General features: G+C 53.1%; 51 protein-coding genes (2 of these 51 only partly in view). 28 read left to right on the top strand and 23 right to left on the bottom strand.

Translation table 11 applies throughout. The features are described 5' to 3' along the window. The 4 genes from HGO41_RS03060 to HGO41_RS03045 form a co-directional block, all read left to right on the top strand. Positions 1-1,390: the 3' portion of a heavy metal sensor histidine kinase gene (locus tag HGO41_RS03060; protein WP_250980751.1), read on the top strand. Its footprint begins 47 nt before the window's first position; only the last 1,390 of its 1,437 coding nucleotides appear in the window; its start codon lies off the left edge, out of view; it ends in the stop codon at positions 1,388-1,390. A 232-nt stretch (positions 1,391-1,622) separates the two neighbouring features. Continuing rightward, positions 1,623-3,299, top strand: a complete 1,677-nt coding sequence (gene eptB / locus HGO41_RS03055) for a kdo(2)-lipid A phosphoethanolamine 7''-transferase (RefSeq protein WP_119261415.1) — start codon at positions 1,623-1,625, stop codon at positions 3,297-3,299. 142 nt (positions 3,300-3,441) lie between these two features. Then, on the top strand, positions 3,442-4,554 hold the full coding sequence (locus tag HGO41_RS03050) for an endonuclease/exonuclease/phosphatase family protein (protein WP_241917243.1): 1,113 nt from the start codon (positions 3,442-3,444) through the stop codon (positions 4,552-4,554). A 2-nt stretch (positions 4,555-4,556) separates the two neighbouring features. Then, positions 4,557-5,471, top strand: coding sequence for a LysR substrate-binding domain-containing protein (locus HGO41_RS03045; protein WP_013574710.1), 915 nt, complete (start codon positions 4,557-4,559; stop codon positions 5,469-5,471). A 6-nt stretch (positions 5,472-5,477) separates the two neighbouring features. Here the strand turns inward: HGO41_RS03045 and leuD are convergent, their stop codons facing one another. Together leuD and leuC are read right to left on the bottom strand one after the other, a co-directional pair. Further along, entirely contained in the window at positions 5,478-6,086 is a 609-nt protein-coding gene (gene leuD, locus HGO41_RS03040; protein ID WP_013574711.1) for a 3-isopropylmalate dehydratase small subunit, read from the bottom strand. A 9-nt stretch (positions 6,087-6,095) separates the two neighbouring features. After that, entirely contained in the window at positions 6,096-7,502 is a 1,407-nt protein-coding gene (gene leuC, locus HGO41_RS03035) for a 3-isopropylmalate dehydratase large subunit (protein WP_037036103.1), read from the bottom strand. 170 nt (positions 7,503-7,672) lie between these two features. Between leuC and HGO41_RS03030 the strand changes: the two genes are divergently transcribed. Next, positions 7,673-8,548, top strand: coding sequence for an alpha/beta fold hydrolase (locus tag HGO41_RS03030; protein WP_013574713.1), 876 nt, complete (start codon positions 7,673-7,675; stop codon positions 8,546-8,548). Positions 8,549-8,602: 54 nt separating this feature from the next. Here the strand turns inward: HGO41_RS03030 and HGO41_RS03025 are convergent, their stop codons facing one another. Further along, positions 8,603-10,657 (bottom strand): choline transporter, encoded by a 2,055-nt coding sequence (locus HGO41_RS03025; protein ID WP_013574714.1) that lies wholly within the window; start codon positions 10,655-10,657, stop codon positions 8,603-8,605. A 236-nt stretch (positions 10,658-10,893) separates the two neighbouring features. On the opposite strand from HGO41_RS03025, the gene betI reads away from it, so the two are divergent. From betI to HGO41_RS03005, 4 genes are all read left to right on the top strand, one after another. After that, entirely contained in the window at positions 10,894-11,493 is a 600-nt protein-coding gene (gene betI, locus HGO41_RS03020; protein ID WP_250980750.1) for a transcriptional regulator BetI, read from the top strand. Positions 11,494-11,537: 44 nt separating this feature from the next. Then, positions 11,538-13,007 carry a betaine-aldehyde dehydrogenase gene (gene betB, locus HGO41_RS03015; RefSeq protein WP_250980749.1) on the top strand — a complete coding sequence of 490 codons (1,470 nt, stop codon included), beginning with the start codon at positions 11,538-11,540 and terminating at the stop codon, positions 13,005-13,007. A gap of 23 nt (positions 13,008-13,030) precedes the next feature. After that, complete coding sequence (betA, locus tag HGO41_RS03010) at positions 13,031-14,716, top strand: choline dehydrogenase (protein ID WP_013574717.1); 1,686 nt, start codon at positions 13,031-13,033, stop codon at positions 14,714-14,716. Positions 14,717-14,806: 90 nt separating this feature from the next. Next, positions 14,807-15,265, top strand: coding sequence for a GNAT family N-acetyltransferase (locus tag HGO41_RS03005; protein WP_013574718.1), 459 nt, complete (start codon positions 14,807-14,809; stop codon positions 15,263-15,265). A gap of 187 nt (positions 15,266-15,452) precedes the next feature. On the opposite strand, the gene HGO41_RS03000 is transcribed toward HGO41_RS03005, so the two are convergent. After that, positions 15,453-16,385: a LysR family transcriptional regulator gene (locus HGO41_RS03000; protein ID WP_250980748.1), complete on the bottom strand. Its 933-nt coding sequence runs from the start codon at positions 16,383-16,385 to the stop codon at positions 15,453-15,455. 102 nt (positions 16,386-16,487) lie between these two features. Here HGO41_RS03000 and HGO41_RS02995 point away from each other — a divergent pair, with 102 nt between their 5' ends. Together HGO41_RS02995 and HGO41_RS02990 are read left to right on the top strand one after the other, a co-directional pair. Next, positions 16,488-16,922: a DMT family transporter gene (locus tag HGO41_RS02995; protein ID WP_013574720.1), complete on the top strand. Its 435-nt coding sequence runs from the start codon at positions 16,488-16,490 to the stop codon at positions 16,920-16,922. 3 nt (positions 16,923-16,925) lie between these two features. After that, positions 16,926-17,378 carry a DMT family transporter gene (locus tag HGO41_RS02990; RefSeq protein ID WP_013574721.1) on the top strand — a complete coding sequence of 151 codons (453 nt, stop codon included), beginning with the start codon at positions 16,926-16,928 and terminating at the stop codon, positions 17,376-17,378. A gap of 27 nt (positions 17,379-17,405) precedes the next feature. On the opposite strand, the gene HGO41_RS02985 is transcribed toward HGO41_RS02990, so the two are convergent. Together HGO41_RS02985 and HGO41_RS02980 are read right to left on the bottom strand one after the other, a co-directional pair. Next, entirely contained in the window at positions 17,406-17,864 is a 459-nt protein-coding gene (locus HGO41_RS02985; RefSeq protein WP_112198338.1) for an RES family NAD+ phosphorylase, read from the bottom strand. Further along, a complete protein-coding gene (locus HGO41_RS02980) occupies positions 17,861-18,322 on the bottom strand; it encodes an Xre family toxin-antitoxin system antitoxin (RefSeq protein ID WP_013574723.1) in 462 nt (153 codons plus the stop codon). The genes HGO41_RS02985 and HGO41_RS02980 overlap by 4 nt, the downstream gene beginning before the upstream one ends. Positions 18,323-18,672: 350 nt before the next feature. On the opposite strand from HGO41_RS02980, the gene HGO41_RS02975 reads away from it, so the two are divergent. After that, entirely contained in the window at positions 18,673-19,560 is an 888-nt protein-coding gene (locus HGO41_RS02975) for a nucleoside-specific channel-forming protein Tsx (RefSeq protein ID WP_013574724.1), read from the top strand. 186 nt (positions 19,561-19,746) lie between these two features. Beyond that, complete coding sequence (locus tag HGO41_RS02970; RefSeq protein ID WP_013574725.1) at positions 19,747-21,342, top strand: ABC-F family ATPase; 1,596 nt, start codon at positions 19,747-19,749, stop codon at positions 21,340-21,342. A gap of 193 nt (positions 21,343-21,535) precedes the next feature. Here the strand turns inward: HGO41_RS02970 and moeB are convergent, their stop codons facing one another. Together moeB and moeA are read right to left on the bottom strand one after the other, a co-directional pair. Continuing rightward, on the bottom strand, positions 21,536-22,297 hold the full coding sequence (gene moeB / locus HGO41_RS02965) for a molybdopterin-synthase adenylyltransferase MoeB (RefSeq protein WP_112151162.1): 762 nt from the start codon (positions 22,295-22,297) through the stop codon (positions 21,536-21,538). Between the two features lie 2 nt (positions 22,298-22,299). Continuing rightward, positions 22,300-23,541 carry a molybdopterin molybdotransferase MoeA gene (gene moeA, locus HGO41_RS02960; RefSeq protein ID WP_112151161.1) on the bottom strand — a complete coding sequence of 414 codons (1,242 nt, stop codon included), beginning with the start codon at positions 23,539-23,541 and terminating at the stop codon, positions 22,300-22,302. Positions 23,542-23,786: 245 nt separating this feature from the next. Between moeA and HGO41_RS02955 the strand changes: the two genes are divergently transcribed. Then, complete coding sequence (locus HGO41_RS02955) at positions 23,787-24,020, top strand: DeoR family transcriptional regulator (protein WP_013574728.1); 234 nt, start codon at positions 23,787-23,789, stop codon at positions 24,018-24,020. Between the two features lie 74 nt (positions 24,021-24,094). Here the strand turns inward: HGO41_RS02955 and HGO41_RS02950 are convergent, their stop codons facing one another. Further along, the gene (locus tag HGO41_RS02950) at positions 24,095-26,914 is read right to left on the bottom strand and encodes an autotransporter family protein (protein ID WP_250980747.1); all 2,820 of its coding nucleotides are present in this window, start codon (positions 26,912-26,914) and stop codon (positions 24,095-24,097) included. 402 nt (positions 26,915-27,316) lie between these two features. Next, positions 27,317-28,516, bottom strand: a complete 1,200-nt coding sequence (gene tsgA, locus HGO41_RS02945; RefSeq protein ID WP_013574731.1) for an MFS transporter TsgA — start codon at positions 28,514-28,516, stop codon at positions 27,317-27,319. Positions 28,517-28,793: 277 nt separating this feature from the next. On the opposite strand from tsgA, the gene HGO41_RS02940 reads away from it, so the two are divergent. From HGO41_RS02940 to gsiD, 5 genes are all read left to right on the top strand, one after another. Further along, complete coding sequence (locus HGO41_RS02940; RefSeq protein WP_166860052.1) at positions 28,794-29,798, top strand: isoaspartyl peptidase/L-asparaginase family protein; 1,005 nt, start codon at positions 28,794-28,796, stop codon at positions 29,796-29,798. Beyond that, positions 29,795-31,663: a dipeptide ABC transporter ATP-binding protein gene (locus tag HGO41_RS02935; RefSeq protein WP_250980746.1), complete on the top strand. Its 1,869-nt coding sequence runs from the start codon at positions 29,795-29,797 to the stop codon at positions 31,661-31,663. The genes HGO41_RS02940 and HGO41_RS02935 overlap by 4 nt, the downstream gene beginning before the upstream one ends. A 72-nt stretch (positions 31,664-31,735) precedes the next feature. Beyond that, positions 31,736-33,292: a glutathione ABC transporter substrate-binding protein GsiB gene (gene gsiB, locus HGO41_RS02930; RefSeq protein ID WP_112198003.1), complete on the top strand. Its 1,557-nt coding sequence runs from the start codon at positions 31,736-31,738 to the stop codon at positions 33,290-33,292. A gap of 108 nt (positions 33,293-33,400) precedes the next feature. Beyond that, positions 33,401-34,321 (top strand): glutathione ABC transporter permease GsiC, encoded by a 921-nt coding sequence (gsiC, locus tag HGO41_RS02925; RefSeq protein WP_015689564.1) that lies wholly within the window; start codon positions 33,401-33,403, stop codon positions 34,319-34,321. A gap of 8 nt (positions 34,322-34,329) precedes the next feature. Beyond that, complete coding sequence (gene gsiD / locus HGO41_RS02920) at positions 34,330-35,250, top strand: glutathione ABC transporter permease GsiD (protein WP_013574736.1); 921 nt, start codon at positions 34,330-34,332, stop codon at positions 35,248-35,250. A gap of 63 nt (positions 35,251-35,313) precedes the next feature. Here the strand turns inward: gsiD and fghA are convergent, their stop codons facing one another. From fghA to ptrR, 3 genes are read right to left on the bottom strand one after another with little or no spacing between them, the layout of a single operon-like run. Further along, complete coding sequence (gene fghA, locus HGO41_RS02915) at positions 35,314-36,171, bottom strand: S-formylglutathione hydrolase (protein WP_250980745.1); 858 nt, start codon at positions 36,169-36,171, stop codon at positions 35,314-35,316. Positions 36,172-36,182: 11 nt separating this feature from the next. Continuing rightward, positions 36,183-37,307 carry an S-(hydroxymethyl)glutathione dehydrogenase/class III alcohol dehydrogenase gene (locus HGO41_RS02910; RefSeq protein WP_013574738.1) on the bottom strand — a complete coding sequence of 375 codons (1,125 nt, stop codon included), beginning with the start codon at positions 37,305-37,307 and terminating at the stop codon, positions 36,183-36,185. A 43-nt stretch (positions 37,308-37,350) separates the two neighbouring features. Beyond that, entirely contained in the window at positions 37,351-38,280 is a 930-nt protein-coding gene (gene ptrR, locus HGO41_RS02905; protein WP_013574739.1) for a putrescine utilization regulator PtrR, read from the bottom strand. 198 nt (positions 38,281-38,478) lie between these two features. Here ptrR and HGO41_RS02900 point away from each other — a divergent pair, with 198 nt between their 5' ends. From HGO41_RS02900 to mglC, 7 genes are all read left to right on the top strand, one after another. Next, entirely contained in the window at positions 38,479-39,606 is a 1,128-nt protein-coding gene (locus HGO41_RS02900; protein ID WP_013574740.1) for a YbfB/YjiJ family MFS transporter, read from the top strand. A 125-nt stretch (positions 39,607-39,731) separates the two neighbouring features. Then, on the top strand, positions 39,732-40,397 hold the full coding sequence (folE, locus tag HGO41_RS02895; RefSeq protein WP_013574741.1) for a GTP cyclohydrolase I FolE: 666 nt from the start codon (positions 39,732-39,734) through the stop codon (positions 40,395-40,397). Between the two features lie 175 nt (positions 40,398-40,572). Then, a complete protein-coding gene (yeiB, locus tag HGO41_RS02890) occupies positions 40,573-41,727 on the top strand; it encodes a DUF418 domain-containing protein YeiB (RefSeq protein ID WP_013574742.1) in 1,155 nt (384 codons plus the stop codon). 270 nt (positions 41,728-41,997) lie between these two features. Continuing rightward, complete coding sequence (gene galS / locus HGO41_RS02885; protein ID WP_250980744.1) at positions 41,998-43,029, top strand: HTH-type transcriptional regulator GalS; 1,032 nt, start codon at positions 41,998-42,000, stop codon at positions 43,027-43,029. Positions 43,030-43,279: 250 nt separating this feature from the next. Beyond that, the gene (gene mglB / locus HGO41_RS02880) at positions 43,280-44,278 is read left to right on the top strand and encodes a galactose/glucose ABC transporter substrate-binding protein MglB (protein ID WP_013574745.1); all 999 of its coding nucleotides are present in this window, start codon (positions 43,280-43,282) and stop codon (positions 44,276-44,278) included. Between the two features lie 226 nt (positions 44,279-44,504). Then, positions 44,505-46,037, top strand: coding sequence for a galactose/methyl galactoside ABC transporter ATP-binding protein MglA (gene mglA / locus HGO41_RS02875; protein WP_112151158.1), 1,533 nt, complete (start codon positions 44,505-44,507; stop codon positions 46,035-46,037). Positions 46,038-46,055: 18 nt separating this feature from the next. Then, entirely contained in the window at positions 46,056-47,066 is a 1,011-nt protein-coding gene (mglC, locus tag HGO41_RS02870) for a galactose/methyl galactoside ABC transporter permease MglC (protein ID WP_013574747.1), read from the top strand. Between the two features lie 243 nt (positions 47,067-47,309). On the opposite strand, the gene sanA is transcribed toward mglC, so the two are convergent. The 9 genes from sanA to HGO41_RS02825 all read right to left on the bottom strand — a co-directional run bounded on the left by sanA (position 47,310) and on the right by HGO41_RS02825 (position 56,032). Next, the gene (gene sanA / locus HGO41_RS02865) at positions 47,310-48,233 is read right to left on the bottom strand and encodes an outer membrane permeability protein SanA (protein WP_250980743.1); all 924 of its coding nucleotides are present in this window, start codon (positions 48,231-48,233) and stop codon (positions 47,310-47,312) included. A 226-nt stretch (positions 48,234-48,459) separates the two neighbouring features. Next, on the bottom strand, positions 48,460-50,157 hold the full coding sequence (locus HGO41_RS02860; protein ID WP_013574749.1) for an NAD-dependent malic enzyme: 1,698 nt from the start codon (positions 50,155-50,157) through the stop codon (positions 48,460-48,462). Between the two features lie 158 nt (positions 50,158-50,315). Continuing rightward, complete coding sequence (cdd, locus tag HGO41_RS02855; protein ID WP_015689569.1) at positions 50,316-51,200, bottom strand: cytidine deaminase; 885 nt, start codon at positions 51,198-51,200, stop codon at positions 50,316-50,318. 173 nt (positions 51,201-51,373) lie between these two features. Beyond that, a complete protein-coding gene (locus tag HGO41_RS02850) occupies positions 51,374-52,108 on the bottom strand; it encodes an arginine ABC transporter substrate-binding protein (protein WP_013574751.1) in 735 nt (244 codons plus the stop codon). Positions 52,109-52,335: 227 nt separating this feature from the next. Further along, positions 52,336-53,004, bottom strand: a complete 669-nt coding sequence (gene artM, locus HGO41_RS02845) for an arginine ABC transporter permease ArtM (protein WP_112151156.1) — start codon at positions 53,002-53,004, stop codon at positions 52,336-52,338. Continuing rightward, positions 53,004-53,720 (bottom strand): arginine ABC transporter permease ArtQ, encoded by a 717-nt coding sequence (gene artQ / locus HGO41_RS02840; RefSeq protein WP_013574753.1) that lies wholly within the window; start codon positions 53,718-53,720, stop codon positions 53,004-53,006. Before artQ ends, artM begins: the two co-directional genes overlap by 1 nt. A gap of 12 nt (positions 53,721-53,732) precedes the next feature. Then, the gene (artJ, locus tag HGO41_RS02835) at positions 53,733-54,464 is read right to left on the bottom strand and encodes an arginine ABC transporter substrate-binding protein (RefSeq protein ID WP_013574754.1); all 732 of its coding nucleotides are present in this window, start codon (positions 54,462-54,464) and stop codon (positions 53,733-53,735) included. A gap of 47 nt (positions 54,465-54,511) precedes the next feature. Then, positions 54,512-55,240 (bottom strand): arginine ABC transporter ATP-binding protein ArtP, encoded by a 729-nt coding sequence (gene artP / locus HGO41_RS02830; RefSeq protein WP_015689572.1) that lies wholly within the window; start codon positions 55,238-55,240, stop codon positions 54,512-54,514. A 210-nt stretch (positions 55,241-55,450) separates the two neighbouring features. After that, positions 55,451-56,032, bottom strand: a complete 582-nt coding sequence (locus HGO41_RS02825) for a lipoprotein (RefSeq protein ID WP_013574756.1) — start codon at positions 56,030-56,032, stop codon at positions 55,451-55,453. Between the two features lie 187 nt (positions 56,033-56,219). On the opposite strand from HGO41_RS02825, the gene HGO41_RS02820 reads away from it, so the two are divergent. Next, complete coding sequence (locus tag HGO41_RS02820; RefSeq protein ID WP_013574757.1) at positions 56,220-56,546, top strand: heavy metal-binding domain-containing protein; 327 nt, start codon at positions 56,220-56,222, stop codon at positions 56,544-56,546. After that, the gene (locus HGO41_RS02815; protein ID WP_285427126.1) at positions 56,543-57,391 is read left to right on the top strand and encodes an N-acetylmuramoyl-L-alanine amidase; all 849 of its coding nucleotides are present in this window, start codon (positions 56,543-56,545) and stop codon (positions 57,389-57,391) included. The genes HGO41_RS02820 and HGO41_RS02815 overlap by 4 nt, the downstream gene beginning before the upstream one ends. Positions 57,392-57,413: 22 nt before the next feature. Here HGO41_RS02815 and HGO41_RS02810 read toward each other — a convergent pair whose 3' ends face one another. Then, on the bottom strand, positions 57,414-57,671 hold the 3' end of the coding sequence (locus HGO41_RS02810) for an NAD-dependent epimerase/dehydratase family protein (protein ID WP_013574759.1). The gene runs 777 nt beyond the window's last position; only the last 258 of its 1,035 coding nucleotides appear in the window; the start codon falls outside the window, past its right edge — the gene reads right to left on this strand; its stop codon occupies positions 57,414-57,416.

Here is a 57,671-nt window from a genome sequence, read left to right as displayed (position 1 = left end):
GACGCTTCGCGCCACCTTACTTTTCGCGCTGATCGCCTCGATGGTGGTCAGTGCCGTCGGTTTCTATCTCTATTACTCGATGGATAAAGAACTGGTACGCCGCGCGGATTACCAGGTCAGCGGGCGTGTGCAGTATTTCCGTCATCTGCTTGCCAACGAATTCCCGCTGTCGCAACTCAGCCGTAATCCCGGCCTGTTTGAAAATATGCTTGGCAATGAGCGCGATATCCTGACGTTTCGTCTGTCCGGTGAGAAGCTATTGATCAACGTCAATCCGTCGCGGCTGGCATTGCCCCCGGTAGCGGCGGTGCCTGACGGCCAGCCGCTGACGCTGAATACGGTGCATCATCTCACCGCCGCCGATGGTACGCCGGTACGCTTTGCCCGTGCGGCGGTACAGATTCAGGACGGGCGGACAGTTGAAATCACCGGCGCGCATTTCATGACCGAGGAGTCGCGTCTGTTGCAGACTTTCCGCTGGGAAATTATTGGCGCGGTGTTATTCGCTTATTTGCTGATTGCCGCACTGGGTTATCTGGTGATCCGCCGCGGATTGCGGCCGCTGCGCAATATGGCGCATGAAGCGGCGCAGATCCATCCGGCCAGTCTGTCTACGCGTTTGTCTTCGGAAAATGCGCCGCAGGAATTGCAGCAATTAATTTATTCTTTCAATGACATGCTGGACCGGCTCGCCGAGGGGTATCAGCGGCTGACGCAATTTTCCGCCGATCTGGCGCATGAAATCCGCACCCCGGTGGGGGCACTGATGGGGCATTGTCAGGTGGCGTTATATCAGCCCCGGACGGTGGAAGAATACGAAACGCTGCTGGCGAACAATATAGAAGAGCTGGAACGCATTTCACGTATGGTGGAAAACATTCTGTTCCTGGCGCGTGCTTCCGATGCGCGCTCGGTTCTGACCATCACCAGTATTGATGTTTCATCTGAAATTACCCGTATCCAGGAATATTTCGAAGGGCTGGCCGAAGAGCGTGAAATGACGCTTCACGGGCAAGGTGAGGGAACCTTGCATGCGGATGCGATCCTTTTCCAGCGCGCGCTGAGTAATCTGGTCGCTAATGCGGTGCGTTATGGCCGCGAGGGAAGTGCCATCGTGCTGCGCGCCGAACCCCATGCAAAAGGCATGAATATCCGGGTGATCAGTCAGGGTGAGCCTGTTCCGCCGGAAAAACTCGGAAAACTTTTCGACCGCTTCTATCGCGCGGATGCTTCACGTAGCGAAGGTGGCAGTTCCAGCGGCCTTGGATTGTCGATTGTTCAGGCCATTATGGCCCTGCATCAGGGAAGTGTCAGCGTAACCAGTTCCGCACAGGGAGAAACGTGTTTTACCCTTTATTTTCCCGCATCCGACCGCAAGCTTTCTCAATAGTTTCTCAATGAAAGGGAAAAATTGCGTAAAAAAAGCCGGAATATTTCTTTTTCATGTAATTGAAATAAAAAGGATTCGTTAATTTTGTTACATTATCACATTGGAAGTCACCATTCAGTTTGAACGAAAATGCTCAGCCCGGAGTCTATATGTCCTAAGGAGTGGGTTCCAACCTCCGGTATGAGCGGTTAGTACAACGCAGCCAGACTCACAAAAGAGCCAGTTATTGCCAATGCATAAAATTCGTACACTTTCGCAACAGAGCATTTCTTTGTTCGTTGCACTTTACCTGGGGCTTCTGCTAAACCTTCCGATTTTCATCCGTCGTTATCAGCAACTGCATTATGACAATGCCTTGTCGATTGCTGTCGAAATGGTTGCCTGTTTTGCCCTGGTCTATTTCCTTTGTATGTTGCTGTCGTATACCGGAAAAACCGTTTTCCGTGTCCTGATGACCGCTATCGTGATTTCCTCTGCCGCCGCCAGTTACTACATGATCCTGTTTAACGTTGATATCGGCTACGGAATTTTAGCGGCAGCGCTGGCGTCTGATTCCATTGATTTATCCAAAGAATCTATCGGAACACATTTCATCGCCTGGACCGTGCTGGTGAGTTTGTTGCCGGTACTGTTGCTGTGGCTGAGCAAAATGCCGGGTGCGGCTCTCAAACAAACGACTTTTAAAAGACTGGCGGTCAGAACCCTGCTGCTTGCGGTCTCCGGCCTGCTTTGTTACATGCCGCTGCAACTGATGGGCAAAGTGCAGGATCGCCATGACATCGTAAACAACCGCATGATGGCGAGTTATGGCGGTGTGGTTGCCGGCACGTATTCGCCGTCAAACTGGCTTTCGGCGCTGGGTTTGTATACTTACAGCAGTTACAGCCAGGCGGAAGACACCAAAAATCTGTACGATCCGGCCAAACATTTCACGTATACCGCACCGGCAGATGCCAAAGATATGTACGTGGTGTTTGTGATCGGCGAGAGCGCCCGCCGCGACCATATGGGGCTGTACGGCTACGACCGTGACAACACGCCAAATCTCGACAAAGAGAAAAATTTGGTCGCCCTGCAGGGCTATTCCTGTGATACCGCCACCAAGCTTTCCTTGCGCTGTATGTTTGTCCGCGAAGGCGGGGCATCTGAAGAGCCACAGCGTACGCTGAAAGAAATGAACGTCTTTTCCGTGCTGAAAAGTAATGGCTGGAGTTCAGAGTTATATTCCATGCAGAGTGAAGCCTGGTTCTATAACAAAACCCGTGCGGATGATTATTCGCTGCGTGAAAACATCGCGTCCGAAAAGCGCAACGCCGGTAAGCCGGTGGATGACATGCTGCTCATCGATGAAATGAAAGACTCGATGAATAACCATCCTAAAGGTAAGCATCTGATTATCCTGCATACCAAGGGTTCTCATTATCTGTATTCCGACCGTTATCCGCGTTCTTTCGCTAAATATAAGCCGGAATGTATGGGCATCGATGATTCCTGTTCCACCGGGGAAATGATTAACGCTTACGATAATTCACTGCTGTATACCGATTACTTCCTGTCGCAGGTCTTTGACCAGTTACGCGATAAGAATGCGATCGTGTTCTACGCCTCCGATCACGGCGAGTCGATTTCGAAAAGCATGCATTTCCACGGTACACCGCGTGATCATGCGCCAGCCGAGCAACGTACGGTGCCGATCATGGTCTGGGCGTCGGACAAATTCCTGTCGAACGATCAGAACAAGGCCAGTTTCCAACAACTGCAAAAAATGGCTGCCGAGAAGAAACCGGCGTTCCATGAAAAACTGTATGACACCATTCTGGGCTGTATCGGTTATACCTCGCCAAATGGCGGGATTGTCGAGCAGCACAACTGGTGCCATGTGCCTGATCAGGCCGCCGCCACAAAATAATCTTTGCTGAATCTGCCGCCTTTTTTCTGATGATGGGAGAAGGCGGCGACATATCCCTCTTTTTCAGTCACAATCGGTTAACAACAAAATACCCGTCATATTGAGGGTATTATTTTTGCTTTTTTATCAGGGCCGATAACCGATGCAAGCATTACGAATAACCATTTGCGTACTGACGGTCATTATGACCCTGCTGACGCTTCTTCCTGTGTCGCGCAATCAGCGCTGGTGGGTGCGTATCTGGGATTTTCCGCGTTTACAGATGGCCTCGCTGTGCCTGTTTTTTCTGCTGACTGAACTGGCGATCATGCCGTTCGGTGATGCGATCACCACCACGGTGATCATCCTGACCGTTGCCTGCATGGCGTATCAGAGTTGGTGGATTTTGCCTTATACCCGCCTGTATCCGGTACAGGTGAAGAAAACGGTGCCCAACGGTCATTCGCGCATCAAGATCATGAACAGCAATGTGCTGACCACTAACCGTGAGCCGGAAAAATTACTCGCGCAGGTCAGGCATTATCAACCGGATATTCTGGTGCTGCTGGAAACCGATCAGTGGTGGGAAGATCAGATGGCAGAACTGGATGCCGATTATCCGCACAGCCTGCGCTGTCCGCTGGAAAATCTGTACGGTATGCATGTGTATTCGCGCCTGCCGATGCAGGCGGCGAAGATTCAGTATCTGGTGGCTGATGATATTCCTTCTATGCATTTTCGCGCTGAACTGCCGTCCGGCGAGCAGGTGATTTTGCACTGTCTGCACCCGATGCCGCCCAGCCCGACAGAAGCGGATGAATCCACCAGTCGTGACGGGGAACTGGTTGCTGTCGGACACACGGCAGCGAAAGCGCGTTACCCGACCATTGTCACCGGCGACCTGAATGATGTGGCCTGGTCGCGCACCACGCGGCTGTTCATGAAAATCAGCGGCCTGCTGGATCCTCGCCGCGGTCGTGGCATGTACAACACCTTCCATGCCAGTTATCCGTTCCTGCGCTGGCCGCTGGATCACGTTTTCCACAGCAAAGATTTCACCCTGATTGATCTGAAACGTCTTGATTTTATGGGTTCAGATCACTTCCCGATCCTGGTGGAACTGGCGCTGACGCCTTCTCAGGGTATCGATCAGGAATCATTGGAAATCGACAATGAAGACATTGAGGAAGCGGAAGAAAAACTGTCCGGTGCCGGGGTGAAAAGCAGTGATGTGCACAAGGCTGACAAGCTTAACCAGCCGGTTTACGGACGTTAATCATGAGCAGTGAACGTGAGCGTTTGCCGCTGGCTGAAGACTTACAGGTCTTCCTGGCGGTAGTGAATAAGCAAAGTTTTGCCGCTGCCGCTATCGAACTGGGGCAGTCACCGGCGTATGTCAGCAAGCGTATTCAGATCCTCGAAGAGTCGCTCAACTGTCGTTTGCTGCACAGGTCAACAAAGGGTGTGCGGCTGACAGAAGACGGCGAGCGCACGCAGCGATGGGCGTTACAAATTCTCGATACCTTTGATCAGTTCATCGGTGACCTGTCAGATTCGCGCAGTGAAGCGCGTGGCAACGTGCATATTTGCAGCTCGTTTGGTTTCGGGCGTTGCCATGTGGCTCCGGCGATAGCGGAACTGGCGGCACGTTATCCGCAACTCAATCTGCGCCTTGATCTTTTCGACCGCGTGGTGGATCTGGTCGCGGAAGGTATTGATCTGGAAATTCTGGTCGGCGATGACGTACCTGAGCAGTACATCGGCAAAAAACTGGCGCAGCACCAGCGGATCCTCTGCGCATCAAAGGAATATCTGGCTGCTCACGGCACGCCTGACTCACCGCAAGCGCTGGCGCAGCATCAGTGTCTGGTGATCAAAGAGCGCGACAATCCTTTTGGCATCTGGTCGCTTACGGGAGAAGGCAAGGAACACCGCGTCAGGGTGAAAGGGGCGCTCTCGTCGAACAGTGGCGAAGTGGTATTACAGTGGGCGCTGAAACACCATGGCATCATTTTGCGTTCACAGTGGGATGTTCAGCCTTATCTTTCCCGTGGTGAACTGGTGCGGGTGCTGCCGCAATATTCCCAACCCGCCAGCGTCTGGGCAGTTTATCCCACGCGGCTGGCGGATTCGGCAAAATTGCGGGTCTGTGTTGAGTTTCTGCAACAGCGATTCAGCCAGTTACCGGGCTGACGCTTATTACGCCAGCCACGGATTGCGCTGCAAATGCGCCTGCTGAAACTGACTGATTTCATCGCGAAATTGCAGTGTTGTACCGATGGCATCCAGCCCGTTAAGTAGCGCAATCTTACTCAGTTCATCGATAGCAAAATCAATCCGTTCACCATTTTGCAGGATGATTTTTTGCGCGGATAAATCGACAGTCATTTCATTTTTATCGCCATGGATCACCGCCTGCGCCATTTGCAACCACTGCGCGGGATCCAGTTGCACTGTAAGCACGCCGTTGCGCTGACAGTTATCGAAGAAAATTCCCGCGAACGTGGTGCCGATCAGCGCCCGGATACCGAGCTGTTTCAGCCCCCATACCGCATGTTCACGGCTGGAACCGCAGCCAAAATTCGGACCGACCAGCAGGAATTTCGTCCCCTGCCATTGGGGCTGATTGAGGATAAACGCCGGATCGGGCGAGCCGTCCGCCAGAAAACGCAGATCGAAAAACACCCCGCGATCTAAACCGTTGCGGTCGATGCCTTTGAGAAACTGTTTTGGCATGATCACATCGGTGTCCACATTCGCCGCAGGCAACGGCGCGGCAATACCGGTCAGTGTAGTAAATGCTTCCATGATGACTCCTTACAGGTCACGGACATCGGTCAGATGGCCACAAATAGCCGCTGCCGCAACCATCGCCGGGCTCATCAGATGAGTGCGTGCGCCCGCACCCTGACGGCCTTCAAAATTACGGTTGGTGCTGGATGCACAGCGGTCGCCGGGCGACAGCACGTCGTCGTTCATTGCCAGACACATTGAGCAACCCGATTGTCGCCATTCGAAACCGGCCTGGATAAATATCTCCGCCAGACCTTCCTGCTCAGCCTGTGCCCGAACCTGACTGGAGCCTGGAACAATTATCGCCCGCACTGTGGCGGCGACGCTTTTACCGCGCACGACGTCTGCCGCTGCCCGTAAATCTTCAATACGCGCGTTGGTGCACGAGCCGATAAACGCGTGGCTGACAGGAATGCTGTTAAGCGACTGACCGGCACGCAATCCCATATAGCGGAGTGCACGTTGCAGATCCTGGCGGCGTGAGGCATCCGGTTCGGCTTGCGGATCAGGCACCTGACCGTTTATCGCCAGTGCCTGATCGGGGCTGGTCCCCCAGCTGACCATCGGCGCGATCTCTTCCGCACACAGTGTCACTTCACGATCAAAAACGGCATCCGGATCACTGCGTAATTCGCGCCAGACCTCCACGGCATCCCGCCACTGCTGGCCTTTTGGCGCGCGTGGTTTGTCTTGCAGATAGGCAAACACTTTATCGTCGGGTGCCATGAACGCGCCACGCGCACCGGCTTCCACGGCCATATTACAAATGGTCATACGACCTTCAACGCTCAGCATGTCGATACCCGGTCCGCAGAATTCGATGGCATAACCGGTCGCGCCCGCCGCCCCGATTTTTGCCACCAGCGCCATCACCAGGTCTTTGGCCGTGATACCCGTCGCCAGTGTGCCAGTGACGGTAACCCGCATGGTTTTCAGGCGCTTATACACCAGTGTTTGCGTCGCCAGAAGATGTTCAATTTCCGAGGTGCCGATACCAAAACCAAACGCCCCTAATGCGCCGTATGTGGTGGTGTGGCTGTCTCCGGCGGCAATGACCATACCGGGCAGGATAAAGCCCTGTTCCGGTGCAACAACATGTTCGATCCCCTGACGTTTATCGAGAATATCGAACAACTCAATGCCAAATTCGGCGCAGTTCTCAGCCAGATATGACACCTGACGCGCGCCACCGGCATCCGGCATCTGACGGGTGCGTAGCGGTGCCGTCGGGTTGACGTGATCGACTACCGCCAGTGAGGTTTCCGGCCGCCATACGCGACGGCTGGCTTCACGCAAACCGCTAAACGCCTGCGGGCTGGTGTACTCGTTAATCACCTGCCGGTCGATGTAAAGCAACACGTGGCCCTTGTCATCCAGCGTACGAACGCTGTGGCTGTCGATATGTTTTTCATACAGCGTTTTTGGCTTCATTTCATTGCCCTGATAAACGTAACGGATAATGCCAGCGTCGCAACTTCACGCTTATCGGGCAACGGCCTGAGTGTGATGAGTCAAAACACAGATCGTGAATCAGCGATCTTCACTTGTGGCCTTGTTGCCAACCGGCGAGCGACTAAGATGGGTAAAAAAGGAGAAAACCCATGTTTGAACATTTTACCCAAGGCCGGATGGTGGTCAGCGGAACGGACATTGCTTACCGGATTGCCGGACAGGGCGAACCGCTGTTATTGCTGCACGGACACCCGCAGACGCAGGCGATCTGGCATAAAGTCGCACCCTACCTCACTTCTCAGTTCACCGTGGTGCTTGCCGATTTACGCGGTTACGGTGACAGCGGTAAACCCGAGCCGGACGCGGATCACCTGCGGTACAGCAAGCGCGAAATGGCGCAGGATCAGCTCGAACTGATGGCTGCGCTCGGTTTCAGCCAGTTCAGTGTGATCGCGCATGACCGGGGTGCCCGCGTGGCGCACCGGCTGGCGCTTGATCACCCGCAGGCAGTGAAACGGATGGTGCTGATGGACATTGCGCCGACGCTTTCCATGTATCAGCAAACCAGTGAAGCTTTTGCGCGCGCTTACTGGCACTGGTTTTTCCTCATCCGCCCGGCACCGCTACCGGAAACACTGATCAAGGCTGATCCTGATCTTTACCTGCGCAGCGTAATGGGCAGCCGCAGCGCCGGTATGCAACCTTTCACCGACGAAGCTTACGCAGATTATTTGCGTTGTCTGCAACTTGATGGAACGGCGCGCGGGATTTGCGAGGATTACCGGGCTTCCGCTGCTGTTGACCTGCAACACGATCAGACTGACGTGAATGCATCTCGCAAAGTGCGGTGTCCGCTGTTGATCCTGTGGGGCGAAAAGGGCATTGTCGGCACCTGTTTTACGCCGCTGGAGGAATGGGCAAAGGTGGCAGAAGACGTTCAGGGCGAGGCGTTGCCGTGCGGGCATTATCTTGCTGAAGAACAACCGGAATTATTGCTGGAGAAAGTGCTGCCGTTTCTTCGCTGAGAGGGGGAAGCCTATAAAAAAACCCGCATGGCGCGGGTTTTTTGTGGGCACGTATCAGACTGGCTGTTCGGGGAAGGTGAGGGTGTTGCCCGGCGCTTCACGGTTGATATGCAGGAAGTTCAGATGACGTTCGTATTGATCCAGAATGTCATTGATCACCTGATGTTTGGTGAAGTCCATCAGGTCATTACCCTGAGTCCCTTCAAGAAGGAAGGTTTCCAGACGGTAATAATGCGATTTACCGGCGCGTGCGCGATAGGTAAAGGCAGGAACCGCATAACGTACCGGCCAGATCTGATAGACAAAGTTTTGCTCTTCGCCCAACGCGACCTGCAATTCCAGCGGCCCGATTTTCTCGTCTTCCTGTGGCGCGTGCTCGTTAAAGGTCACTTTTGCCCCGCGTAGTTCCAGTTCCTGGGCCACTTCCTGCATCGCAGGGCGGCAAACAGTGTCCATCATTTTCTGGGTGTGGCGTGTGCCCGGATAATTCATGACCCGCGACAGACGCTGTTTCCAGTTCAGCGCCGCGTCGCTGGTGGCAGGCAGCGGAGCCAGAGTCTGCTGGGTGCTGGCGCGGCGGTAATCTTCCAGACGCAGTGATTTATACAATCCGGCCATGATGAAGAAAATCACAAAACTGAACGGCAGACCCATAATTACCGTGGTGTTTTGCAGTGCAGAAACGCCGTCGGTCATCAGCATACCCAGTGTCAGTACGCCGATGGTGACCGACCAGAAAATCCGCAGCCAGTTTGGCGCATCGTTGTTAATGTCTGCCAGTTTTGAGGTGAAGTTACCCAACACCAGCGAGCCGGAATCCGCCGAGGTGACATAAAACAGCAGGCCGGTAATCGTCGCGACGGACGCGCTCAGCGTAAAGCCGGGATACTGTGCCAGCAGGCTGTAAACGCCGCGTTCAGGGTGTGAGATCACCTCGTTAGCGAAATCCAGATTGCCATGCAGGATCTGGTACAGCGCACTGTTACCGAAAATTGACAGCCACAGCAGGGTGAAGACGAACGGAATAATCAGGGTGCCGAACACGAACTGACGGATGGTACGACCGCGTGAAATACGCGCCAGGAACAGGCCGACAAACGGCGACCACGCTACCCACCACGCCCAGAAGAACAGGGTCCAGCTGTTCATCCATTCGGTCGGGCGGTCAAAAGCAAAGGTATTAAGCGTCATGCCCATAAAGCGATTGATGTAATCGCCAATATTGAGCACCAGCGCATTGAGCAGGAATTCGGTATTGCCGAAGAACAGCAGGAACAGAATCAGCCCCAGCGCCAGCAGCACGTTGAGTTCCGACAGAATACGGATACCTTTGTTAACGCCGGAGGTCACCGACACCGTCGCCATAATCACAGAAAGCAGGATCAGCGCGGCCTGAACGGTCAGGTTTTCCGGAATATGGAACAGCACTTTCAGGCCGTAGTTAAGCTGCACCACACCAATGCCGAGCGTGGTGGCGATACCAAAAATAGTCCCGACCACGGCAGCGATATCCACGCTATGACCGATCGGGCCGTTAATGCGCTTACCAAAAATCGGGTACAGCGCCGAACGGATGGTCAGCGGCAGGTTATAGCGGTAGCTGAAATAGCCCAGTGCAATGCCCATCAGCGCGTACATCGCCCAGCCGGTCAGGCCGTAGTGGAACAGCGTCCAGGTCATGGCCTGCCGCGCGGCTTCCAGCGTTTGCCCGTTGCCTTCCGGTGGCAACATGTATTGTGTCACCGGTTCGGCGACCGAGAAGAACATCAGGTCGATGCCGATCCCGGCAGCAAACAGCATTGCAGCCCAGCTCATCATGCTGAATTCGGGTTTGGATTGTTCAGGGCCCAGTTTGATCGAACCAAAACGTGAACAGGCTATGAACACTACAAACACGATGTACAGCGTAGCCGCCAGCATGTAATACCAGCCGAAGGTGGCGGACACCCAGTTAAGGGTCAGGCTGATCCATTTTCCTGATAAATCGGTGAAGAAAATGGTCATTAATGTGAAGGCTAAAATCAGCCCGGCGGAGGTGAAGAACACAACCTTGTTCAGCTGGTCGCGAGGTTTTTCGCTTTTTCTCTCTGTCGTATCGGCAATCGCCATCTTTTCCCCTGTTATGTCAATTAATCGCTATTTTTCAATAAATTGGATTCATTTAAATCTCAAAATTCATACAAATTACTAACGTATTGGTAATAAAATATATGCATTTTTAATTGAACGTTCAATCAAAAAAAAGTTAAATAGGAGGAGTGCGAGCGTTTTAACAAGGCTGAGCGGGAGCGTAAAAAGAGTTTTTTAAGCGCATTGCAACCCGCTCATTTTCAGGAGCCGGAACCATGCCCAAAGTAGGAATGCAGCCCATCAGACGGCAGCAATTAATTGAGGCAACGCTGGCTGCGGTGAACGAAGTCGGTATGCACGATGCTTCGATTTCGCAAATTGCCCGACGCGCTGGCGTCTCCAACGGCATCATCAGTCACTACTTTCGTGACAAGAACGGGCTGCTGGAAGCCACTATGCGTTATTTGCTCAGTCATCTGGGAGAAGGTGTGCAGTTGCGCTTATCACAGATGACGGATACCGCACCGACGGCGCGGCTGCATGCGATTGCAGAAGCCAATTTTGACGACAGTCAGACTAACAGCGCGGCGATGAAAACCTGGCTGGCCTTCTGGGCGAGCAGCATGCATCACCCGCAGTTGTACCGGCTGCAACAGGTTAACAGCCGCCGGCTCTATTCCAATTTATGTTCTGAATTCAGACGTTTTCTGCCTAAAAACGAGGCGCGTCTCGCAGCGCAAAGCACGGCGGCATTGATTGATGGCCTGTGGCTGCGCGGCGCACTCAGCGGTAAATCGTTTAACCGCGACGAGGCGATGCAGATAACACATCGCCATATTGAATCGCAGTTCGCACCGCGCGTTGTCGGGCAGTAAACGGCGCAGAAAATTTTCAGACCGCACAGACCGAGGAGAGATGTATGTCCCGCTACGGCAAGCAAAAACTTTATATCAACGGGCGTTTTCAGGACAGCACCGGTGATGAGACCTTCGACGCCGTTAATCCGGCCAACGGCGAAGTGATTGCCACGGTGCAATCCGCCACACATGCAGATGTCGATCTGGCGGTGAAATCCGCGCAGAAAGGCCAGAAAGTCTGGGCCGCGATGACCGCCATGAGCCGCGCCCGTATTCTGCGCCGCGCGGTGGATATTCTGCGTGAGCGCAACGACGAACTGGCCGCTATTGAAACGGCAGACACCGGTAAACCGCTGTCTGAAACGCTGGCAGTGGATATCGTCACCGGCGCGGATGTGCTGGAGTACTACGCCGGGTTAATCCCGGCGATTGAAGGCCAGCAAATTCCGCTGCGTGATTCTTCTTTCGTTTATACCCGCCGCGAGCCGCTGGGTGTGGTCGCCGGTATCGGCGCGTGGAACTATCCGATTCAGATTGCCTTGTGGAAATCTGCTCCTGCGCTGGCGGCCGGTAATGCGATGGTGTTCAAACCGAGTGAAAACACGTCGCTGACTGCCCTGAAACTGGCAGAAATCTACACCCAAGCCGGTGTGCCGGACGGCGTTTTCAGCGTGGTGACGGGCGCGGCCAGCGTCGGTCAGGCGTTAACCGATCATCCGGATATCGCCAAAGTCTCCTTCACTGGCGGTATCAAAACCGGCAAGAAAGTCATGGCCAGCGCCTCGGCCTCGACGCTGAAAGAAGTCACTATGGAACTGGGCGGTAAATCGCCATTGATTATCTTTGACGATGCCGATCTTGATAAAGCCGCCGACATCGCGATGATGGCGAATTTCTACAGCGCCGGACAGGTGTGCACCAACGGCACCCGGGTGTTTATCCCCAAAGCATTGCATAAAGCGTTCGAAGCCAAAGTGCTGGAACGGGTGAAACGCATTCGCTCAGGCGATCCGACAGATGAAAATGTCAACTTCGGCCCGCTGGTCAGCTTCACGCACATGGAATCCGTGCTGCGTTACATCGAAAGCGGCAAACGTGAAGGCGCGACCTTGCTGACCGGTGGCGAACGTGTGATTTCCGGTGAATTCGCTAAAGGTGCTTACGTTGCCCCGACGGTATTTACCGACTGCCGTGATGACATGCTGATCGTCCGTGAAGAAATCTTCGGACCGGTGATGAGCATTCTGACTTATGAAAGCGAAGAAGAAGTGATCCGCCGCGCCAATGATACTGAATATGGTCTGGCCGCCGGACTGGTGACGCAGGATCTCAACCGCGCCCACCGCGTGATCCACAAACTCGAAGCCGGGATTTGCTGGATTAACACCTGGGGCGAATCTGCCGCAGAAATGCCGGTCGGCGGTTACAAACATTCCGGTGTCGGGCGCGAAAACGGCATCACCACACTTGAGCATTACACCCAAATCAAATCCGTGCAGGTCGAACTGGGCGAATTCAGCTCAGTATTTTGATCCGCTGCAACAGAGGAGATTCAATGGATTACGATTACATCATTATCGGGGCCGGTTCTGCCGGCAACGTACTCGCCACCCGTCTGACTGAAGACAGCAGTGTCAGTGTGTTACTGCTCGAAGCCGGTGGCCCGGATTATCGTCTGGATTTTCGCACGCAGATGCCTGCGGCGCTGGCATTTCCGTTACAGGGACGTCGTTACAACTGGGCGTACGAAACCGACCCGGAGCCGCATATGAATAACCGCCGCATGGAGTGCGGGCGCGGTAAAGGGCTGGGAGGCTCGTCGCTGATTAACGGCATGTGTTACATCCGCGGTAACGCGATGGATTTCGATAACTGGGCGAAAGCACCGGGTCTGGAAGACTGGAGTTATCTGGACTGCCTGCCTTATTTCCGTAAAGCAGAAACCCGCGACATCGGCCCGAATGACTTCCACGGCGGCGAAGGGCCGGTGAGCGTGGCGACGCCTAAAAACGGCAATAATCCGCTGTTCGGCGCGATGATTGAAGCCGGTGTGCAGGCGGGGTATTCGCGCACGGATGACCTGAATGGGTTTAAACAGGAAGGTTTTGGCCCGATGGACAGAACCGTGACGCCGAAGGGGCGTCGTGCGAGCACTGCCCGCGGGTATCTGGATCAGGCCAAACCGCGCGCCAATCTGACCATTGTGACGCATGCCCTGACCGACAGGATCCTGTTCGATGGCAAGCGCGCGGTGGGTGTCAGCTATTTCCACGGTGATGAATACAACGCCAAAACGGCGAAGGCGAAACGCGAAGTGTTGCTGTGCAGCGGCGCGATTGCCTCTCCGCAAATTCTGCAACGTTCCGGTGTCGGTGCGGCTGAACTGCTGAACCGTCTGGATATCCCGCTGGTGCACGACTTGCCGGGCGTCGGGGAGAACCTGCAGGATCATCTGGAAATGTACCTGCAATACAGTTGTACGCAGCCGGTCTCGTTGTATCCGGCATTGCAGATGCACAACCAGCCAGCGATTGGTGCCGAGTGGCTGTTTAAAGGCACCGGCGTGGGTGCCAGCAATCAGTTTGAAGCGGGCGGTTTTATCCGCAGCCGTGAAGAATTTGCCTGGCCGAATATTCAGTATCACTTCCTGCCGGTGGCGATTAATTACAACGGCAGTAATGCGGTAAAAGAGCACGGTTTCCAGGCGCATGTCGGTTCAATGCGTTCACCCAGCCGTGGCCGCGTTCAGGTGAAATCGAAAGATCCGCGCCAGCATCCGAGCATTCTGTTTAATTACATGGCGACGGAGCAGGACTGGCAGGAGTTCCGTGACGCCATCCGCATCACGCGTGAAATCATGAATCAGCCAGCGCTGGATCCTTACCGTGGTCGTGAAATCAGCCCGGGTGAAAACGTACAGACTGACGAAGAGCTGGATGCGTTTATCCGTGAACATGCGGAAACGGCTTTCCATCCGTCATGCACCTGTAAAATGGGCACGGATGAGATGGCGGTGGTAGACGGAGAAGGGCGGGTTCACGGTATGGAAGGGCTGCGCGTGGTTGATGCCTCCATCATGCCGCAGATCATTACCGGTAACCTGAATGCGACAACTATTATGATCGCCGAAAAAATTGCCGATAAAATCCGTGGCCGCCAGCCATTACCGCGCAGTACGGCGGCGTATTACACCGCGGGCGACGCACCGGTTCGCACGCAGCCGCTGAAGAAATCTGCCTGATAAATTGGCTGTAAAATCTGTGTTAAAAAGAGATATTCTCAGGAATATCTCTTTTTTTTGGCTTTCAGAAAACAGGCAGGGCATTCACTCATGACGGAATCATCATCGCTTCACTGGCAGGATTATCATCACAGTGAACTGAACGCGGCGCAGCTTTACGCCATTCTTGCACTGCGAAGTGAAGTATTTGTGGTGGAACAAACCTGTGTTTATCAGGATATCGACGGACAGGATCTGACCGGCGAAAACCGTCATATCGTCGCCTGGCTGGATGGCAAGATTGCTGCCTACGCGCGTATTCTGCGTTTTGAAGATGACGTGGCAATCGGACGGGTGATTGTCGCGCCCTCTGCACGCGGCCTGAAACTGGGTTATCAGCTGATGGAACAGGCACTGGCTGCCTGCCAGAAACACTGGCCGGGTGCGCGCGTCGCGATTTCCGCACAGGCGCATTTGCAGGGATTCTACGGCAGGCTGGGGTTTGTGGCCTATACCGAAATTTATGACGAAGATGGGATCCCGCATGTGGGGATGGAGTTGAATTCCTGATATTGGGCGAAGCGCAAGCTTCAGCATTGTTTTTGTCATTAATACCCCACCCCCAACCCTCCCCTTCGCAGGGGAGGGAGCCGATCGAGCCCTTTGCATGGGATATCGCCGATCGGGTTTTACTCCTCCCCCTGCGAAGGGGGAGGCGGGGAGGGGGTATTAATGGCAACTCAGAAGACGGATATGTTTACCTTTCCCAGTACGCCGGACTGCCAAATTTCTCCAGCAGAAAATCAATCACAGCCCTGACTTTGATCGACGGGCGGCGGCTGTTCGGATACAGTGCGCTGATGGTTTGCGGCTCCGGTGACGTCGATACCTGATAATCTTCCAGTACGCTGACCAGCCGACCGTCGCGCAGGGCATCGCCAATCAGCCAGGTGGGGAACACCACCAGCCCCATGCCGTCGATCCCGGCCTGCGTCAGGGTTTCCGCATTATTGCTGGTCAGTAATCCCCGCAGGGTCATCGAATGCCATTCCTGTTCCGGCTGACGAAAGTACCAGCGTTGCGGACCGGCAAATCCTTTGAACACCAGGCAACTGTGACTGGCTAAATCCTCCGGTGTTTCCGGCTTTCCTGCGCGGGCCAGATAAGCAGGGCTGGCGGCAAGGCGAAAATTCTGATGGCCGAGCGTGCGCGCCTGCAGGGTGGAGTCCGCCATCACACCAATACGGATGAGCAAGTCAACGCTGTCCTGCAACGGGTCGATAAAATCGTCGGTCTGCATCAGCTCGATATTCAGGCGCGGATAACGTGTACTCAGCTCATGCAACCACGGCGCAAGATGGCGCTGACCAAAAACTACCGGCGCATTGATGCGCACCAGTCCGCCGGGTTCGCTGTCCTGCTCCTGCAAATCCAGCGTGGCGAGATCCAGCTGTGTCAGCACCTGTCGCGCATGACCGGCGAGCAGTTTGCCGGATTCTGTCGGGCTGACGGCGCGTGTGTTGCGATACAGCAGTTGCGTCTGTAATGCCTGTTCAAGCTGGGAAATCACCCGCGATACGGTTGACGGCGACATCGCCTCACGCCGCGCCACCTCAGAGAAACTGCCCTGATCCAGTACCGCGACATACAGCCGTAATGCCTGAATATTGATCTGATTAAAACCTTTCATCTGAGCGTATCCCGCAAAGGTATTTTCCTGATTGTGCTGTTTTTCGCATAGTTCTGTCACGTTATAGTCGCCGCTTCGAAAAAAACAGAAAGCAGGGCAATGATGAATCTGATGTTAATTCCGCTGGTCGTCCTGGCGGGGATGGGGCTTTCACTGGAGGCCGGGCTGATTGGTCCGCTGGGAACGGAGGTTGGCCATCTGTGGGCCACGCTGAGTATTTTTGGTGTGGGTGCGGTGCTCACCGGCCTGCTGGTGCTGTTTTTCAGCCCGCGTAATGCGCCGTCATTCAATGAACAACCGGGCTGGACATTGCTGGGTGGCGTGCTCGGCCCGGTCTATGTCGTGGTGCTGACGCTCGCGACGCCGGTCATTGGTATCGGCATGACCATGATTGCGATTTTGTCAGGGCAGGTGGCGAAAAGCGTGCTGATCGACCATTACGGCTGGTTTGGTACACCGCACAAGAAAGTCGGCGGCGAACGCCTGCTGGCGCTGCTGTTTATCGTTGCTGCACTTGTTTTGATTGCCTGGGACTGAACCATGACTGAACTGATGATGATAATACTGGCCATTGTGGCCGGTGCCGCGCTGAGTATGCAGGCGGCGGTGAACGGGCAGTTAGGCGGGAAAGTGGGCGTACTGAAAAGCGCATTCCTGACGTTCAGCGTCGGGGCTGCCATTACCGCAGTGCTGGTGCTGTTTTTGCAAACACCACAGCCGCAAACCTTGCTCACCGTACCGAAGTGGCAACTCGCGGGCGCATTATTTGGCGTGCCTTACATCATTGTGATGGTGACAGCGGTACCCCGTGTCGGGACGGCGGTGGCAACGGTCGCGGTAATCCTCGGACAACTGGCAATGGGTATGCTGATTGATAATTTCGGCTGGCTGGATAATCCGCAGATCGCGCTGTCATGGCACCGGATTGCGGCTATTCCCTGCCTGATCATCGCACTGGCACTCATTTATCGCAGCAACCGGAAAGCAGAGTGATTTCCTGACAGAGAGCAGACCCGCGCTTTATTGCAGGCGCGGGTCAAACATCATGGGCTCGCGTTCTACTGAACTCAGTAAATCGGCAAAAGACGGGTGTAGCGGATTAAGTAATACGTTGTATTCCGACGGCACAATCACTGACGGCACTTTCAGCCCGACATATTCACCTTCTGCAAGCCAGACGTCACCCTGACGTTGAGTGCTGTCAGGCACTGATGCGCTTCGCCAGTCGGCGGCAAGCTCTGAAACTTCCAGCGTATCCAGCAGTTCCTCTGGCACCTCAATACTCAGCAAGGTATAGGAACGCATCAACATGCTGTTTTGCAAATGCACCAGAATTTCCAGGATAGCCAGTGAGATGCTGGTGGTGACATAGACGACCGGCCTGCCTGGCGGATTCCAGCGACCGCCATAAAGTTGCGCGCCGGCTCCCGACCAGGCTGTCGCCAGATGACGGGTCTGCACGATACGAAACAGCTTCAACTGAAAACACCGTGCTGGAGACGACCAATCAGGCGGCTGACTTCCACAGCACCCGCTTCAGAAGACAGCAGTTCCAGCGGACGTGAACCATCCAGTGCCGGAGCAGGGCGGGTGAACCATTCGAGCGCCGAGACACGATCCCCTTCGAACAAATCAGTTGCGGCATCCACGATGCGAACCAGTCGCGCCACACGTTCACTCTCTTCACTTTTTAGCAATCCGTTCCCGGCTTTACGCCGGGCATAGTTGCGTTCGTTAATGCCCATGATTTCCAGTAACACCATTTTTGGCCATCCCAGCTCAGTATTAAGACGGCTGATACTATCAACCGGAAATCCCTTTTGTATGGCATTTATCAAACTGATTCCGCTGCTTGCGGGAAGGCCCGCAGATTGCCAAAGCGGCGTTGCAGAATCTTGCACAGAGCTGGAAGACAGCCCGGTAATTTTTGAATTCATGATGTGTGCCTCCGCACCGTTATTTGTCATGATTATAGCATGACAAATAACGAATGGTCATTTTATCAACGATAACTTTTTGCATCAGTCCGTACTGAATAAAAGCGCACGGAAAGATAAATGTGATGAATGTCACATTGGGGATGTATCGGAATGAAACAGAAATTGACAAACCTTGACCAAATCTATTTATTAGCTAAGAAAAGTCGACTCTTGTAGGAAGTAACTGGTAATTGCAGGTTTTTTGCACTATGTGCAGCAATCGGTTGCGGATCACAGTTTTAGGGTTTGTTTTATGCAACGTCTGAAAGTGGCAAGACGTTGTTCCACCCCCCGCTTCTGGTAAAAATATGAAAAATAAAATTATTGCAGCAGGCGCTTTGATGGCTTTGTCCTACAGCGCGACCGTGCTCGCTGATGATAGCAAGGGCGAATTTGTTTCTGACTGGTGGCACCAAAGTGTCAACGTTGTAGGTAGCGCCGATACCCGTTTCGGGCCTACGCTGCGTAACGATGTTTACCTTGAATATGAAGCGTTTGCGCACAAAGACTGGTTTGATTTCTACGGTTATATCGATATTCCTAAAACCTTCGGCGCCGGTAACGGTAATGACACCGGTATCTGGGATAAAAACGGTTCTCCGCTGTTTATGGAAATCGAACCGCGTTTCTCTATTGATAAGCTGACCGGTACTGATCTGAGCTTCGGTCCGTTCAAAGAATGGTACTTCGCGAACAACTATATCTACGACATGGGCCCGGACAGCGATAACCGTCAAAATACCTGGTACATGGGGCTGGGCACCGACATCGACACCGGTTTGCCGATGAGCCTGTCTCTGAACGTGTATGCGAAATACCAGTGGGAAAACTACGGCGCAGCGAATGAAAACAGCTGGGACGGTTACCGTTTCAAAGTGAAATATTTCGTTCCTCTGACGCAACTGTGGGGTGGCAACCTGAGCTATATCGGGTTCACCAACTTCGACTGGGGCTCCTCACTGGGTGATGACGATTTCCGTGATCTGAACGGCAACAAAGCGCGTTCTAACAACTCTATCGCCTCCAGCCATATCCTGTCGCTGAACTACACACACTGGCATTACTCGTTCGTGGCGCGTTACTTCCACAACGGCGGCCAGTGGGCTGACGGCGCTGAACTGAACTTCGGTAACGGTAACTTCGATGTGAAGTCCACCGGCTGGGGTTACTACGGCGTGATTGGCTACAACTTCTGATTTCAGCGGTTGTACGACAAACCCGGCTCCGGCCGGGTTTTTTGTTTTTATTGCTTTCTGAAAAGTCGCACATTAAGCATTTTTTTTAGCTGTTGAGTGAAAAATGACCACAACTACAGGCGATCCTGACGCGCTGTTGTGGCATAATGCGCGCCAAATCACATTTCCCAATTAAGAGCGAGCGTTGTGCTAAGTACTTACAACATCACCATGCAATTCGGCAGCAAGCCGTTATTTGAAAATATTAACGTGAAATTTGGCGGCGGTAACCGTTACGGCCTGATTGGCGCGAACGGTTGTGGCAAGTCCACTTTCATGAAGATCCTCGGTGGCGACTTAGTGCCTTCTGGCGGTAACGTTGTGCTGGACCCGAATGAGCGTCTGGGTAAATTACGCCAGGATCAGTTCGCCTTCGAACAGTTCAGCGTGCTGGACACCGTTATCATGGGCCACACCGAATTGTGGGAAGTGAAGGAAGAGCGCGACCGTATTTACGCGATGGCGGAAATGAGCGAAGAAGACGGCTACAAAGTGGCTGATCTGGAAGTCGCTTACGGCGAAATGGACGGCTACAGCGCAGAATCCCGTGCGGGTGAATTGCTGCTGGGCGTGGGGATCCCTGTCGAGCAACATTATGGCCCGATGAGCGAAATCGCCCCGGGCTTTAAACTGCGTGTTTTGCTGGCGCAGGCGCTGTTCTCCGATCCGGAAATCCTGCTGCTCGACGAACCGACGAACAACCTGGACATCGATACTATTCGCTGGCTGGAGCAGGTGCTGAACGAACGTAACAGCACCATGATCATCATTTCCCATGACCGTCACTTCCTGAACATGGTGTGTACGCACATGGCGGATCTCGACTATGGCGAACTGCGTGTTTATCCGGGCAACTACGATGAATACATGACGGCGGCGACGCAGGCTCGTGAACTTCTCAGCGCCAATAACGCCAAGAAGAAAGCACAGATTGCTGAACTGCAATCGTTCGTCAGCCGCTTCAGCGCGAACGCCTCCAAATCTAAACAGGCGACTTCCCGTGCCCGTCAGATTGATAAAATTCAGCTTGATGAAATCAAAGCATCCAGCCGTCAGAACCCTTACATGCGCTTCGAGCAGGACAAGAAATTGTTCCGTAATGCGCTGGAAGTGGAAAAAATCACCAAAGGTTTCGACAACGGTCCGCTGTTTAAAAATCTCGGCCTGATGCTTGAAGTGGGCGAGAAAGTCGCGATTCTGGGTGCCAACGGTATCGGTAAATCAACGCTGCTGAAAACGCTGGTCGGTGAGCATGAACCGGAAAGCGGTTCAGTAAAATGGTCTGAAAACGCCAAGATCGGTTATTACGCGCAGGATCACGAATATGAATTCGATGACACCCTGAACGTGTTTGACTGGATGAGCCAGTGGAAATCCGAGAAAGACGACGAGCAGGCCGTACGCGGTGTGTTAGGCCGTCTGCTGTTCGGTCAGGACGATATCAAGAAGAAAGTGAAAGTACTTTCCGGTGGTGAAAAAGGTCGTATGTTATTCGGGAAACTGATGATGCAACGTCCGAACATCCTGATTATGGATGAACCAACCAACCACCTTGATATGGAATCCATCGAGTCACTGAACATGGCGCTGGAAATGTATGAAGGTACGCTGATCTTCGTTTCCCACGACCGTGAGTTTGTCAGCTCGCTGGCAACCCGTATTCTGGAAATGACGCCGACCCGCGTGATTGATTTCTCGGGTAATTACGAAGATTATCTGCGTAGCCAGGGCATCAATAGTTAATTCGCTGCATCCTTCACGTTGTCTCGGCGTTGGCTGCCTTTACTCACCCCGGTCACTTACCGATGTAAGCTCCCGGGGATTCGTGCAGTTGCCGCCTTGATACAACGCGAATGATTTTGCGAATTGTTTTGGGTGTCATAAAAAATAGAAAACCGCCGATAAAGGCGGTTTTTTTGTGTCTGAATTTACTGATTCAACAATCCCCACACACTTCACAATGCGGGTCTTTCATCAGTTTCATTTCGCGGAACTGCAACGTCATGGCGTCGAACATCAGCAGTTTTCCGCGCGGGGTTTCACCAAATTTTGTCAGCAGTTTGATGGTTTCCATCGCCTGCAAACTGCCGATGGTGCCGACTAAAGGTGCCATCACACCGGCTTCCACACAGGTCAGGGCGTTTTCACCGAATAACCGGCTCAGGCAGCGGTAGCAGGGTTCCTGCGGCTGATAAGTGAACACGCTGAGCTGGCCTTCCATGCGGATGGCGGCCCCGGAAACCAGCGGTTTTTTCTGCGCGTAACATTCACCGTTCAGCTGATTGCGCGTGGTGACGTTGTCGGTGCAATCGACCACCACGTCGCAGGCGGCGATCAGGTCACGCAGCATGTCGTCGCTGGCCTGTGTATTAATCTGATGAATGACGATGTGCGGATTGATTGCCGCCAGCGCCATTGCGGCGGATTCCACTTTCGACATGCCGATCCGGGCGTCAGTATGCAGCGTCTGGCGTTGCAGGTTTGACAGCGAGACCGTGTCGAAATCCAGTAGCGTTAACGTACCGGTGCCAGCCGCCGCCAGATATTGCGCAGCGGCACAGCCTAAACCGCCCAGTCCGACAATCAGCGCATGACTGGCTTTCAGTTGTTCCTGGCCGTCAAAATCAAACCCTTTCAGAACGATCTGGCGGTTATAACGCAGGGTTTCAGCGTCCGTCAGTTCCGGCAGTTGAGGCATGTTCAGCTCCGCAGCAGGGCGTTAAACGGTTCGATTTCAACGATTTCGCCTGCGGCCACGTTACCGCGCCCGCGTTCAAGCACGATAAAACAGTTGGCCTGGCTGAATGAGCTGAATACGTGCGAACCCTGATGGCCGGTGGTGCGCACTTCCAGTTGTCCTTCGGCGCTGGTGCTGAAAATACCGCGCTGGAAATCGAGACGTCCGGGGGATTTTTTCAAGGGTGTCACCGCTTTTGCCTTCAGGCGTGGCGGGAACTGCCAGGCCGTATGGCCGGACAACTGTGCAATAAATGGCTGAACCAGCTGATAAAACGTCAGTGCTGCCGACACCGGATTCCCCGGCAAACCGCAGAACCAGCTGCTTTCCAGTTTACCGAAAGCAAAAGGTTTGCCCGGTTTCATGGCAAGCTTCCAGAAACCAATTTCACCCAGTTCATCCAGAATCTGTTTAGTGTAATCGGCTTCACCGACCGATACGCCGCCGCTGGAAATCACCAGATCGGCAAACGCATTGGCTTCTTCGAAGGCTTTACGCAGCGCCAGGGGATTATCGCGAATAATGCCTAAATCCAGGACGGTACAGCCCAGTTGTTCCAGCATCAGGCGCACAGCGAAACGGTTGGTATCGTAAATCTGCCCCTCCTGCAAAGGCGTTCCCACCGGTTGCAGTTCATCGCCGGTGGAGAATACGGCGACTTTCAGCGGTTTCCAGACCTTGACGTGGGTGACGCCCAGTGAGGCCAGCAGCGGTAATTCTGCCGCACCGAGCCGTACACCGGCAGGCAGCACGCTGTCGCCCTGTTTAATGTCGTCTCCGGTCAGGCGGATATTCTGGCCTTTTTGCGCTGTTGCAGTGAAACGTACTCCTGCATCTGAAACTTCAGCCTGTTCCTGCATGATTACTGCATCGGCACCGGCGGGAACTGGCGCACCGGTCATGATGCGGATACAGGTTCCGGCAGGCCATTCGCCATGAAAAGGCGCACCGGCAAAGGCTTTGCCCGCGACCGGGAACACCGCGCCGTCGTGCAAGTCTGTGCAACGTACGGCATAGCCATCCATTGCGGAGTTATCAAAAGGTGGCACAAAAACCGGTGAAAGCACCGGTGCGGCGGTTATGCGGCCCGCGGCGCCAGCAAGTGGCAGGGATTCGGCCTCCTGACTTGTTTTAGGCGGTACACAGTCGCGCATTTTATCCAGCGCTTCGTCAAGTGAGATCAGACCGGCAGTATTGAATTCCATAAAAAATCCTTAGTCATTCGTCCCGGCGTAGCAGGTATTTTCAGCGGTGCCGGGCAGGGAAATGGAGCATGCGCATAGTATGACAGAGAAACGCAGCGAACCAAAAAGCGCCGAAGGCGTAAAAATTCTGCGCGGATTCCTGAAAAATTGAGATCGATCCCAAAATTAACAATGTAACGCAGGTATTATAGTTACCGTTATTTGTGACCTTCGTCACATAACTGTCATATAAACAGGAATAACCGGTGCTTAAAAAAAATCGCCATCAGGCCATCCTTCAGTTGGTTGAACAACATGAAGTGCTACAGGTAAGCGAACTGGCACAATCGCTGGATGTAAGTCTCGAAACGATCAGACGCGATCTGAGTGAAATGCAGGACAAAGGATTGATTTTGCGCCGCCACGGACGTGCGCGTCGTCTGGCCGCTCAGCCTGAAACATCCTGGCTAAACAGTTTGCAGCGTTGCCCGCAGCTTTAAACGCAGCAACGAAATAAGAAAAGGGAAGGCTTTGATGCCTTCCCTTTTTTATGCGTGTGATTCAGAGACCTGAATTAAAAACGCCCCTGGATCCCAATATGGCCGACGTAGCCTTCCATATCGCCGTCAAAACCTTTGACGTATTTCACATCAGCATACACCGAGGTATTCGGTGCGAGTTGCGCCGTCATGCCCGCGCCGGTCTGCCAGTATTGATCGGAAAAATCCGTTGTACTGACATCGATTCCGCCGACATTGATATCCGGTGAATCCGAGAAATTACTCAGTACGTCGGCGGTCAGGTAAGGTTTGAATTTTTCACTGGCTTTATCTTCTGCCTGGTCGCGTAACAAACGCAACCCGGCACGCGCTGTGCCCTGATTGACAGAAACGCCAGAGATATCAGAAATTTCATCGCTGAAATCTTCTGAATTCAGATACTGATAAATGATCTGCCCCTGAGGTTCGATTTTCCAGTTGGTGCTGACGGCATAGGGTTGACCTGCTTCAGCAGAAAGCAATACGCCGTAGCTGTCCTGTTTCGTATCATGCAGGCTCTCATACTGGTTACGATACCAGGTGAACTGGCCGACAAGGTCAACGTAAGCGCCATCTTGTGCATATCGGGTGTAATAGCTGCCAACGCTGTAGGCATCACTGCGCACTGAGCCAGCATCCGCACTTTTCCCCGCCAACGTGCGCACCTGATCCTGCGTGTCGGTACTCTGGTTGCCCAATGTCGCCATGATGCCAGCGTGGACGCGTGTGCCGTTTTTCAGTTCATCCTGATATAAGTCGGTTCCGAATTGCGCGAACCAGTAATCACTGTCGTACCCAAAACGTCCCGCATCGAAGGAAGTGTGTTCTCCGCCGGTTCTCGCCCATGCGCGATTGTTGTAGCCTTTGCCATAGGTTTCTGTATCGCCCATACGCTCGTGCAGCGTGCCAGCAATACGCATGCCATAATACAAGTTCAGATAAGGTGCTGCGATATAACTGGGGATTTCGCCACGGTAAGTGTCTGGTGTAGCCGGGGCAGGCGCAGGAACATCCGGTGTCGGATTATCTGGCGTTGGGACATCAGGAACCGGCGCGTCAGGTGTTGGGATTTCAGCGCGCAGATACCAGTCATTCATATCGCCGGTGGCATCCTTGCTCCCTTCAAAAAGATAATAGTCGTAAGCGCCGATACTGACGCTGTTTTCCAGACTGAACAGGCCATTATGACGGCTGGCATCATCAATCTGAGCGACACGTATTCCGTCGTTAATTGTCTGTGCTGCCTTACCCGACGCAGAGATATGTAATCCGAACTGCCCGGACGCGTTGCCCGTAACATGAATGAGATCGCCAGTGCTGTTTCCCTGCGCATCCTGCTCCAGCGACGTATTCATAAAGAACGTACCCTTGCCTGACAGATTGTGCGTTTCCAGCGTTTTATAATCACCTTGTCCGGAAAACTGAACGCTGGCGTTATTCATGTTGAGTGAGTCGATGCGCGAGGAATCGGTCATCAGCCACTGACTGTCCTGAGCATCAATATTAATCGTACCGGCAGAAGCAGAAGAAAATTCCGTGCCATTCATCGCGCTGCCTTGCCAGGTTGAGTTAAGCAAATTGAGCGTCAGCTGGCTGGCGATCGGGTCTTCATCTGCGCTTAGCGCAATAAGGTTACCGTTAATGATGCTGCCGTTGCTGGCGTTGACCGAAAGGTCTGCAATCTGGTTGCTGTTGCTTCCGGCAACGACAAAGGCATCGGCGGCATTCAGGGAACTGTTATCCAGTGTGACGGCCCATTCGCCTTCGGTGGCGTGTACGCCCTGGGTTTTACCCGCAAGCCGGGAGTTTTTGACGTCCAGTGTGCCACCGTAGGCATAATCAGGTGTGGCGTAGGAAGTGATCAGGTCAACCAGCGGTTGGTCCGACAGTGCATTTTCCATCACGACCTGGTTAAGGTTAACGTTGCCCTGATGACTGATTTCTATGCCGCTGGTGGTATTGCCGCTGCTGATATTGCCATTGAATACCGAGATAACAGAGTTGTCGTTTGAGCTTATCGCCGTGCCTGCGGAATGGATGTCAGTGTTCACTAAGGTGACATAGCTGTTTTGATTACTTTCGATCGCCGTACTGCCTGCATATTCTGTATTAGCAGAACCTCCATTCATTAATACACCGGCATTACGGGTGGAATAAATCGCCCGCGAGTCCTCGCCCGTCGTGGTAATTATCGCGTCATTAGAAAACAGAATAAATCCGTTATCTTCTGCATATAAGGCATTGGTATGCTTACCGTGGGTGGTCACTGTGCTACCACTTCCCGTGATAAGAACGTCGTTCCTCTTGTGCAGACTGGAATTGATGTTGTTTAAAATAATGCCTTCTGAATAATCACCCGCAGTAGTGATATTGACTTTATTGATTGTGCCCTTTGCCCCATTCTGGATAACCAGACCATCAGAGCCGTTCTGCATTGAATTAATATACAGAGTGCCGGCAATCGTCGCGGTGGCATTATTATTCACCGTGAATCCGGGGGGGCTGTTATTATAGGTATTTATGGTAACATCATTTTTAGAAAGGAAAGAGGTTCCTATTCCTTCCATCATAATGCCTTTACTTTGGCCGTAAGTGTTGATAATAAGCGGTCCGAGTAAATCAACGCTTCCGCCACGGTTAATGAGCATCGCATCAGTTAAAGAGCCCTGAGTGGTGATCGTCACCGGTGCCGCAACTGACTGTGTCAGTGCGCCACCATCATGAATATAAAAGGCAGGAATACTGGAAGTGATGCCTTCCGACCAGGTGGTTGCATTTACGCCATCCAGATACCCTTCGGTGGAAAGGTCAAAGGGGACCATTCCGCTGATATCTAACACGGGTAAATTTGTCACATTGCCAAATTCATCTTTATCACTAATATCTGTTGCAAGCGCGTAATTAGCCAGAGAGATAGATATCGCCAGAGGGGTCAGCTTTATTAATCTAAGTGCTACAGTTTTCCATTTTTCCGGATTATTTCCCATTTTATATTTCGTCCCGTCAGAATTTTTTAAAGAGTCTGGCGGACATTCTACGCATATTTATTTTTTAAGTTATTAATTGTATATTAAGGTATGCTTAATTTAAGATGTTTATGAATGTGTAATATGTGGGCGTTAACGTAATGAATAATGGGGATTAAATAATAGGGGGTTATAATATTGTTTCGAGGTGTGTATATATTATCGAACGGATAGACACAAAAAATCCGACCGCAAAAATGCGGTCGGATTTTTATTACTCAAACAACGTTTTCAGTGTGCACTGACTTCGTGGTTAATTCTCTCTGCTTTGCTCTTCAGGCCGGCAAGTACCACCATCAGCACCAGCAACGCATAGGAAATGGTCGCGATATTCAGCGCCCAGAACAAACCGTATTCGTTGTAGATGAAAGACGAGAAGGACGCGAAAATCAGCGTGCCGACGGAACTGGTGGTCAGCAGCGCAGAGGTCAGCGTTGGCGGGGAGTTTTTCACCTGCAGGCTGCCGTAGCTCATCAGACCGGAGAACATTCCTGAGTTACAGAAACCGAACAGACCCACGGCGACGAGCACCAGCGTCGGCGAATTGCTGGTGGTCAGCACCGCCAGGCTTGCCATGCCGACAATCACGGAAATCAGCAGGAAAGTACGCAGTTTCACGAAACGCACGGTGAACTGGTTCAGGAACAGGCCAATCGCTTTCACCATCCAGTAGGTGGTGATGTAAATCGCGGCACGGTCCGTTTCCATATTGAAGTGCTCATGCAGCCAGCTTGGCATCCACAGCGTGAAGACCAGCTCGGTGAAGACAAAAGCAAACAGCGCAATACACAGGAAGAATACCGCGATGCCCCATGGCTCTTTCACCACGTTGTGCGTCGATTCGTTTTTAACCGGTTGCGGAACATTCGGGAATTTCTGACCCGCGCACAGTAAAATCATCAGCAGGCTCAGGACACCCATGATGCCGTACATCGCCAGCCAGCTTGCGCCATGTTTGAACAGGAAACCCAGCACCAGCGACAGCGTCATACCGGAAAGCGCGAAGAAGAAGTCGGTAAAGATCAGGTTCGCGGAACGTTTTTTCGGATCGTCATTAATACGTACGACCAGATAGCTGCCGATAGACATCATCAGGCCCGCCGTGGCGCCGATCAGGAACACACCCACGCCGAACAGTGTAATAGACGGCATGATAAACAGCGCGATACACACCAGCACGGAAATGAAAGAGCCGGTCATCAGTTGTTTGCCCAGATCAAACTTACGCATCAGAATGCCGCTGATCATAATGGGCAGGAACAGGCCAATGTTCATTAAGGAAAACATTTGACCGATAAAGCCCGGATCTTTGTTAAATGCCGTAGCCACCGGCCCGATAACAATGCCCAGAGTGGAAACCAGTCCACCGGTAAAGAAATAGCTGAGCCATGAGATCACATTAATCCGACGGCGGTTATAAACAGTTTCCATAAACTGATTTCCTAAAAAGAGAAAATAAAAAAGCGGCGGAAAGCTTATCCAGAGATGCTTTTATCCGTAGTTAAGACGTTTATTATTGCTGTTCTTTGGTCATTTGTCCCGCAGGTATATTCAATTGCAGCATTTGTTTTTCCTAAACAATCTAAGCAATTAGCGACTTTTTGATGGTGCGACATTTCCGCTTTACATACTGTTGCGGGCTAAATATAGTCAAAAACAGCTCAACATTTTCCTATACATAAATACAACATCGAAAGGTGCAGCGCTAATGAGTTTTTCTACTGATAATTCAGCGGCTTCCGTTTCGGACAAGAAGCGGCCGGTTATTGCGATCCACGGTGGTGCAGGGGCGATTACCCGCGCGGCAATGAGCGCTGAAAAAGAACGACTTTATTTAGCCGAACTGGAGAGAATAGTCACCTGCGGACAGGCTATTCTGGCCTCCGGCGGCAGTGCACTGGATGCGGTCACCGAGGCGGTGCGTCTGCTCGAAGAGTGTCCGTTATTTAATGCGGGAAAAGGGGCTGTTTTTACCCATCAGGGCACGCATGAGTTAGACGCCTGCATTATGGATGGCCGGACGCTCGATGCCGGAGCCATCAGTGGCGTGAATCATATCCGTAACCCGATCCTGACCGCCCGCAAAATTTTGGAAGTCAGTCCGCATGTGATGTTCACCGGGGCGGGGGCGGAAGCATTTGCCTGCGAGCACGGCCAGGAAATGGTCGGGGCGGACTATTTTTTCACCCAGGAACGTTACGATCAGTTGCAGCGGGCCATCGCCGCTGATCAGGGTGTCATGCTCGATCACGACGGCGCTTCGCTTAACGACGCTGACCCGCTGGATCCTGAACATAAATTCGGTACCGTCGGTGCGGTGGCGATGGATGCGCTGGGCAATCTGGCGGCAGCCACATCCACTGGCGGTATGACCAACAAACAGGCCGGACGCGTCGGCGATTCGCCGATTATTGGCGCAGGTTGTTACGCCAGCAATAATACGGTGGCGATTTCCAGCACCGGTACCGGCGAAGTGTTTATGCGTACGGTGGCGGCCTATGATGTGGCCGCGCTTATCGAATACGCCGGCCTTTCACTGGAAGAGGCCACACATAAAGTTGTGCAGGAAAAACTGCTGCCCCTGGGGGGAAGCGGCGGGATGATTGCGGTGGATAAATTTGGCAATGTGGTGCTGCCTTTCAACAGCGAAGGCATGTACCGTGGATTCGCCCGTGTGGGCGATGTGCCCGTCGTCAGCATTTACCGTTCATGAACAGCCCGATGAACGGTCCTCTTATTCTGCCGCCCGAACACGTGCTTGCCGTCAGCCAGCTTAGCGTGCAGTTTGCCCATGAAAGGCAGGTCATTCAGGCGGTCAGTCATCTCAGTTTTCAGGTAAAACGCGGTGAAACGCTGGCGATTGTTGGCGAATCGGGTTCCGGAAAATCAGTGACCTCACTGGCGCTGATGCGGCTGGTGGAACAGGGCGGCGGGAAGATTTCACAAGGTGAAATGCAGTTGCGCCGCCGTAACGGTGAGATAGTCGATCTGATGAATGCCACGCAGCCCGCCATGCGTAACCTGCGCGGCGCGGATATGGCGATGATTTTTCAGGAGCCGATGACGTCGCTCAATCCGGTCTTCCCTGTGGGGGAGCAAATCGCCGAATCGATCCGCTTGCACCAAAATAAAGATCACCGGGCAGCCCGTGCGGAAGCATTACGGATGCTGGATCTGGTGCGTATTCCCGAAGCCAGAAATATTCTCGACAGTTACCTGCATCAGCTTTCCGGCGGTATGCGCCAGCGGGTGATGATTGCGATGGCACTCTCCTGTAAACCTGCGTTGCTGATTGCCGACGAACCGACCACGGCGCTGGATGTCACCATTCAGGCGCAAATTCTGCAACTGATCCGGGTGCTGCAAAAAGAGATGCAGATGGGGGTGATTTTTATCACGCATGACATGGGGGTGGTGGCCGAAATTGCTGATCGTGTGCTGGTGATGCATCAGGGCAACAGTGTGGAAACGGGGGAAGTGAACGCGATATTCCGTTCTCCGCAGGCGCCTTATACCCAGACGTTGCTGGCGGCGGTGCCAAAACTCGGTTCGATGGCGGGTAAACCGCTGCCCGCACGCTTCCCGGCACCCACACAACAGGAAAGCGATCCGGAACTGATTCAAAACACCCTGACGCCAGGCGTGCCCCCGATATTACAGGTGCGTGATCTGGTTACGCGGTTCGACCTGCGCAGCGGCATTTTCAATCGCGTGACCCGCCGGGTTCATGCCGTGGAAAAAGTCAGTTTTGATTTGCATCCCGGTGAAACGCTGGCGCTGGTGGGGGAGTCAGGCTGTGGTAAATCCACCACCGGCCGTTCGCTGCTAAAACTAGTGAAGAGTCAGGGGGGCACCATCACCTTTAACGGCCAGACGCTGACTGATATCGGCGGCAGTGAACTGCAACATCTGCGCCGTGATATCCAGTTTATTTTTCAGGATCCCTACGCCTCGCTCGATCCGCGCCTGACGGTAGGATATTCCATTATGGAACCGCTGCTGGTTCACAATCTGGCAAAAGGCGCAGAAGCCGAAGCCCGTGTGGCGTGGTTGCTGGAAAAAGTCGGACTGCTGCCGGAACACGCGCAGCGCTATCCTCATGAGTTTTCCGGCGGCCAGCGGCAGCGAATTTGCATTGCGCGTGCGCTGGCCCTTAATCCAAAAGTGGTGATTGCCGATGAATCGGTTTCGGCGCTGGATGTGTCTATCCGCGCGCAAATCATCAATCTGCTGATGGATTTGCAGAAAGAGTTTGGTCTGGCATTTTTGTTTATTTCTCACGATATGGCCGTTGTTGAACGCATCAGCCACCGCGTGGCGGTGATGTATCTCGGGCAGATAGTGGAAATCGGCTCGCGCCGTGCGGTATTTGAAACACCCCAACATGCGTATACCCGCAAACTGATGGCGGCTGTACCGGTCGCCGATCCGGCGCACAAGCGAAAAGACCAGGCGCTGCTGGTGGATGAAATCCCCAGCCCGATCCGCGGGCTGCACGATGACCCGGTGGTGATGCCATTGGTGAAGGTGGGCGAAGGCCATTTCGTCGCCAGACATACGATTGCGGGTATTTACTGATTTTTGTGGCGGCTTATTTTGAGTCGTCAATTCTTAGTAAGACAAACGGGTAAGACAGGAAAAGGAACTGACATGAATCAGCAGAAATCTAAAGGTAAGAACGTTGTCCGTCAGGCCGTGCTCGCTGCCGCTGTTTTCGGTTCGCTGGCGTCGGCTTCTGCATGGGCGGCAAAAGACGTGGTTATCGCCGTAGGTTCTAACTTCACCTCGCTTGATCCGTATGACGCTAACGACACCTTATCGCAGGCGGTCGCCAAATCTTTCTATCAGGGGCTGTTTGGCTTTGATAAAGATATGAAACTGGAAAACGTTCTGGCGGACAGCTATACCGTCAGTAAAGACGGTCTGGTTTACACCATCAAACTGCATCCGGGCATCAAATTCCAGGACGGTACTGACTTCAATGCGGCGGCGGTGAAGGTCAACTTTGATCGTGCCAGTAACCCGGACAGTCACCTCAAGCGTTATAACCTGTTTAAAAATATCGCCAGCACTGAAGCCGTTGATGACACCACGGTGAAAATCACGCTGAAAGCGCCGTTCTCCGCCTTTATCAACATTCTGGCGCACCCGTCTGCGGTGATTATTTCCCCGGCGGCGCTGACCAAATACGGCAAAGACATCGGTTTCCATCCGGTCGGTACCGGCCCGTATACGCTTGAACAATGGAACCAGACTGACTTTGTGAAAGTGAAGAAGTTCGACGGTTACTGGAAAAAAGGTGAGCCGAAACTCGATACCATTACCTGGCGTCCGGTGGCTGATAACAACACCCGGGCAGCCATGCTGCAAACCGGCGAAGCGGATCTGGCGTTCCCGGTGCCTTACGAACAGGCAGCCTTATTGGAGAAAAATGCCAAACTGGATCTGGTGACGGCGCCATCGATTCTGCATCGCTACATCAGTTTCAATGTCACGCAAAAACCGTTCGATAATGTGAAAGTGCGTGAGGCGATTAACTACGCGATTAACAAGCAGGCGCTGATCAAAGTGGCGTTTGCCGGTTATGCTGTGCCGTCTGAAGGGCCATTGCCGCAGGGCATCGAATACGCCGCGAAATTTAAACCGTGGCCGTATGATCCGGCAAAAGCCAAAGCATTGCTGAAAGAAGCCGGTTACCCGGATGGTTTCACCACTACGCTGTGGTCCTCACACAACAACAGTACCGCGCAAAAAGTGTTGCAGTTCACCCAGCAACAACTGGCACAGGTCGGTATCAAGGTGACGGTTACCGCCATGGACGCCGCACAGCGTGCTGCGCAGGTTGAGAATGTGGGGCAGAAAGAGGCGGGCATCCGCATGTTCTACACCGGCTGGTCGGCGTCTACCGGTGAAGCAGACTGGGCGTTGTCTCCGCTGTTCTCCACACAGGCCGCGCCACCGAAGCAGTTCAATACCGCGTTCTACAGCAATGCGCAGGTGGATAAAGATTTGACCGATGCGCTGAAAACGACTGACAAAGCTGAGAAAGCTAAACTGTACGCTGATGCCCAGAAGCAAATCTGGAGCGATGCGCCGTGGGCGTTCCTGGTCACTGAACGTCTGGTTTCAGCCAAAAACAAACGTCTGACCGGCTTCTATGTGATGCCCGATACGGCGTTCAGTTTTGATGATGCAGATGTGAAATAACAGGCGGTGAGGCTTTCAGGGCGCGTGGCGCACAGCGTGCGTGCCCTGAACTCGTGTGTTCCGGGTCCGGAACATGGATGTCTACCGTGAAATCACAGACAGCGAATCATGCTTAATTATTTTTTAAAACGATTACTCGGACTGATCCCGACACTGCTGATTGTGGCCGTGCTGGTGTTTTTATTTGTGCATCTGCTGCCGGGCGATCCGGCGCGGCTGATGGCCGGGCAGGATGCCGATGCCAGCGTAGTGGCGCTGGTGCGTCAGGATTTGGGGCTGGATAAACCGCTTTATCAGCAATTCTTCACTTTCTTTGGCAATGCGCTGACCGGTGATTTCGGCCACTCAATGGTCTCAAAACGCCCGGTCATTGATGAAATCAGTTCGCGCTTTATGCCGACCTTTTGGCTGACGCTGACCAGCATGGTGTGGTCGGTGATTTTCGGGCTGGTGATTGGCGTGGTATCCGCCGTGTGGCGTAACCGCTGGCCGGACAGACTGGGCATGGCGCTCGCCGTTTCCGGTATTTCCTTCCCGGCCTTCGCGCTGGGCATGCTGCTGATGCAAATCTTTTCTGTTGAACTGGGCTGGTTGCCGACGGTGGGCGCTGACAGCTGGCAGCACTATATTCTCCCTTCTGTCACACTCGGTGCAGCGGTGGCGGCGATCATGGCCCGCTTTACCCGCGCCTCTTTTGTCGAAGTGATGCAGGAAGATTATATGCGTACTGCGCGTGCCAAAGGCGTGCACGAAGCGGTGGTCGTGGTCAAACATGGCCTGCGTAACGCGATGATCCCCGTCGTGACTATGATGGGACTGCAATTTGGCTTCCTGCTCGGCGGTTCGATTGTCGTGGAGAAAGTGTTCAACTGGCCGGGGTTAGGGCGGTTGCTGGTCGATTCGGTTGAGATGCGCGATTATCCGGTGATTCAGGCAGAAGTGCTGTTGTTCTCGCTGGAATTTATCCTCATCAATCTGCTGGTGGACATGCTGTACGCCGTCATCAACCCTTCCATCCGATACAAGTGAGTAAGCGCATGAAAAACTGGCGGCGAAATGCCGTACTCGCGGGTTTACCGGTAATCACGCCGGGAACTGTGCAACCACAGGCGGGAAGGACACCGTGGAAAGCGTTCTGGCGTCGTTTTCGACGGCAGCACATTGCGATGATTGCGGGAGTTTTTATCCTGCTGCTGATTGCTGCGGCCATTCTTGCGCCGTGGCTGGTGCCCTTTGACCCGGAAAATTATTTTGATTACGACCGTCTGAACGAAGGCCCGTCGCTGATCCACTGGCTGGGTGTGGATTCGCTGGGGCGTGATATTTTCAGCCGTATTCTGATGGGTGCGCGGATTTCACTGACGGCTGGTGTCCTTTCTGTGGTGCTCGGCGCGGCAATCGGCACGGTATTCGGCTTGCTGGCGGGATATTACGAAGGCTGGTGGGATCGCATTACTATGCGCGTCTGTGACGTCCTGTTTGCTTTCCCCGGTATTTTGCTGGCGATTGCCGTCGTGGCGGTGATGGGCAATGGCATGTCGAACGTGATTATTGCCGTGGCGATTTTCAGCATTCCTGCCTTTGCGCGACTGGTGCGCGGCAACACGCTGGTACTCAAACAGCAAACCTATATTGAATCGGCGCGCAGCATCGGTGCATCTGACGCCACGATTTTATTCCGCCACATCCTGCCGGGCACGTTGTCATCGATAGTGGTGTATTTCACCATGCGTATCGGTACCTCGATCATCACCGCCGCCAGTCTGTCGTTCCTGGGCATGGGCGCACAGCCGCCAACGCCGGAGTGGGGAGCGATGCTCAACGAAGCCCGCGCCGACATGGTGATGGCACCGCACGTCGCCATATTCCCGAGCCTGGCAATCTTTCTGACCGTACTGGCGTTTAATTTGCTGGGGGATGGATTACGGGATGCGTTGGATCCGAAATTGAAGAATTGAGATTTTTGCTCCTCCCCCTTCGCAGGGGAGGAGTAAATTGCTTCTATTTTTAGGAACCTGCACTCATGCCTTCGAGTGCAAAAACTCCGCATGGAATTTCAGGTGATCTTCCACAAATGACGCAATCGTAAAGTAACTGTGATCGTACCCCGGCTGAACCCGCAGTTGTAACGGCCAGCCGCGTTGTCGGGCGATCTCCGCCAGTTTTGCCGGTTGTAGCTGATCCGCCAGGAACTGATCGCTATCGCCCTGATCGACTAAAATCGGGAACGGTTTTTGATCCGCTGGCAATGAACTCAGCAGGTGGCAACTGTCGTATTGTATCCACTGACTTTCGTCATCCCCCAGATACGCGCTGAACGCTTTACGTCCCCACGGCACCTGAGCCGGATTCACGATGGGCGCAAACGCTGACACCGAACAGAAACGCTGCGGATTACGCAGCGCCAGCATCAGCGCACCGTGGCCGCCCATTGAGTGGCCGAAAATCGACTGACGTTCGCTGACCTTGAAATGGTCGCTGATCAGCGCAGGCAGTTCATCAAGCAGGTAATCGTACATCCGGTAATGCGCTGCCCATGGCGCCTGCGTGGCATTCAGGTAAAAACCGGCGCCCTGACCGAGATCGTAACCGTCGTCGTTGGCGACACCTTCACCGCGCGGGCTGGTATCCGGCATCACCAGAATCACACCGAGTTCTGCCGCGACGCGCTGCGCCCCGGCTTTGATCGTGAAGTTTTCATCATTACAGGTCAGGCCCGACAGCCAGTACAGCACCGGCGGCGGCGCGTCGTGTTGCGCCGGAGGCAGATAAATGCTGAACGTCATGCTGCAATTCAGGCTCTCAGAGGTATGGCGGTAGCGCTGCTGCCAGCCGCCAAACATCCGGTGTTCTTCGAGTAGTTCAATCGAGCTGCTCATTGACACATTCCTTACTTATTAAAATGAATAACCGTACGGATAGATTTCCCTTCGTGCATCAGGTCAAAGGCTTGGTTGATTTCTTCCAGCGGCAGGGTGTGGGTAATGAAATCGTTCAGGGCGAATTCGCCGTCCAGATAACGTTGCACAAGGCCCGGCAACTGGCTGCGACCTTTCACACCGCCGAAAGCAGAACCACGCCATACGCGGCCTGTCACCAACTGGAAGGGGCGGGTGGAGATTTCTTCGCCTGCACCGGCCACGCCGATGATGACAGATTCGCCCCAGCCTTTGTGGCAGCATTCCAGTGCGGAACGCATCACATTGACGTTACCGATACATTCGAAGGAGAAGTCCACGCCGCCGTCGGTCATTTCGACGATAACGTCCTGAATCGGCTTGTCGAAATCTTTCGGGTTGATCAGATCAGTTGCGCCGAGTTTACGCGCCAGATCGAATTTGCTGGTGTTCAGATCGATACCGATGATGCGGCCTGCGCCAGCCATCACCGCGCCGATAATCGCAGAAAGACCAATCCCGCCGAGACCGAAGATCGCCACGGTGTCGCCTTTTTTCACTTTAGCGGTGTTGATGACCGCGCCCATCCCGGTGGTCACGCCACAACCGAGCAGACACACTTCTTCCAGCGGCGCTTCTTTATTGATTTTCGCCAGGGAGATTTCAGGCACCACAGTGTATTCGGAGAAGGTCGAAGTGCCCATGTAATGGAAAATCGGCTTGCCGTCTTTAAAGAAACGGGTGGTGCCGTCCGGCATCAGGCCTTTGCCTTGTGTGGTGCGGATCGCCTGACACAGGTTGGTCTTGCCGGATTTACAGAACTTACACTCGCCACATTCCGGTGTGTACAGCGGGATCACGTGGTCGCCCACGGCCACGCTGGTGACACCTTCGCCGACGGCTTCGACGACACCGCCGCCTTCATGGCCGAGGATCGCCGGGAAAACGCCTTCCGGATCTTTGCCGGACAGCGTGTAAGCATCAGTATGACAAACACCGGTGGCGACAATACGCACCAGCACTTCGCCTTTTTGCGGCGGCATCAAATCCACTTCTTCGATGGACAGAGGTTGATTCGGGCCCCAGGCGACGGCCGCACGTGTTTTGATCATTTGCATTTTTTAGCTCCAGTCAGGTGTTTTTACTTATTCGGATTTTAAGTTAATAAGTCGGATGCAACGCCGGATCGTGTTCTGCGGCGAGCGGATGTTTCAGTAACGGGATCACCCCGTCATTCTGTTCGATGATCAGTTCTTTCAGCGCCCGGACATTCGGACTGAACGCATCCCGGCGCCAGATAAGCCAGGTGGCGGTATCGGCGAATTCATCCGGCATTTCGTGAATTTCTACCCGCTCGTGGCCGGGCAACTGTTCCAGCACAGAACGCGGGATCATGGCGATACCCGCACCGCTGGCGACACAGGCCATCATGGAATGATAGGACTGAATCTCCAGGGTGTTAGCGACCGGCACATTCATGTGTTTGATCCAGCCCTGTAAACGCTGGCGGTAGGAACAACTGGGGCGGAATGCAAAAACGGTGTGGCCGCTGCGACCCGCAGGCACTTCCAGCGGCGACTCGCCCGGCGGAGTAATCACCACCATGCGCTCGCGAAAAGAAATACAGCCATTGATATCGTCAAAATCGATCGGGCCATCAACCAGGGCTGCGGCGAGACGTCCGGCACGCACGCTGTCGATGATTTCTCCGGAAGTCGCCGTCACCAGCGACAGCGCCACTTGCGGAAACTTCTGATGATAAGCGGCGAGCAAAGAAGGCAGGCGTGTTGCCGCCGTGCTTTCCATCGACCCCAGCGCGAAATTCCCGGCCGGTTCACCGGCATGCATGATGCTCATCGCTTCGTCGCTCAGCGCCAGAATGCGCTCGGCGTAGTTGAGGAAGTTATGGCCCATGGCGGACAGGCGGATGCGTTGCTTCTCGCGGATAAACAGATCGGTGCCCAGTTCGAGTTCGAGCTGGCGCAGGCGGGTGGTCAGGTTCGACGGGACACGATGCAGTTGCTCTGCCGCACGCGCCAGCGAACCGGTTTCCGCTACGCAGCAAAACATCCGTAACTGAGTGAGATCCATGATGGGTTCCTGTGTTCTCTAATCGTAAACAAGTTGGTTTGTATTATTCAGTTTCCGTGATTGTACTCATAAGGCATCATAGCGACAACTTCCAATTAACTTTCTTTTAAGAAATCTGCTGTTTTCGGCGACAGGTTTGAGTATGTTTACTCACTGTTTCTAATATGTTGCATTGCGGTTTCTTTTGACGGAGCAGTTATGGCTTTTCGTATTGCGCTAAGTGGTTTTCTGGCTTTTGTCGTCGCGATGGGTATCGGGCGTTTTGCCTTTACGCCGCAGGTTCCTTTAATGATAGCTGAACATCAGTTCAGCCTGACCGGCGCGGGGCTGGTCGCCGCGTTCAACTATCTCGGTTATCTGTGTGGTGCGTTTGATGGCATGCGTGCCAGCAAACATCTTGAACGCCGTTTGTGGCTGGGCGTGTGGGGCGGCGTGATCCTGACATTGCTGTCGGCGGTAATTTCCGGCGAAGTGCTGCACAGTATTGTGCGCTTCCTGATCGGCTGGACCAGCGGCTGGGCGATGGTCATGGTATCAGCGTGGTGTAACGAACGGCTGGCGCATTATGGCCGTCCGGCAATGAGTGCCGCGGTGTTTGCCGGGCCGGGCGCGGGGATTTTCCTCAGCGGCATGCTAGCGGTGGGTATTCACAGTTTGCAGCTCACCTCAGCGCAGGCCTGGTGTGTTTACGGCGTGCTGGCGCTGATTTTCGTGGCAATTATCACGCCGAATCTGCCGCGCAAAGGCGACCTGCACCGTTCGCACATGGCGACTGAGCCGCTGGTGATGACGCCTGCGCTGAAACGTCTGGTGTGGAGTTACAGTCTGGCGGGCTTTGGCTATATCCTGCCCGCGACGTTTTTATCTCAGATGGCGAGTGCACGTTTTCCTGACAGTCTGTTCGCGCAGTTTGTCTGGCCGGTGTTTGGCGGCGCTGCGGTTATCGGCATCATCATCGGTATTCTTACCCGCCATTGTCTGACTACGCATACCCGCCTGGCGCTGACACTATGGATTCAGGGGCTGGGGATTTTGTGCGCGGAAGTGGTGCCGGGCGTCAGTGGTCTGGTGCTTGGCGCGCTACTGACCGGCGGCGGTTTCCTCAGCGTGGTGCAATTGGCCTTACAATACAGCCGCGAGCTTGCACCCAATCACAGCCGTTATATGGCCGGATTGCTGACGACCGGTTACGCTGTTGGCCAGTTATTCGGACCGGTTCTGTCGGCGATTTCTACCGCGCTGACCCATCGTCTGGAGCCTGCGCTGTATGTCGCGCTGGCCGGTTTTATTATTGCCGGGGCGCTGGTCTTCCGGCATAAACGATAAGTTGCAGCTATTTCATCCATCATGAAGCACATTCACTGGATTCTGAACCGGCTCTCCACTACAGTAAGCCACCTCATTTTAGCGTGATCTGCGTCAAAGTGATTACATCTGCCGGAGAAGAAAGAATGCCAATCCTGAGTAAAGAAGCCATTTTGGTTCACGAGGCCCTGTTAGCCCGTGGTCTGGAAACCCCTCTGCGTGAAGCTTTGCCGATCGACAATGAAACGCGCAAGCAGCGGATCCAGGAACATATGACCGGCATCATGCAGCTTCTCAATCTGGATCTTTCCGATGACAGTCTGGCGGAAACGCCGCACCGCATCGCCAAGATGTATGTGGATGAAATTTTCTCCGGACTTGATTACGCCAACTTCCCGAAAATCACCGTCATCGAAAATAAGATGAAAGTGGATGAAATGGTCACCGTGCGCGATATCACCCTGACCAGCACCTGCGAACACCATTTCGTGACCATCGACGGCAAAGCGACCGTGGCGTATATCCCGAAAGACACCGTAATCGGCCTGTCGAAAATCAACCGCATCGTGCAGTTCTTCTCACAGCGCCCGCAGGTTCAGGAGCGTCTGACCCAGCAGATACTGGTTGCCCTGCAAACTCTGCTCGGCACCACCAATGTCGCGGTTTCCATTGATGCGGTGCATTACTGCGTGAAAGCGCGTGGTGTGCGTGACGCGACCAGCGCAACGACGACGACTTCGCTCGGTGGTCTTTTCAAATCCAGCCAGAATACGCGACAAGAATTTTTAAGAACCGTCCGCCATCCGTCGTAACTAAAGCCGCAGCGGTGTTCGCTGCGTTCGGAGACCCGAATCACTGACATCAGTCAGCTCATCGGGCTCTTCTCGCTGGCTGCCATGCTGCAACTTCATTTACTTGGATGGTAGCCACCCTGATTTTCTTCCCTTATTCTTAAATATCTCAATAATCTTCAAAAGGAATGTCAGGGTGCGCTCACGTATTGCCACGCTCGACTTTGCCCGTGGTCTCGCCATTTTTGGCATTCTTCTGCTCAATATCAGCGCCTTCGGTTTACCGAAAGCCGCTTACCTGAATCCGGCATTTGCCGGAACGCCTTCAGCTTCTGATACCTGGACCTGGGCGGTGCTCGACGCGCTGGCGCAAGGCAAATTCCTGATGATGTTCGCCATGCTGTTCGGCGGCGGTCTGTTTTTATTGCTGCCGCGCGGCAAACACTGGATCCAGGCCCGGCTGTCGATTTTATTACTGTGCGGTTTTCTTCATGCCACCCTGATGTGGGACGGTGATATTTTGCTGTCATACGGGCTGATTGGTCTGGTGTGCTGGAGGATGGTGCGGGAAGGGCGCAGCAGTCAGTCGCTGATTTCAACGGGCATCATTTTGTATCTGATCGGTGTGGCCGTGCTGGCGATGCTGGGATTTATTACCTCGCCAAAGCCCGGTAGTTTCTGGCTTCCGGGACCGGCGGAAATTCAGTATGAACAATACTGGCGGCTGAAAGGGGGTTGGGAAGCTATCCGCAACCGGCTCGATTTACTGTCATCCAGTTTGCTGGCGATTGGCGCGCAATACGGCTGGGAACTGGCGGGCGCCATGCTGATTGGCTCCGGCCTGATGCGCAGCGGATGGCTCAAAGGTGCGTTTCGCGTCTCGCATTACCGCAAGGTCGCCGCCGTACTGTTACCGCTTTCATTGCTGATTCAGATCCCGGCGATTTATCTGCAATACCGCACCGGCTGGGACTACCGCTGGAGCGGTTTTCTGTTGCAGGTGCCGCGTGAAATTGGCTCGCTGATGCAGGCGGTGAGCTATCTGGCGCTGTGTTACGGCTTCTGGCCGCTGATTTCCCGCTGGCGCGTCACGCACTGGATTTCGCAGACTGGCCGCATGGCACTGACCAATTACCTGTTACAGACGCTCATCTGCATCACCTTCTTCAATGTTTTCGGCTTCTATCAGCACTTCGACCGCCTGCAACTGGTCGCACTGGTGCCGCTGGTCTGGGCGTGCAATGTGCTGGTGACATTGCTGTGGCTGCGTCATTTCCGCCAGGGGCCGGTGGAGTGGCTCTGGCGTCAACTGACGGCGAAAGCAGCGGGTGAAGAACTAAAAGCTGCCTGAACCTGACGTTGATATATCATCCTAAATGATGGATTTGGGATGAAGGTTGCATATTTGTATGTAAACGTTTTCTTTCCTGTGACGAGATTCACGCAGGCGTTTTCGCAAAATGTTTAGGATAGCGGTCGTGCCTCTCCGATGACCACTACACTAAAAAAGGAAACGCCATGCGCACTTCACCTCGCTTCTCTTTGTCTGGTTTCTTTACCTCCTGGGTCAAAAATTTCCGTATTCCTCCGTACCATTCCCTGACTGATCACGGAGCGACGCATGGTCACAATTCGTGATGTCGCCCGGCTGGCGGGGGTTTCTGTCGCCACCGTGTCACGTGTTCTGAACAATCCGTCTATTGCCAGCAAAGAAGCGCGCGAGCAGGTGTTACAGGCCGTCGCCACGCTGGGATACCGGCCCAATGCCAATGCGCAGGCACTGGCGACGCAAAGCAGCGATACCATCGGCGTGGTGGTGATGGATGTTTCAGACCCGTTCTTTGGCGCGCTGGTGAAAGCCGTTGATACCGTCGCGCAGCAGCATCAGAAATACGTCCTGATAGGCAACAGCTATCATATTGCTGAAAAAGAAAGGTACGCCATTGAAGTCCTGATTCGTCAGCGCTGTAACGCACTCATTGTGCATTCCAAGGCGCTGGGGGATGACGAGCTTTCGCGATTTATGGATCAGGTGTCGGGCATGGTGCTGATTAACCGTGTCATTCCGGGCTACGAGCACCGCTGTGTCTGGCTTAACAACGTCAGTGGCGCGGAAATGGCAACCCGCCTGTTGCTGTCTCAGGGGCACCAGCGCATTGGTTATATCGGTTCAAGTCATGGCATCGAAGATGATTTACAGCGTTATCAGGGTTACTCACAGGCAATGATGCAGGCAAATCAGAGCGGTGACGCGCCCCCTGCCGCATGGCGGGCGCAAAGTTCGCCGGATTTGCAGGGTGGAGAAGCGGCAATGGTGGAACTGCTCGGGCGTAATCTGCACCTCAGCGCGGTGTTCACCTACAACGATTCGATGGCTGCGGGGGCGATGGCCGTGTTGAAAGAAAACGGAATTAACATTCCCGATGACTTTTCGCTGATCGGTTTTGATGACATTCCGATTGCCCGCTATACCAGCCCGAAAATGACCACCGTGCGTTATCCGATCGTTTCCATGGCGACGCTTGCCACTGAACTGGCTTTAAAAGGTGCGGCAGAACAGTTAGCTACGGGCGTTTCGCATTGCTTCATGCCTACGCTGGTCAGACGCCACTCGGTAGCTCCCTGGCAAAATGTGGCACCCGTCACTTATTGATCAAATAACGCGATGTAACCGTTTTCAATCTGTGAGAACTTTCACAGTTTATTAACATCGGGCGCATTATGATTCATTCGTTTTCAATATGATTCAATTTGGGTCCGGTTTGCCGGACTTGTTTCACAGCGAGTCAGGACGTTATAAGTCAAGGATGGCAGGCACCCACAATCGTGACGTGGAGCTGTACTGCTCCCGCAGGGATTTCCGGTGCCAAATTCTGTAACACCCTACATAACCGGAGATACAAATGAATAAGAAGGTCTTCACCCTGGCGACTCTGGCTGCAAGCATGATGTTTGGTTTTGCCGCACATGCTGCTGATACTAAAATCGGTGTCACCATCTACAAATATGACGACAACTTCATGTCCGAAGTTCGTAAAGCCATTGAGAAAGATGCGAAAGCCACTCCAGATGTGCAACTGCTGATGAATGACTCGCAAAACAGCCAGTCTACCCAGAACGACCAGGTTGACGTTATGCTGGCGAAGGGTGTTAAAGCGTTGGCCATTAACCTGGTTGACCCGGCTGCTGCCCCGGTCATCATTGAAAAAGCCCGCGGTGCTGGCATTCCTGTCGTTTTCTATAACAAAGAACCTTCCCGTAAAGATTTAGACAGCTACGACAAAGCCTATTATGTCGGGACTGATTCTAAAGAATCCGGCGTGATCCAGGGTGAGCTGATTGCTAAACACTGGAAAGCTAACCCGGCCTGGGATCTGAACAAAGACGGCGTGATCCAATACGTGCTGATCAAAGGCGAGCCGGGCCATCCGGACGCTGAAGCGCGTACTAAGTACGTCATCAGCACCCTGAATGGCAAAGAAGGCCTGAAAACTCAACAACTGCAGCTTGATACCGCCATGTGGGATACCGCACAGGCGAAAGACAAGATGGATGCGTGGTTATCCGGTCCTAACGCTAACAAAATCGAAGTGGTTATCGCCAACAACGATGCGATGGCAATGGGTGCTGTAGAAGCGCTGAAATCCCATAACAAAACCAGCATTCCGGTATTTGGTGTGGATGCCCTGTCAGAAGCGCTGGCACTGGTGAAATCTGGCGCAATGGCCGGTACCGTGTTGAACGATGCAAACAACCAGGCGAAAGCCACGTTTGATCTGGCGAGAAATCTGGCTGACGGTAAACCAGCGGCCGAAGGGACTAACTGGAAAATCGAAAACAAAGTCGTGCGTATTCCTTATGTCGCCGTGGATAAAGACAATCTGTCTTCCTTCGTGAAATAAGAATGCAACGGCAGCAGTAACGACAGACAGCAATAAAAAACAAAGCTAAGCAGTGGCAAAAATAATTGCGGTTAAGCCGTAAATAAAGACTAAGTATGATTAGACGTTAATGCTTATCTGACAGGACGTCATGTCGCTCTGCGTGTGGTGCGTATACCGGCCATACGCAGGGCTGACATCAGGTATTAATACACCCGTTTATTTTTATCTTTAGCCAGGTATAACTATGGCCGATAATACGTTATCTGACACAACATCAAAACCGGACGAATTCCTTCTGGAAATGAGTGGTATCAATAAATCATTTCCTGGCGTCAGGGCGTTAGATAATGTGAATTTAAAAGTGCGTCCTCATTCTATTCACGCCCTGATGGGTGAAAATGGCGCAGGTAAATCCACATTATTAAAATGCCTTTTCGGGATATACAGCAAAGATTCCGGTACCATTCTTTTTCAGGGACAGGAAGTTAATTTTAAAAGTTCGAAAGAAGCGCTGGAACAAGGCGTGTCGATGGTCCATCAGGAATTAAACCTGGTGTTGCAACGTACGGTCATGGACAACATGTGGCTGGGACGTTATCCGACCAAAGGACTATTTGTCGATCAGGACAAAATGTACAAAGACACCAAGGCGATTTTCGACGAACTGGATATTGATATCGACCCGCGCGACAAGGTCGGTAAGTTGTCCGTTTCGCAGATGCAGATGATCGAAATCGCTAAGGCGTTTTCCTACAATGCAAAAATCGTCATTATGGACGAACCGACGTCCTCGCTGACGGAAAAGGAAGTGAACCATCTGTTCACCATCATCCGTAAGCTGAAAGATCGTGGCTGCGGCATTGTGTATATCTCGCATAAGATGGAAGAAATCTTCCAGCTGTGCGATGAGATAACCATTCTGCGCGACGGTCAGTGGATTATTACTCAGCCGCTGGAAGGCCTGGACATGGATAAAATCATTTCCATGATGGTCGGCCGCTCACTGAGCCAGCGTTTCCCTGACCGCCAGAACGTACCGGGTGAAGTTATCCTCGAAGTCCGTAATCTGACCTCGCTGCGCCAGCCTTCCATTCGTGATATTTCCTTTGATTTACACAAAGGGGAAATCCTCGGAATTGCCGGTTTAGTCGGTGCAAAACGTACAGATATCGTCGAGACGTTATTTGGTATCCGCGAGAAAGTCGCCGGAACCATTAAATTACACGGCAAAAAAATTAATAATCACAGTGCCAATGAAGCCATTAACCATGGTTTTGCACTGGTGACGGAAGAACGTCGTTCCACCGGTATTTATGCATATCTGGACATCGGCTTTAACTCGCTGATTTCTAATATTCGTCAATATAAAAATAAAGCCGGTTTACTCGACACTGCCCGGATGAAAAGCGATACCCAATGGGTTATCGATTCCATGCGGGTGAAAACGCCGGGACATAAAACCAGCATTGGTTCATTGTCGGGCGGTAATCAGCAAAAAGTTATTATCGGGCGCTGGTTATTAACCAACCCTGAGATATTAATGCTGGACGAACCGACGCGCGGCATTGATGTTGGCGCTAAGTTTGAAATTTACCAGTTAATCACCGAGTTGGCGAAAAAAGAGAAGGGGATCATTATTATCTCCTCTGAAATGCCGGAGTTGCTGGGTATTACTGACAGAATATTGGTTATGAGTAATGGACAGGTTGCGGGTATTGTTGAAACTAAAAATACCTCGCAGAACGAAATATTACGCCTGGCTTCCTTGCATCTCTAATTTTTAAGGGTTCTTATTATGAAAGCATTAAATAAGAAAAGTGTGCTCACTTATTTAAAAGAGGGCGGGATTTATGTGGTCCTGCTGGTCTTACTGGCCATTATTATCATCCAGGATCCGAGCTTCCTCAGTCTCGTCAACTTAAGTAACATTCTGACTCAGTCATCCGTGCGCGTTATTATCGCACTGGGCGTGGCAGGGCTTATCGTCACCCAGGGTACTGACCTGTCAGCCGGGCGTCAGGTCGGGTTAGCAGCGGTTGTTGCGGCCACCATGTTGCAGGCGATGGACAACGTCAACAAAGTATTCCCGAATCTGGAAGTGGTGCCCATTCCGCTGGTTATTCTGACCGTGTGTATTGTTGGTGCATTAATTGGTTTGCTGAACGGTATTATTATCGCTTACCTGAACGTAACGCCGTTTATTACCACGCTGGGCACGATGATTATCGTCTACGGGATTAACTCCCTGTATTACGATTATGTTGGTTCTTCACCGGTCGCAGGCTTTGACCCGGGCTTCTCCCAGTTTGCACAAGGCTTTATCCATTTAGGTGGTCTGAAGCTTTCCTACATTACGTTCTACGCGCTGATTGCGATCGCCTTTGTCTGGGTGTTGTGGAACAAAACCCGCTTCGGTAAAAACATCTTTGCTATCGGTGGTAACCCTGAAGCCGCGAAAGTTTCCGGCGTTAACGTCCCGTTAAACCTGATTATGATTTATGCATTGTCTGGTGTGTTCTACGCGTTCGGCGGTTTGCTCGAAGCGGGGCGTATCGGCAGTGCGACCAACAACCTCGGCTTTATGTATGAACTCGATGCCATCGCAGCCTGTGTGGTCGGCGGCGTGTCATTCGCCGGTGGTGTGGGTTCTGTGGCAGGGGTGGTGACAGGGGTGCTGATTTTCACCGTCATCAACTACGGCCTGACCTACATCGGCGTGAACCCTTACTGGCAGTACATTATCAAGGGCAGCATCATCATCTTCGCGGTGGCGCTGGATTCCCTGAAGTACGCCAAGAAGAAGTAATCCATCGGAAAGACAAATAAAAGGCCGCTTATGCGGCCTTTTTGCTGTATTAAATTCGGGGCTCGATCAACTCCCTCCCCTGCGAAGGGGAGGGAGTGGTCTTTGCTCCTCCCCCTGCGAAGGGGGAGGTTGGGAGGGGGTTTTAAAGGCTAACTCTTTGTCAAAGCTCACTTTAAATCTTGCTTTTGACCTTAATACCCCACCCCAACCCTCCCCTTCGCAGGGGAGGGAGCGGTCCGGCGATCACTGCTGGAAAGGATTTCTGCCCACCGGTTTCGGTGGTTCAGGTTGCGGTGCCGGTGCGGCATCCTCGGTTTCATCCTGAGCGGCGTCATTGGCTTCCTGCTCCGCTTTGACTCTGGCTGCTTCGTCTGCGGCCACTTTTTCCGCAGCAGCTTTATCCGCTGCTGCCTTATCTGCCGCGGCTTTGGCGATAGCGGCTTTCTTCTCGGCTTCAAGTTGCTGTTGTAATGCCAGCAGTTGTTCCGGTGTTACCGCCGGGTAGCCCTGGGCATCGTCCGGAATGGTGTGTACCGCAGGAATAGGGATTAGCGGGCCAAGGAAGCGGGGTTCGCGTTTAAGCAGATACAAATCCGTCAGCGCGCCGAGGCGGGCGAAGATCTCGCGGCTGCGCACGCTGAGCATATTTTTTGGCGATGGTACGGCGAAACATTGTGCCTGAATGCCCATGTGCAGCGCGATAAACAGCGCGCGTTCGCAGTGGAAACGCTGGGTGATAATGATGAAATCGTTAGTGTCGAAGACTTTGCGGGTACGCACGATGGAGTCGAGCGTACGGAATCCGGCGTAGTCGAGCACGATATCGCTGGCGGGAATACCGGCGGCAATCAGGTCGCGGCGCATGGTGCTCGGCTCGTTATAACTTTGCTGTGCATTGTCACCGCTCAGCAGCAGATATTTTACCTTGCCGCTGTTGTAGGCATTAATCGCGCCCTGAATCCGGTACAGGTAATACTGATTAATGACGCCGGTGCGGTAATACTTCGCTGTTCCGAGCACCACGCCGACCTGACGGTGCGGCAGGGTTTGTACTTCGTCATAAATGTAGGGCTGGGTACGTAAGCTTATCCACTGATCAAGCCCAATAGCGACAGCCAGCATCAGAATAATGATGCCGAAAACGCCAGCTATAAGTCGCTTAATCATAGGTATCCCTGTTATGACCGGATGGAAATCGGATCCAAGGCTACTTTACCTGTTCGGGGTTCGCAATACGTTGGACTCTGCATCCACAGGCTTCGCAGCTTTTTTCAGCACTTTTCAGTGAATTACTTCTTAATCTGCGCGACGTACTGCAATTTGGACGAAAAAAAAGACCAATGCATAAGGCATTGGTCTGGATCATAGCCGGACTTCTTTTACTACCGTCGGATCAGAAAGACGTGCGCTTATAACTTCGGTACTGCGGTGCCCAGAAGTTATGCTCAATGGCTTTCGACAGAGAATCTTCTGACGTTACCATCGCCACGCCCTGCAACTGCGCGGCCTTACCGACGGCCATCGCGATGCATTTAGACACGCCCTGAATATCGTCAACGTCCGGCAGCAGCGAGCCTGTGCCTTCTGTGGCCAGCGGCGAACACTCTGCCAGTGTTCTGCTGGCGGCCATCAGCATACCGTCGGTAACGCGGGTGGCGCCCGAGGCAATCACACCCAGCCCGATCCCCGGGAAGATGAAGGAGTTGTTGCACTGTGCGATAGGGTAGAGCTTGCCTTTGTGGCTCACCGGTGCAAACGGGCTGCCGGTGGCGACCAGCGCGGCGCCGTCGGTCCAGTTCAGGATATCGGCAGGTGTGGCTTCCACGCGGGACGTCGGATTGCTCAGGGGCATCACCACCGGACGTGCGCAGTGTTTGTGCATTTCGCGGATGATTTCTTCGGTGAACAGCCCCGGCTGGCCGGAAACGCCGATCAGCACGGTTGGCCTGGCGTTACGCACCACATCCAGCAGGGAAACGCTGTCGCTTTCCATGCCCCAGCTGGCCAGTGCGCTGCTTTTCTGCACCAGTTTGCTCTGGAAATCCAGCAGGTTAGGCAGTTTATCGGTGAGCAAACCAAAGCGGTCGACCATAAAGACTTTGGCGCGGGCTTCTTCTTCGCTCAGACCTTCAGATTTCATCTGCGCAACGATTTGTTCTGCGATACCACAACCGGCAGAACCCGCACCGAGGAAGGCGACTGTCTGATCGCTCAGTTTGCCCCCGGCGGCTTTACTGGCGGCAATCAGGCTACCCAGCGCCACGGACGCTGTGCCCTGAATATCGTCGTTAAAGCAGCACAGTTCATCACGGTAGCGTTCGAGGATCGGCATGGCATTCTTCTGTGCGAAATCTTCAAACTGCAGCAGCACGTTTGGCCAGCGGATTTTTACGGCCTGAATGAACTGATCAACAAACGCTTCATATTCTTCACCCGTAATGCGCGGATGACGCCAGCCCATGTACAGCGGGTCGTTGAGTAACTGCGGATTGTTGGTACCGGCGTCCAGAACCACCGGCAAGGTATACGCCGGGCTGATGCCGCCACAGGCGGTATACAGGGAAAGCTTACCGATCGGAATGCCCATGCCGCCGATGCCCTGGTCGCCCAGACCGAGAATGCGTTCGCCGTCAGTCACCACCACCACTTTTACGTGTTGTTTGGTGGCGTTTTGCAGCATGTCATCGATGTGGGCGCGGTTCGGATAAGAGATGAACAGGCCACGGGCGCGGCGGTAGATATCTGAAAAGTGTTCGCAGGCCTCGCCGACGGTCGGGGTATAAATCACCGGCATCATTTCGCTGAGATGGTTGTCCAGCAGACGGTAGAACAGCGTCTCATTGGTGTCCTGAATGTTTCTCAAATAGATGTGTTTATCGATGTCGGTTTTGAAATTCTGAAACTGGCGGTAGGCACGGTCAGCCTGTTCTTCGATGGTTTCCACCGCTTCCGGCAGTAAACCGTGAAGGTTAAAGTTGCTGCGCTCTTCTTCAGTAAAAGCGCTGCCTTTATTCAGTAACGGAAACTCTAACAGGATCGGGCCAGCGTGGGGAATGTACAGGGGGCGTTTACTTTCGTATTCAAGTTCCATCGTTTTACTCTTCCGGTTTTCAGAATGTTGTTTTTTATATTTCGGAGCGGTGAGGGTAACAGAGAGGAAATAAGGATTTCAAATGACAAATGTAATGACAATGTTATGTAACTAAAGACTCCGGAAACAGAGTCTTTAGTGTTAACCGGCTCACACTATCAGCAGGTCAGCGTGGTGATATCTTTGCAGCCCAGTGCTTTTAACGTGGCACGCGTGGCATCGTTTTGCGTGATCAACGCATCTTTTTGCTCGACCAGTACTGCACGGCGAACTTTCAGGCAATCTTCACCTGACATATTCAGCAGGATTAACGCGGCCTGCAAAGGAGGCAGGCTCGGATTGAATGCGGCGTTTTCGGCGTAACGGCCACCGAACTGTTTGCCGTTATGGGTTTCCAGCGCCACACCACTGTGCGACTTACTGTAAGGCGCATGACTTTGATTGCAGGCATCCAGTGCCATGAGTGCCAGGGAGTCGGTGCTTTCCAGTGTGTAACCGTGATTCACTTGGTCCATCAGCAGGGTGGTGATGTCCAGATCCTTCGGGCCGAAGGAGTGCGGCAGATAATCGCCAAGTGTTGCTACATCACGATCGGGCAGATGGATATCCAGCGCTGTGCCGCTGGTCAGCTCATTCATAAACTGACGACAATGCCCGCAAGGGGTGTAATTCACGGTGATGGAGGCCAGACGGGTTTCACCACGCAGCCAGGCGTGCGTGACTGCGGATTGCTCAGCGTGAACCGTTTGTTGCATCGGCGCACCGGCGAATTCCATGTTGGCACCGAAATACAAATTGCCTGAAATTCCGCGTGCAACCGCACCGACATTGAAATGAGAGATAGGCGTAACGGAACAGGCTGCGGCCAGAGGCAGCAGGGCAAATGCCAGCGCGTCATCGTCCAGTCCGGTCGCCTGTTTTATCTGCGCAACATCAGCCGCAGTGAGCATTGCCGGGAAGTCATCATGACGCAAAAACGGCTCAAGCGCGGAGGATAAATTTTCAGGGAGTGCCGCAAAGGCGGTGTGAAAACGTGCGTGCATAAACATTCGATCTCGCAGTGATTACGGTTGAACAGTGTAAAAGTCATTCCATGAATGTAGTGTGATGAATGTCACTTTTTCGATGTAATAAGTTCTGGCAGATTACATTTTTGAGGGATGTTACGCAGAACAGCCGCCTTTTCAGACGGCTGTTAAAAAAGGATGACGGGGAATCAGTGAGCCGGGAACCACTTGTCATTGATCTTTTTAAATTCGCCGTTAGCTTTGATCCCTTCCAGCGCTGTGTTCAGCTTCGCCAGCAGTTCCTTATTATCAGGACGCACCGCCATGCCGACGCCGGTACCAAAGTATTGCGGATCTTTAATCAGCTCGCCGACTTCACCCAGATTCGGGTTGGATTTCAGCCAGCCGTTCAGCACGGCGGTGTCGCCTAACAGCCCGTCCAGACGGCCACTTTTCAGATCCAGAATCGCATTCTGATAGCTGTCGTAACCGACGGTAGTGATTTCAGGATGCTTTTCCATCAGGTATTTCTGGTGCGTGGTGCCATTTTCCAGGCCAACACGCTTACCTTTCAGGTCCGCAATAGAAGCAAACTTGCCTTTCGGCCCGATAATCATCGCCGTGTTAGCGTAGTAAGGCTGGGTGAACGTCACCTGTTTACTGCGCTCTTCCGTGATATCCATACCGGAAATAATCACATCGAAACGACGGAATTTCAGTGCCGGGATCAGACCATCAAACGGCTGATTGGTGAAGGTACAGGTTTCCTGCATTTGCTTACACAGCGCGTTCGCCAGGTCGATATCAAAACCAATAATCTGGTTGTCAGCGCCGATAGATTCAAACGGCGGATACGTGGCGGATGTGCCGAAACGAATGGTGTCCGCAGCGGTGGCAGTGAAAACCGTGGCAGACAAGAGGGCGGCGAGGATCAGCTTTTTCATGCAATACATTCCTGTTCAAAAAATGACATTCCCTTCATGGTACAGTTTACTGATTTTATTAATTTAATCGGGTAACTGGCAGGAAGTGAAACCTGAGAACAAAGTGCCACTAAATGAATTTATATGCAATAAATTTGATTAAAAAATTATAAATTGAAACAGGGGGATGTTTTTTCCGGCACAAAAAAAGGGACGATTTCTCGTCCCTTCAGATTCTTCTCTGGCTATCAGTTACGGCGTTCAAATGCCAGTGCACGACGCTCAATCAGGCGCATCATCAGGGTCAGCAACCCGTTCACGCACAGATAAACCACACCGGCCGCACCAAATACCATCACGTCATACGTACGACCGTACATCAGCTGGCTGTGACCCATCACATCCATCAGCGTAATGGTGTAGGCCAGCGAGGTACTTTTAAACACCAGCACCACTTCGTTGGAATACGATGACAGCGCGCGTTTAAAGGCGTACGGCAACAGAATGCGCAAGGTTTGCGGCTTCGACATGCCAAGTGCTTCGCACGACTGCCACTGGCCGGACGGAATAGCGCGTACCGCACCGGTAAACAACTGTGTGGTATATGCCGCGCTGTTCAGCGCCAATGCAAACATCGCGCAAAGCCACGGCTGCGACAGGACTTCCCATAACCACGGAATTTCGCGGATCGACGGAAACTGGCCCGGTCCGTAGTAAATCAGGAAGATTTGCACCAGCAACGGTGTGCCGGTAAACAGCGTGATGTAACCTTTAACGATCTGGCTGGCAACCGGCACTTTCAGCGTCAGAACGACGGTGAAAATCATCGCCAGTAACAGTGCAACAATCAGTGCCGCCACGGTCAGTGTCAGGCTGGTGTGCAATCCTTTCAGGACTTCAGGTAAATATTCCCACATCAGGATGCACTCCGTTCAAAGCGTGTGGTACGCAGTTCGATACGTTTAATCACGAACTGGCTGAACAGGGTAACAAGCAGATAGATACACGCCGCAATCACATACCAGGTAAATGGCTCCTGCGTACGGGTCGCAATGCTTTTGGTTTGCAGCATCAGGTCGTTCACGCTGATAAGGGATACCAGTGCGGTATCTTTCAGCAGCACCAGCCACTGATTACTCAGTCCCGGCAACGCATGACGCCACATCTGCGGCATGATCAGGCGGAAGAAAATCGCCGACTTTTTCATGCCCAACACCTGACCGGACTCCCATTGTCCTTGTGGCACGGCTTTCAGTGCGCCGCGCAATGTCTGCGATGCATAAGCCGAATACAGCAGGGAAAGGGCGATCACACCACACACAAACGGGCTGACTTCGAAGTTCTCAATCGGCAACTTGATCGGGATGGCGAACAGGCCGAGGTTGATGCTGAAGCCATCGGCCAGCACCATCAGCAGTTGTGAGGAACCAAAATAGATGAACAGTACCACCAGGATTTCCGGCAGACCGCGCAGCACGGTAACCCACGCGGTGCCCAGCCAGCTAAGCGGCTTCCACGGCGCGGATTCCCAGACTGCGAAAATCATCGCCAGCACCAGGCCGAGGATCAGCGCACAAACGGCAAGGCCGACGGTCATCCCGGCGGCGCTTGCTAAAGGTTGGAATTCAGTCATTGATAGGCAAACTTATTGCTGGAACCATTTTGAATACAGTGTTTTGTAAGTGCCGTCTGCTTTCACTTTTGCCAGAGCATCATTCAGTTTAGTCAGCAATTCGGTATTGTTCTGACGAACCGCAACACCCAGGCCGGTACCGAAGTAAGTCGGGTCAGTGATTTTGTCACCCACAGCGGCCAGATTTTTGTTCTGTTTCAGCCATTCATTCACCACGGCGGTGTCACCGAATACGGCATCCAGACGACCGTTTTTCAGGTCCAGTACGGCATTCTGATAGCTGTCGTAAGGTACGGCGGTGATTTCAGGGTGCTTATCCATCAGGTATTTCTGATGAGTCGTGCCGTTTTGCATACCGACTCGTTTGCCTTTCAGCGCAGCAACGTCAGTGAACTGACCAGAATGGGCGATGAAAATAGCAGAGTTATCGTAGTACGGGTTGGTGAATGCCACTTGTTTCTGACGTTCAGGCGTGATGTCCATACCGGAAATCACCGCGTCAAAACGGCGGAATTTCAGGCTCGGGATCAGGCTGTCGAACGCCTGATTGGTGAACGTACAGGTTGCCTGCATCTCTTTACACATGGCGTTCGCCAGATCGACGTCAAAGCCCTGGATCTGATTGCTGGAGTCTACAAACTCAAACGGAGGATAAGACGCTTCCATCGCGAAACGGATGGTATCAGCAGCGCTGGCAGACAAACTGACGGTAGCCAGAACCGCGGCAATTACTAATTTTTTCATCGCAAACTCCGTAGAAACATCAATCAATGTATTGATAGAAATACAGTTTAGTGGGAAAGGTAGCTGGCAAACTCTTTGGTTTGCGGCTGTGCGAAAACGGAGGCATCGCCTTGCTCGACAATGCGGCCATTTTCCATGTACACCACGCGGCTGGCGGTCTTACGCGCAACTTCAACTTCGTGGGTCACGATAACCTGAGTAATGCCGGTGCCGGCCAGTTCGCGAATAATGCTGACGATCTGGGCGGTGATTTCCGGGTCAAGCGCGGCGGTAGGTTCATCAAACAGCAGAACCTGAGGCTCCATCATCAGCGCACGGGCAATCGCCACACGCTGTTGCTGGCCACCGGAAAGATGCAACGGAAAACGATCGGCGTAATCGGTCAGACGCAGACGGGTCAGCAATTTCTGGGCACGCGCGAGCGCAACGTCTTTGGTCAGCCCCAGCACTCGCATAGGCGCTTCCAGTAAGTTGTCGAGCACCGTGCGGTGCGGCCACAGATTGTATTGCTGGAAAACCATGCCGACGTTCTGACGCAATTCGCGAACGGCTTTTTCATCCGGTTTGCGGGTGAAATCGAAGGTATTACCGGCGATCTGCAAAGTGCCTGAACGCGGCATTTCCAGCAGGTTCAGAACACGTAACAGGGAGCTTTTGCCTGCACCACTTGGGCCGAGTAAAACCAGAGTTTCACCGGCAGGGCAGTCGAGCTGAATGTCAAAAAGCGCCTGATGCACGCCGTAGAAGCAGTTGATGCTATTAAGTTGAATACTCATGCGCAAATAGTGAATAGCCATTGATGCCGCAGATGGTAACTTCCGCAGCATAGTTATGCAACGATCGCGGCTTAAAAATTATGTGTTACCGCAGGAATGCCAAAGTGTAGCACATCATATTGTTAAACCGCTGTGACGGGGATGTTGGTCAATGACGATATTCATCACTGACCCACATTATGCAACCGCTATTTTAGAGAAAGGAATGGCTTACTGGTGTTCTAAAACCTGGCGCAGTGTGCCACTTGAAGCGAAATCGAGGTTTGCCATATAACGCACATCATCAACAGTCCAGCATTGGCCTTCACGCACCATCAGCACTTCATCTTTCCAGCTTGTCGATGCGCCTTTGTCTTTCTCATGTGTGAAGGTGACGCGCAGGGGAATGTTACGGGCGTCGGTGTTCGGTATGGTGGAGGCGCTGTCTACGGAGGCAGACGTCGGTCCATCAAACAGGCTGGAGAAAATGTCACCATCGCCTGAACCAGCACCCGTTTTTTCGTTCGGTGAGGCGGCGATATCGACTTTCGGATGTGACTGCGCTTTCAGCAGCGCATCATACAATGCGGTGCTCAGATAAGGTCGGTATGCGGCCAGTTGGCTGGAATTGGGTAATCCGCTGCCGCCTTGTTTAATGCGAAAATCATAGAATTGCTGAGCAACGCTGTCAGGGCCGCCATCGACACAGGGTGCGGTGCGGCTGCCAATGTCCTTATATGCAGGTTCTACCGTGGTGCAGGCACTTAACATCAGTACCAGCGGGATGGCGGCGACAAGGGTTTTCTTTTTCATTGTATTCCTTACTGAAAGATTGAACATTTTCACCATGACGTTCTTTACCATACAGTATAAAACCGATTTGGCTTAATGCATGACGAAGAGAAATCAGTCAAAGGTAATACCTTGATCTCTCACGCAGGGTTTATGCTATTAATGACATTATTGCCAGGATTTGGACGACAACTGATAAGGAATACGCATGCAAATTTCAACCACTCCGACCCTCGAAGGTTTCACCATCGCTGAATATTGCGGCGTAGTGACGGGCGAAGCGATTTTAGGGGCAAATATTTTTCGTGATTTCTTTGCTGGTGTGCGCGATATCGTCGGTGGGCGTTCCGGCGCTTATGAAAAAGAGCTGCGCAAGGCGCGTGAAATTGCTTTCCGTGAACTGGAAGAACAGGCGAAAGAGCGCGGTGCGAACGCGGTTGTCGGTATTGATATCGATTATGAAACCGTGGGCAAAGACAGCAGCATGCTGATGGTCAGCGTGTCCGGCACCGCAGTGATTGTGCATCGCAAATGATCTGTCAGCGTGTGAAACGGGGTCTGTTCACCGTCGCATTACTCATGATGGCCGGTTGTCAGCACGCCAGCCAGCAGGGCGCGGATGCGCCATTCCGGCTGGAAACGGCGCGACAGGCGCAGGGCGCAGATCAGCGGATCCGTTTTCTGGTGATCCATTACACCGCTGAAGATTTCAACAACGCATTAAATACGCTTACAGATGAGCACGTCAGCGCACATTATCTGATCCCGGCGCAACCGCCACTTGAAGCGGGTAAACCGGTGGCGTGGCAACTGGTGCCTGAAAATATGCGCGCCTGGCATGCCGGTGCCAGCAGCTGGCGCGGGCGTACCAATCTTAACGATACGTCGGTGGGCATCGAACTGGAGAATAAAGGCTACAGCAACTATTTGCTCGGCAAAAAATTCTATCCGTTCCCGCCTGCGCAAATAGATTTACTGGCTAATCTGAGCCAGGAGATTGTCGCGCGTTATCAGATAGAACCGCGCAATGTGGTGGCGCACAGCGATATCGCGCCGCAGCGCAAAGATGACCCCGGTCCGCTGTTCCCCTGGCAGGAAATGGCAGAACGTGGGATTGGCGCGTGGCCGGATGCGGCGCGGGTGAATCAGTATCTGGCGGGACGTAATCCGCAACAGCCTGTCGATCAGGCGCAGTTGCTGGTGTTGCTGAAAGCGTACGGATATTCAGTGGAAGATAATATGACGCCGCGTCAGCAGCGTCGGGTGATTGCGGCATTCCAGATGCATTTCCGCCAGAGTGATTATCGCGGCCATGCGGATGCTGAAACCGAAGCGATCGTCCGGGCGCTGTTACAGCAGTTTCCGGATAAGAACGACTGAAACCAGCGACTGACTTTTACGGTCAGTCGCGTTTCGGGCCGATGCCGTGCAGCCCCTGAAGTTTACCGTGATCGCGCAACCAGTCGGCGGTGCGGATAATCCCCTGATCGAGTGAAATTACCGGCACATAACCGAGTTCTTTCTGCGCACGCTGTGTGTCGAGCGTGAGATCGAAATTGAGTTTTGCCACGCTGTAATGCGTCAGCACCGGTTCTTTCTGCGAGCTTTTGCTGATGCGCTCCATGCCCCGCGCCATCATATCCAGCAGCGGATACGGCAC

The sequence above is a fragment of the Rahnella sp. CG8 genome, from assembly GCF_023701875.1.
GTDB classification, from domain to species: domain Bacteria; phylum Pseudomonadota; class Gammaproteobacteria; order Enterobacterales; family Enterobacteriaceae; genus Rahnella; species Rahnella aceris.
Note: the sequence above shows the minus strand (reverse complement) of the source record. Positions and strands in the feature narration are given on the sequence as shown.

What these genes read in the sequence shown, in the direction of transcription:
- eptB (WP_119261415.1), top strand. Translation starts at nt 1,623, where the DNA reads ATGCATAAAATTCGTACACTTTCGCAACAGAGCATTTCTTTGTTCGTT.
- HGO41_RS03050 (WP_241917243.1), top strand. Translation starts at nt 3,442, where the DNA reads ATGCAAGCATTACGAATAACCATTTGCGTACTGACGGTCATTATGACC.
- HGO41_RS03045 (WP_013574710.1), top strand. Translation starts at nt 4,557, where the DNA reads ATGAGCAGTGAACGTGAGCGTTTGCCGCTGGCTGAAGACTTACAGGTC.
- leuD (WP_013574711.1), bottom strand. Translation starts at nt 6,086, where the DNA reads ATGGAAGCATTTACTACACTGACCGGTATTGCCGCGCCGTTGCCTGCG.
- leuC (WP_037036103.1), bottom strand. Translation starts at nt 7,502, where the DNA reads ATGAAGCCAAAAACGCTGTATGAAAAACATATCGACAGCCACAGCGTT.
- HGO41_RS03030 (WP_013574713.1), top strand. Translation starts at nt 7,673, where the DNA reads ATGTTTGAACATTTTACCCAAGGCCGGATGGTGGTCAGCGGAACGGAC.
- HGO41_RS03025 (WP_013574714.1), bottom strand. Translation starts at nt 10,657, where the DNA reads ATGGCGATTGCCGATACGACAGAGAGAAAAAGCGAAAAACCTCGCGAC.
- betI (WP_250980750.1), top strand. Translation starts at nt 10,894, where the DNA reads ATGCCCAAAGTAGGAATGCAGCCCATCAGACGGCAGCAATTAATTGAG.
- betB (WP_250980749.1), top strand. Translation starts at nt 11,538, where the DNA reads ATGTCCCGCTACGGCAAGCAAAAACTTTATATCAACGGGCGTTTTCAG.
- betA (WP_013574717.1), top strand. Translation starts at nt 13,031, where the DNA reads ATGGATTACGATTACATCATTATCGGGGCCGGTTCTGCCGGCAACGTA.
- HGO41_RS03005 (WP_013574718.1), top strand. Translation starts at nt 14,807, where the DNA reads ATGACGGAATCATCATCGCTTCACTGGCAGGATTATCATCACAGTGAA.
- HGO41_RS03000 (WP_250980748.1), bottom strand. Translation starts at nt 16,385, where the DNA reads ATGAAAGGTTTTAATCAGATCAATATTCAGGCATTACGGCTGTATGTC.
- HGO41_RS02995 (WP_013574720.1), top strand. Translation starts at nt 16,488, where the DNA reads ATGAATCTGATGTTAATTCCGCTGGTCGTCCTGGCGGGGATGGGGCTT.
- HGO41_RS02990 (WP_013574721.1), top strand. Translation starts at nt 16,926, where the DNA reads ATGACTGAACTGATGATGATAATACTGGCCATTGTGGCCGGTGCCGCG.
- HGO41_RS02980 (WP_013574723.1), bottom strand. Translation starts at nt 18,322, where the DNA reads ATGAATTCAAAAATTACCGGGCTGTCTTCCAGCTCTGTGCAAGATTCT.
- HGO41_RS02975 (WP_013574724.1), top strand. Translation starts at nt 18,673, where the DNA reads ATGAAAAATAAAATTATTGCAGCAGGCGCTTTGATGGCTTTGTCCTAC.
- moeB (WP_112151162.1), bottom strand. Translation starts at nt 22,297, where the DNA reads ATGCCTCAACTGCCGGAACTGACGGACGCTGAAACCCTGCGTTATAAC.
- moeA (WP_112151161.1), bottom strand. Translation starts at nt 23,541, where the DNA reads ATGGAATTCAATACTGCCGGTCTGATCTCACTTGACGAAGCGCTGGAT.
- tsgA (WP_013574731.1), bottom strand. Translation starts at nt 28,516, where the DNA reads ATGGAAACTGTTTATAACCGCCGTCGGATTAATGTGATCTCATGGCTC.
- HGO41_RS02940 (WP_166860052.1), top strand. Translation starts at nt 28,794, where the DNA reads ATGAGTTTTTCTACTGATAATTCAGCGGCTTCCGTTTCGGACAAGAAG.
- HGO41_RS02935 (WP_250980746.1), top strand. Translation starts at nt 29,795, where the DNA reads ATGAACAGCCCGATGAACGGTCCTCTTATTCTGCCGCCCGAACACGTG.
- gsiB (WP_112198003.1), top strand. Translation starts at nt 31,736, where the DNA reads ATGAATCAGCAGAAATCTAAAGGTAAGAACGTTGTCCGTCAGGCCGTG.
- gsiC (WP_015689564.1), top strand. Translation starts at nt 33,401, where the DNA reads ATGCTTAATTATTTTTTAAAACGATTACTCGGACTGATCCCGACACTG.
- gsiD (WP_013574736.1), top strand. Translation starts at nt 34,330, where the DNA reads ATGAAAAACTGGCGGCGAAATGCCGTACTCGCGGGTTTACCGGTAATC.
- fghA (WP_250980745.1), bottom strand. Translation starts at nt 36,171, where the DNA reads ATGAGCAGCTCGATTGAACTACTCGAAGAACACCGGATGTTTGGCGGC.
- HGO41_RS02910 (WP_013574738.1), bottom strand. Translation starts at nt 37,307, where the DNA reads ATGCAAATGATCAAAACACGTGCGGCCGTCGCCTGGGGCCCGAATCAA.
- ptrR (WP_013574739.1), bottom strand. Translation starts at nt 38,280, where the DNA reads ATGGATCTCACTCAGTTACGGATGTTTTGCTGCGTAGCGGAAACCGGT.
- HGO41_RS02900 (WP_013574740.1), top strand. Translation starts at nt 38,479, where the DNA reads ATGGCTTTTCGTATTGCGCTAAGTGGTTTTCTGGCTTTTGTCGTCGCG.
- folE (WP_013574741.1), top strand. Translation starts at nt 39,732, where the DNA reads ATGCCAATCCTGAGTAAAGAAGCCATTTTGGTTCACGAGGCCCTGTTA.
- galS (WP_250980744.1), top strand. Translation starts at nt 41,998, where the DNA reads ATGGTCACAATTCGTGATGTCGCCCGGCTGGCGGGGGTTTCTGTCGCC.
- mglB (WP_013574745.1), top strand. Translation starts at nt 43,280, where the DNA reads ATGAATAAGAAGGTCTTCACCCTGGCGACTCTGGCTGCAAGCATGATG.
- mglA (WP_112151158.1), top strand. Translation starts at nt 44,505, where the DNA reads ATGGCCGATAATACGTTATCTGACACAACATCAAAACCGGACGAATTC.
- mglC (WP_013574747.1), top strand. Translation starts at nt 46,056, where the DNA reads ATGAAAGCATTAAATAAGAAAAGTGTGCTCACTTATTTAAAAGAGGGC.
- sanA (WP_250980743.1), bottom strand. Translation starts at nt 48,233, where the DNA reads ATGATTAAGCGACTTATAGCTGGCGTTTTCGGCATCATTATTCTGATG.
- HGO41_RS02860 (WP_013574749.1), bottom strand. Translation starts at nt 50,157, where the DNA reads ATGGAACTTGAATACGAAAGTAAACGCCCCCTGTACATTCCCCACGCT.
- cdd (WP_015689569.1), bottom strand. Translation starts at nt 51,200, where the DNA reads ATGCACGCACGTTTTCACACCGCCTTTGCGGCACTCCCTGAAAATTTA.
- HGO41_RS02850 (WP_013574751.1), bottom strand. Translation starts at nt 52,108, where the DNA reads ATGAAAAAGCTGATCCTCGCCGCCCTCTTGTCTGCCACGGTTTTCACT.
- artM (WP_112151156.1), bottom strand. Translation starts at nt 53,004, where the DNA reads ATGTGGGAATATTTACCTGAAGTCCTGAAAGGATTGCACACCAGCCTG.
- artQ (WP_013574753.1), bottom strand. Translation starts at nt 53,720, where the DNA reads ATGACTGAATTCCAACCTTTAGCAAGCGCCGCCGGGATGACCGTCGGC.
- artJ (WP_013574754.1), bottom strand. Translation starts at nt 54,464, where the DNA reads ATGAAAAAATTAGTAATTGCCGCGGTTCTGGCTACCGTCAGTTTGTCT.
- artP (WP_015689572.1), bottom strand. Translation starts at nt 55,240, where the DNA reads ATGAGTATTCAACTTAATAGCATCAACTGCTTCTACGGCGTGCATCAG.
- HGO41_RS02825 (WP_013574756.1), bottom strand. Translation starts at nt 56,032, where the DNA reads ATGAAAAAGAAAACCCTTGTCGCCGCCATCCCGCTGGTACTGATGTTA.
- HGO41_RS02820 (WP_013574757.1), top strand. Translation starts at nt 56,220, where the DNA reads ATGCAAATTTCAACCACTCCGACCCTCGAAGGTTTCACCATCGCTGAA.
- HGO41_RS02815 (WP_285427126.1), top strand. Translation starts at nt 56,543, where the DNA reads ATGATCTGTCAGCGTGTGAAACGGGGTCTGTTCACCGTCGCATTACTC.